Origin of the sequence: Paenarthrobacter nitroguajacolicus, assembly GCF_007786235.1 — a bacterium.
Taxonomy (GTDB): Bacteria; Actinomycetota; Actinomycetes; order Actinomycetales; family Micrococcaceae; genus Arthrobacter; species Arthrobacter nitroguajacolicus_A.
In genome coordinates this window covers 226,730-282,681 of sequence record NZ_VNFK01000005.1, presented here as the reverse complement: position 1 = coordinate 282,681, position 55,952 = coordinate 226,730, and the positions used below count along the sequence as shown (strand labels likewise).

59 protein-coding genes, 1 pseudogene and 1 riboswitch (2 of these 61 running past the window's edge) are annotated in these 55,952 nt (G+C 63.9%); of the genes and pseudogenes, 37 read left to right on the top strand and 23 right to left on the bottom strand.

Annotation, left to right across the window (positions count from 1 at the left end):
• Positions 1-617, top strand: partial view of a ComEA family DNA-binding protein gene (locus FQP90_RS08900; RefSeq protein ID WP_144649365.1) — the 3' portion only. The gene continues 148 nt to the left of window position 1, outside the view; only the last 617 of its 765 coding nucleotides appear in the window; the start codon falls outside the window, past its left edge; the stop codon is at positions 615-617.
• 20 nt (positions 618-637) lie between these two features.
• Positions 638-1,234 (top strand): 4Fe-4S single cluster domain-containing protein, encoded by a 597-nt coding sequence (locus tag FQP90_RS08895; RefSeq protein WP_306439399.1) that lies wholly within the window; start codon positions 638-640, stop codon positions 1,232-1,234.
• Between the two features lie 167 nt (positions 1,235-1,401).
• Here FQP90_RS08895 and FQP90_RS08890 read toward each other — a convergent pair whose 3' ends face one another.
• On the bottom strand, positions 1,402-2,397 hold the full coding sequence (locus FQP90_RS08890; RefSeq protein ID WP_144649363.1) for a GIY-YIG nuclease family protein: 996 nt from the start codon (positions 2,395-2,397) through the stop codon (positions 1,402-1,404).
• A 60-nt stretch (positions 2,398-2,457) separates the two neighbouring features.
• Positions 2,458-2,973: a hypothetical protein gene (locus FQP90_RS08885; protein ID WP_144649362.1), complete on the bottom strand. Its 516-nt coding sequence runs from the start codon at positions 2,971-2,973 to the stop codon at positions 2,458-2,460.
• A 305-nt stretch (positions 2,974-3,278) separates the two neighbouring features.
• Here FQP90_RS08885 and FQP90_RS08880 point away from each other — a divergent pair, with 305 nt between their 5' ends.
• Positions 3,279-4,592: a GmrSD restriction endonuclease domain-containing protein gene (locus FQP90_RS08880; protein ID WP_144649361.1), complete on the top strand. Its 1,314-nt coding sequence runs from the start codon at positions 3,279-3,281 to the stop codon at positions 4,590-4,592.
• Between the two features lie 268 nt (positions 4,593-4,860).
• A complete protein-coding gene (locus FQP90_RS08875; RefSeq protein WP_144649360.1) occupies positions 4,861-5,394 on the top strand; it encodes a hypothetical protein in 534 nt (177 codons plus the stop codon).
• Between the two features lie 568 nt (positions 5,395-5,962).
• On the opposite strand, the gene FQP90_RS23620 is transcribed toward FQP90_RS08875, so the two are convergent.
• Both FQP90_RS23620 and FQP90_RS08865 read right to left on the bottom strand, forming a co-directional pair.
• Positions 5,963-6,178 carry a hypothetical protein gene (locus FQP90_RS23620; RefSeq protein ID WP_244296622.1) on the bottom strand — a complete coding sequence of 72 codons (216 nt, stop codon included), beginning with the start codon at positions 6,176-6,178 and terminating at the stop codon, positions 5,963-5,965.
• A gap of 271 nt (positions 6,179-6,449) precedes the next feature.
• Positions 6,450-6,722: a hypothetical protein gene (locus FQP90_RS08865; RefSeq protein WP_144649359.1), complete on the bottom strand. Its 273-nt coding sequence runs from the start codon at positions 6,720-6,722 to the stop codon at positions 6,450-6,452.
• Between the two features lie 338 nt (positions 6,723-7,060).
• On the opposite strand from FQP90_RS08865, the gene FQP90_RS08860 reads away from it, so the two are divergent.
• The 12 genes and pseudogenes from FQP90_RS08860 to FQP90_RS08805 all read left to right on the top strand — a co-directional run bounded on the left by FQP90_RS08860 (position 7,061) and on the right by FQP90_RS08805 (position 19,296).
• The gene (locus FQP90_RS08860; protein ID WP_144649358.1) at positions 7,061-7,864 is read left to right on the top strand and encodes a hydroxypyruvate isomerase family protein; all 804 of its coding nucleotides are present in this window, start codon (positions 7,061-7,063) and stop codon (positions 7,862-7,864) included.
• Positions 7,865-7,941: 77 nt separating this feature from the next.
• Positions 7,942-8,826 (top strand): annotated as a pseudogene (locus tag FQP90_RS08855) (2-hydroxy-3-oxopropionate reductase); the annotation flags it as partial.
• Between the two features lie 119 nt (positions 8,827-8,945).
• Positions 8,946-10,721 (top strand): glyoxylate carboligase, encoded by a 1,776-nt coding sequence (gene gcl / locus FQP90_RS08850; protein WP_018778735.1) that lies wholly within the window; start codon positions 8,946-8,948, stop codon positions 10,719-10,721.
• Positions 10,722-10,746: 25 nt separating this feature from the next.
• The gene (locus FQP90_RS08845; RefSeq protein WP_144649356.1) at positions 10,747-11,913 is read left to right on the top strand and encodes a glycerate kinase; all 1,167 of its coding nucleotides are present in this window, start codon (positions 10,747-10,749) and stop codon (positions 11,911-11,913) included.
• Entirely contained in the window at positions 11,906-13,255 is a 1,350-nt protein-coding gene (gene allB, locus FQP90_RS08840; RefSeq protein ID WP_144649355.1) for an allantoinase AllB, read from the top strand. The genes FQP90_RS08845 and allB overlap by 8 nt, the downstream gene beginning before the upstream one ends.
• Before the next feature lie 10 nt (positions 13,256-13,265).
• Positions 13,266-14,003 (top strand): winged helix-turn-helix domain-containing protein, encoded by a 738-nt coding sequence (locus tag FQP90_RS08835; protein WP_144649354.1) that lies wholly within the window; start codon positions 13,266-13,268, stop codon positions 14,001-14,003.
• Between the two features lie 81 nt (positions 14,004-14,084).
• Complete coding sequence (gene bcp, locus FQP90_RS08830) at positions 14,085-14,552, top strand: thioredoxin-dependent thiol peroxidase (protein WP_144649353.1); 468 nt, start codon at positions 14,085-14,087, stop codon at positions 14,550-14,552.
• Positions 14,553-14,699: 147 nt separating this feature from the next.
• A complete protein-coding gene (locus FQP90_RS08825) occupies positions 14,700-15,818 on the top strand; it encodes a PP2C family protein-serine/threonine phosphatase (protein ID WP_144649352.1) in 1,119 nt (372 codons plus the stop codon).
• Positions 15,819-15,836: 18 nt separating this feature from the next.
• A complete protein-coding gene (locus tag FQP90_RS08820; RefSeq protein ID WP_144649351.1) occupies positions 15,837-17,825 on the top strand; it encodes a glycosyltransferase family 2 protein in 1,989 nt (662 codons plus the stop codon).
• Complete coding sequence (locus FQP90_RS08815; protein WP_089596282.1) at positions 17,815-18,147, top strand: STAS domain-containing protein; 333 nt, start codon at positions 17,815-17,817, stop codon at positions 18,145-18,147. Before FQP90_RS08820 ends, FQP90_RS08815 begins: the two co-directional genes overlap by 11 nt.
• The gene (locus tag FQP90_RS08810; protein WP_144649350.1) at positions 18,140-18,559 is read left to right on the top strand and encodes an ATP-binding protein; all 420 of its coding nucleotides are present in this window, start codon (positions 18,140-18,142) and stop codon (positions 18,557-18,559) included. Before FQP90_RS08815 ends, FQP90_RS08810 begins: the two co-directional genes overlap by 8 nt.
• Positions 18,560-18,750: 191 nt before the next feature.
• Positions 18,751-19,296, top strand: a complete 546-nt coding sequence (locus tag FQP90_RS08805) for a hypothetical protein (protein WP_244296620.1) — start codon at positions 18,751-18,753, stop codon at positions 19,294-19,296.
• A 283-nt stretch (positions 19,297-19,579) separates the two neighbouring features.
• Here FQP90_RS08805 and FQP90_RS23615 read toward each other — a convergent pair whose 3' ends face one another.
• Positions 19,580-19,801: a hypothetical protein gene (locus FQP90_RS23615; RefSeq protein WP_244296636.1), complete on the bottom strand. Its 222-nt coding sequence runs from the start codon at positions 19,799-19,801 to the stop codon at positions 19,580-19,582.
• Between FQP90_RS23615 and FQP90_RS08800 the strand changes: the two genes are divergently transcribed.
• Both FQP90_RS08800 and FQP90_RS08795 read left to right on the top strand, forming a co-directional pair.
• Complete coding sequence (locus FQP90_RS08800; RefSeq protein WP_306439392.1) at positions 19,727-20,380, top strand: C2 family cysteine protease; 654 nt, start codon at positions 19,727-19,729, stop codon at positions 20,378-20,380. The two genes, FQP90_RS23615 and FQP90_RS08800, sit on opposite strands and share 75 nt — an antisense overlap.
• Before the next feature lie 8 nt (positions 20,381-20,388).
• Positions 20,389-20,661, top strand: a complete 273-nt coding sequence (locus tag FQP90_RS08795) for a hypothetical protein (RefSeq protein WP_144649347.1) — start codon at positions 20,389-20,391, stop codon at positions 20,659-20,661.
• 35 nt (positions 20,662-20,696) lie between these two features.
• On the opposite strand, the gene FQP90_RS08790 is transcribed toward FQP90_RS08795, so the two are convergent.
• The 4 genes from FQP90_RS08790 to FQP90_RS08775 form a co-directional block, all read right to left on the bottom strand.
• Positions 20,697-21,530: a hypothetical protein gene (locus tag FQP90_RS08790; RefSeq protein ID WP_144649346.1), complete on the bottom strand. Its 834-nt coding sequence runs from the start codon at positions 21,528-21,530 to the stop codon at positions 20,697-20,699.
• Positions 21,511-22,593: a hypothetical protein gene (locus FQP90_RS08785; RefSeq protein WP_144649345.1), complete on the bottom strand. Its 1,083-nt coding sequence runs from the start codon at positions 22,591-22,593 to the stop codon at positions 21,511-21,513. Before FQP90_RS08785 ends, FQP90_RS08790 begins: the two co-directional genes overlap by 20 nt.
• A 69-nt stretch (positions 22,594-22,662) precedes the next feature.
• The gene (locus tag FQP90_RS08780; RefSeq protein WP_144649344.1) at positions 22,663-23,757 is read right to left on the bottom strand and encodes a pyridoxal-phosphate-dependent aminotransferase family protein; all 1,095 of its coding nucleotides are present in this window, start codon (positions 23,755-23,757) and stop codon (positions 22,663-22,665) included.
• A 24-nt stretch (positions 23,758-23,781) separates the two neighbouring features.
• Positions 23,782-25,029 (bottom strand): MFS transporter, encoded by a 1,248-nt coding sequence (locus FQP90_RS08775; RefSeq protein WP_144649343.1) that lies wholly within the window; start codon positions 25,027-25,029, stop codon positions 23,782-23,784.
• Between the two features lie 60 nt (positions 25,030-25,089).
• Here FQP90_RS08775 and FQP90_RS08770 point away from each other — a divergent pair, with 60 nt between their 5' ends.
• The 7 genes from FQP90_RS08770 (at position 25,090) to purM (ending at position 30,796) form a co-directional block, all read left to right on the top strand.
• A complete protein-coding gene (locus tag FQP90_RS08770; protein WP_144649342.1) occupies positions 25,090-25,554 on the top strand; it encodes a winged helix-turn-helix transcriptional regulator in 465 nt (154 codons plus the stop codon).
• An 82-nt stretch (positions 25,555-25,636) separates the two neighbouring features.
• Positions 25,637-26,467, top strand: coding sequence for a phosphatase PAP2 family protein (locus tag FQP90_RS08765; protein WP_144649341.1), 831 nt, complete (start codon positions 25,637-25,639; stop codon positions 26,465-26,467).
• A 154-nt stretch (positions 26,468-26,621) separates the two neighbouring features.
• Positions 26,622-27,131 carry a 2-oxo-4-hydroxy-4-carboxy-5-ureidoimidazoline decarboxylase gene (gene uraD / locus FQP90_RS08760; RefSeq protein ID WP_208759971.1) on the top strand — a complete coding sequence of 170 codons (510 nt, stop codon included), beginning with the start codon at positions 26,622-26,624 and terminating at the stop codon, positions 27,129-27,131.
• Complete coding sequence (gene uraH / locus FQP90_RS08755) at positions 27,128-27,469, top strand: hydroxyisourate hydrolase (protein WP_144649339.1); 342 nt, start codon at positions 27,128-27,130, stop codon at positions 27,467-27,469. The genes uraD and uraH overlap by 4 nt, the downstream gene beginning before the upstream one ends.
• A gap of 94 nt (positions 27,470-27,563) precedes the next feature.
• Complete coding sequence (locus tag FQP90_RS08750) at positions 27,564-27,896, top strand: hypothetical protein (RefSeq protein WP_144649338.1); 333 nt, start codon at positions 27,564-27,566, stop codon at positions 27,894-27,896.
• Positions 27,897-28,031: 135 nt separating this feature from the next.
• Entirely contained in the window at positions 28,032-29,651 is a 1,620-nt protein-coding gene (gene purF, locus FQP90_RS08745) for an amidophosphoribosyltransferase (RefSeq protein WP_144649337.1), read from the top strand.
• Positions 29,648-30,796 carry a phosphoribosylformylglycinamidine cyclo-ligase gene (gene purM, locus FQP90_RS08740; RefSeq protein ID WP_144649336.1) on the top strand — a complete coding sequence of 383 codons (1,149 nt, stop codon included), beginning with the start codon at positions 29,648-29,650 and terminating at the stop codon, positions 30,794-30,796. The genes purF and purM overlap by 4 nt, the downstream gene beginning before the upstream one ends.
• Positions 30,797-30,876: 80 nt before the next feature.
• Here purM and FQP90_RS08735 read toward each other — a convergent pair whose 3' ends face one another.
• The 3 genes from FQP90_RS08735 to FQP90_RS08725 all read right to left on the bottom strand — a co-directional run bounded on the left by FQP90_RS08735 (position 30,877) and on the right by FQP90_RS08725 (position 32,834).
• On the bottom strand, positions 30,877-31,647 hold the full coding sequence (locus tag FQP90_RS08735) for a VOC family protein (RefSeq protein WP_144649335.1): 771 nt from the start codon (positions 31,645-31,647) through the stop codon (positions 30,877-30,879).
• Positions 31,644-32,426: a VOC family protein gene (locus tag FQP90_RS08730; protein WP_208759970.1), complete on the bottom strand. Its 783-nt coding sequence runs from the start codon at positions 32,424-32,426 to the stop codon at positions 31,644-31,646. Before FQP90_RS08730 ends, FQP90_RS08735 begins: the two co-directional genes overlap by 4 nt.
• A 183-nt stretch (positions 32,427-32,609) precedes the next feature.
• Positions 32,610-32,834 (bottom strand): DUF3073 domain-containing protein, encoded by a 225-nt coding sequence (locus FQP90_RS08725; RefSeq protein WP_024818182.1) that lies wholly within the window; start codon positions 32,832-32,834, stop codon positions 32,610-32,612.
• A 303-nt stretch (positions 32,835-33,137) separates the two neighbouring features.
• Here FQP90_RS08725 and FQP90_RS08720 point away from each other — a divergent pair, with 303 nt between their 5' ends.
• Positions 33,138-33,941, top strand: coding sequence for a septum formation family protein (locus tag FQP90_RS08720; RefSeq protein WP_244296618.1), 804 nt, complete (start codon positions 33,138-33,140; stop codon positions 33,939-33,941).
• Between the two features lie 7 nt (positions 33,942-33,948).
• On the opposite strand, the gene clpB is transcribed toward FQP90_RS08720, so the two are convergent.
• A complete protein-coding gene (clpB, locus tag FQP90_RS08715) occupies positions 33,949-36,606 on the bottom strand; it encodes an ATP-dependent chaperone ClpB (protein ID WP_144649333.1) in 2,658 nt (885 codons plus the stop codon).
• 150 nt (positions 36,607-36,756) lie between these two features.
• Here clpB and FQP90_RS08710 point away from each other — a divergent pair, with 150 nt between their 5' ends.
• Complete coding sequence (locus FQP90_RS08710) at positions 36,757-37,374, top strand: pyridoxamine 5'-phosphate oxidase family protein (RefSeq protein WP_144649332.1); 618 nt, start codon at positions 36,757-36,759, stop codon at positions 37,372-37,374.
• Between the two features lie 3 nt (positions 37,375-37,377).
• Here FQP90_RS08710 and FQP90_RS08705 read toward each other — a convergent pair whose 3' ends face one another.
• The 4 genes from FQP90_RS08705 to FQP90_RS08690 are packed head-to-tail and all read right to left on the bottom strand — an operon-like array spanning position 37,378 to position 40,481.
• On the bottom strand, positions 37,378-38,451 hold the full coding sequence (locus FQP90_RS08705; RefSeq protein ID WP_144649331.1) for a sulfate/molybdate ABC transporter ATP-binding protein: 1,074 nt from the start codon (positions 38,449-38,451) through the stop codon (positions 37,378-37,380).
• A complete protein-coding gene (locus FQP90_RS08700) occupies positions 38,448-39,260 on the bottom strand; it encodes an ABC transporter permease (RefSeq protein ID WP_144649330.1) in 813 nt (270 codons plus the stop codon). Before FQP90_RS08700 ends, FQP90_RS08705 begins: the two co-directional genes overlap by 4 nt.
• Before the next feature lie 7 nt (positions 39,261-39,267).
• Positions 39,268-40,074, bottom strand: coding sequence for a molybdate ABC transporter substrate-binding protein (gene modA / locus FQP90_RS08695; RefSeq protein WP_144649329.1), 807 nt, complete (start codon positions 40,072-40,074; stop codon positions 39,268-39,270).
• The gene (locus FQP90_RS08690; RefSeq protein WP_090823153.1) at positions 40,071-40,481 is read right to left on the bottom strand and encodes a TOBE domain-containing protein; all 411 of its coding nucleotides are present in this window, start codon (positions 40,479-40,481) and stop codon (positions 40,071-40,073) included. Before FQP90_RS08690 ends, modA begins: the two co-directional genes overlap by 4 nt.
• Positions 40,482-40,715: 234 nt before the next feature.
• Between FQP90_RS08690 and FQP90_RS08685 the strand changes: the two genes are divergently transcribed.
• The 4 genes from FQP90_RS08685 (at position 40,716) to FQP90_RS08670 (ending at position 45,493) form a co-directional block, all read left to right on the top strand.
• Positions 40,716-42,050 carry an FAD-binding oxidoreductase gene (locus tag FQP90_RS08685; protein WP_144649328.1) on the top strand — a complete coding sequence of 445 codons (1,335 nt, stop codon included), beginning with the start codon at positions 40,716-40,718 and terminating at the stop codon, positions 42,048-42,050.
• Between the two features lie 132 nt (positions 42,051-42,182).
• The gene (locus FQP90_RS08680; protein WP_144649327.1) at positions 42,183-43,052 is read left to right on the top strand and encodes a DUF4031 domain-containing protein; all 870 of its coding nucleotides are present in this window, start codon (positions 42,183-42,185) and stop codon (positions 43,050-43,052) included.
• The gene (locus FQP90_RS08675) at positions 43,049-43,825 is read left to right on the top strand and encodes a 2-phosphosulfolactate phosphatase (RefSeq protein ID WP_144649326.1); all 777 of its coding nucleotides are present in this window, start codon (positions 43,049-43,051) and stop codon (positions 43,823-43,825) included. Before FQP90_RS08680 ends, FQP90_RS08675 begins: the two co-directional genes overlap by 4 nt.
• 9 nt (positions 43,826-43,834) lie before the next feature.
• Positions 43,835-45,493, top strand: coding sequence for a sialidase family protein (locus FQP90_RS08670; RefSeq protein ID WP_144649325.1), 1,659 nt, complete (start codon positions 43,835-43,837; stop codon positions 45,491-45,493).
• Here FQP90_RS08670 and FQP90_RS08665 read toward each other — a convergent pair.
• The 3 genes from FQP90_RS08665 to FQP90_RS08650 form a co-directional block, all read right to left on the bottom strand.
• Positions 45,490-45,891, bottom strand: a complete 402-nt coding sequence (locus tag FQP90_RS08665) for a YccF domain-containing protein (RefSeq protein ID WP_018778312.1) — start codon at positions 45,889-45,891, stop codon at positions 45,490-45,492. The two genes, FQP90_RS08670 and FQP90_RS08665, sit on opposite strands and share 4 nt — an antisense overlap.
• An 89-nt stretch (positions 45,892-45,980) precedes the next feature.
• Entirely contained in the window at positions 45,981-46,514 is a 534-nt protein-coding gene (locus FQP90_RS08660) for an SRPBCC family protein (RefSeq protein ID WP_244296616.1), read from the bottom strand.
• Positions 46,515-46,941: 427 nt separating this feature from the next.
• Entirely contained in the window at positions 46,942-47,538 is a 597-nt protein-coding gene (locus tag FQP90_RS08650; protein WP_144649322.1) for a phosphoribosylanthranilate isomerase, read from the bottom strand.
• A 98-nt stretch (positions 47,539-47,636) separates the two neighbouring features.
• Here FQP90_RS08650 and FQP90_RS08645 point away from each other — a divergent pair, with 98 nt between their 5' ends.
• The 5 genes from FQP90_RS08645 (at position 47,637) to FQP90_RS08625 (ending at position 50,963) form a co-directional block, all read left to right on the top strand.
• Positions 47,637-48,284, top strand: coding sequence for a HutD/Ves family protein (locus FQP90_RS08645; protein WP_144649321.1), 648 nt, complete (start codon positions 47,637-47,639; stop codon positions 48,282-48,284).
• Between the two features lie 57 nt (positions 48,285-48,341).
• Positions 48,342-48,407, top strand: a riboswitch (guanidine-III (ykkC-III) riboswitch).
• A 9-nt stretch (positions 48,408-48,416) separates the two neighbouring features.
• Entirely contained in the window at positions 48,417-48,731 is a 315-nt protein-coding gene (locus tag FQP90_RS08640) for a DMT family transporter (protein WP_091552225.1), read from the top strand.
• 2 nt (positions 48,732-48,733) lie between these two features.
• Complete coding sequence (locus FQP90_RS08635; protein WP_144649320.1) at positions 48,734-49,108, top strand: DMT family transporter; 375 nt, start codon at positions 48,734-48,736, stop codon at positions 49,106-49,108.
• Positions 49,109-49,303: 195 nt separating this feature from the next.
• Entirely contained in the window at positions 49,304-50,308 is a 1,005-nt protein-coding gene (locus tag FQP90_RS08630) for an aldo/keto reductase (protein ID WP_144649319.1), read from the top strand.
• A gap of 4 nt (positions 50,309-50,312) precedes the next feature.
• On the top strand, positions 50,313-50,963 hold the full coding sequence (locus FQP90_RS08625; protein ID WP_144649318.1) for an MBL fold metallo-hydrolase: 651 nt from the start codon (positions 50,313-50,315) through the stop codon (positions 50,961-50,963).
• A 75-nt stretch (positions 50,964-51,038) separates the two neighbouring features.
• On the opposite strand, the gene FQP90_RS08620 is transcribed toward FQP90_RS08625, so the two are convergent.
• Together FQP90_RS08620 and FQP90_RS08615 are read right to left on the bottom strand one after the other, a co-directional pair.
• On the bottom strand, positions 51,039-52,757 hold the full coding sequence (locus FQP90_RS08620; protein WP_208759969.1) for a DEAD/DEAH box helicase: 1,719 nt from the start codon (positions 52,755-52,757) through the stop codon (positions 51,039-51,041).
• Positions 52,758-53,107: 350 nt separating this feature from the next.
• Complete coding sequence (locus tag FQP90_RS08615; RefSeq protein ID WP_144649316.1) at positions 53,108-54,502, bottom strand: MFS transporter; 1,395 nt, start codon at positions 54,500-54,502, stop codon at positions 53,108-53,110.
• Here FQP90_RS08615 and soxR point away from each other — a divergent pair.
• The gene (gene soxR / locus FQP90_RS08610; protein ID WP_144649315.1) at positions 54,501-55,025 is read left to right on the top strand and encodes a redox-sensitive transcriptional activator SoxR; all 525 of its coding nucleotides are present in this window, start codon (positions 54,501-54,503) and stop codon (positions 55,023-55,025) included. The two genes, FQP90_RS08615 and soxR, sit on opposite strands and share 2 nt — an antisense overlap.
• Positions 55,026-55,030: 5 nt before the next feature.
• Here the strand turns inward: soxR and FQP90_RS08605 are convergent, their stop codons facing one another.
• Positions 55,031-55,952: the 3' end of an FG-GAP-like repeat-containing protein gene (locus tag FQP90_RS08605; protein ID WP_167510440.1), read on the bottom strand. It continues 1,001 nt past the right edge of the window; only the last 922 of its 1,923 coding nucleotides appear in the window; its start codon lies off the right edge, out of view; it ends in the stop codon at positions 55,031-55,033.

The following is a 55,952-nucleotide window of genomic DNA, read 5'->3' as shown; positions in this document are numbered from 1 at the left end:
TCGGTGTCGGGTTCCTCATCGTCGGGATCGGGTTGTTCGTCTCCGTAGGAATGTTTGACGCCGGCACGAAGGAAGCGCCCATTCGCTCCACGGCCAGCACCATCTGGGGCTGGGTCTGGTTCACCTCGTTCATTGGCGGCATCGTCACAGCGGTCGTCACCAACAAGAAATGGCTTCTCTGGAGAGCCCACACCCCGGACACTAAGTGGTATGCCCAAGCCGGGGCCACGCAGCAGCAGACACCCGTTTCCCCTGCCCAGGGCTACGATCCGAACGCGGCGGCAGCAGCTTTCGCAGCGCCGTCACCGGCGGCCACCTACACGAATTCCGCTCCCACCCAGACGGGCAGCATCGACGTCAACGCTGCCTCCGCACAGGAGCTCGTGGGCAGCTTGGGAGTGGACGCCGACACGGCTAACCGCATCATCGCTACACGGCAGCAGATGGGATCCTTTTCCTCTTTCGAGCAGCTCGTGGCCAAGGCCCAGGTCCCGCCGCACCTGTTGATCCCGCAGCGGGGGAAACTCACGTTCGGCACGGACCAGAACGTTCCCGGCACCCCACCTGTCCAACCCACACAGCAAGCCCCCCAGGCCTCCCGGCGGCTTGATCTTTGACCCCCGCATCGCTCCTGCGCGTGGCCAGAGTGTTGCACGGGACAACAGCCGAAGGCCCCGGACTACGGACAGCCATCTGGTTCCAAGGCTGCAGCATCAGGTGTAGGGGCTGCATCAATCCGCATCTGTTCAGCGCGCATGGGGGAACGCAATTAACGGCCGCGAGCATCATCGGGGACGCCCTGGCATCTGGAGTGGAAGGCCTGACCCTCATAGGCGGTGAACCCTTCGACCAACCCGACGCCGGCCGCGCCCTTGCCGAGGCGGCCCACGCGCAGAATCTCGGAGTCATCGCCTTCTCAGGCTACGAATACGAAACCCTCAGGGACCGGGACCAACCGACCCGGGCATTCCTCGCTGAGGTGGACCTGCTCGTCGACGGCCCCTACCAGGACTGGAACCCCGAAACGGAACGGGCGCTGGTTGGATCCGAAAACCAGCGCTTCATCCACCTCACCGACCGGTACCAAAACTACCGACCGGAGCTCGCCCGGAACAGGATCGACATCCGGCTGCGTCCTGACGGAACGATTGAAGTCGCCGGTTTCCTCGATTCGGACGGACTCATGGACCTTGGCGATGCCACCGCCACCAAGAGGACACATCGACGGGCATGAGTGGCTGAGGAGCGGCGGCGGAACTAGGACCCGTGTCAGACTTTTCGCCCTGGATAAGTAACTAGTCCCACGCATCGAGCATCGTCTGAGACGTGAAGACAGCGATCCCACGGATAAGGTCCGGCCATCGCTCATCAATCCACCCTGCGCGGGAGTCTGCCCCCGAATCAGTCCTCCGGCCAAACGACTTTTTCGCCGAGGGCCGTGAGGAAGGCTGTGAACTCTTGCACGCTCAAGTCCCCATGTTTGGCCGCCCTGGCGATGGTGTCTCGCCGGGACCACAGAAACGTTGTATCGTCTTCCCGCAGGACTGAATGGATACTCATGTCCATCTGTGCCAACGTCGTGACCACCCCGGGTTCGGTGGCGGACCGATCCAGCGCAATGACATCGCAAACTGACTGCCGCTCACGTTCAAATTCCTTATAAGCCAACGATGCGGAGACAAATCCGTGGGTACGGCTGCGGGGACCCAGTCCGGACAACATGAGGGCCATAGGGGTTGGTTCGCCGCCCATCATCCGGTTCAGGCAGTAGCGCCGGTCCGCGGCTGCCTCGGCACATCCTTCCACGATGTGGGGACTGCAGCTGCGGGCCGCGTAGATGCGGGTCGTGTCCAGGGCGCGCAGCTCGTCTGCGGGGAAGACCGAGTCGTACATGCTCCTTCCGTAGATAAGCCGGTCGAAGGGTTTACGGGCACCCCAGTGCTGCTTGATTCGCTTCCTGATGTCCCACGACTGACCGATATAGAATTGCTTGTACTCATCGAAGACCATAATGTAGGCGCCTTCCTTGCCGTCCAGCGCAGGCAAGGACTCCACCGGCTTGAATGTCCGCCCCTTGGCAAGGACATGTTGCAGGGCTGCCTCGAAGTCGCCGCCGTCCAGGGAACTGAAGTAGCCCATGGACAAATCAAAGTTCCGGAGCGCCAGATCCCGCTGCCACAAGAGGTACAGGTCGGAATGCTGAGTGTGTTCCTCGTCCCGGTAACACCATGCCGTGGCTTCCCACAGATGTTCCCCTAGAAGTTCGCGTTTTGGCCGCTGCTTCTGGGCCCGGCTCGGGTACGCGTACATTTCCCGGGTCATCTTGTGCCCGAATTTTGATGCCCGGAGTTTCTCACCGAAGTGCTCCGTGCGCGCGCTGACATTAGCGGGGGTCACCGGGCCACCAGCGCATCGTAGTCACTGTTATGGTGGGCGCCGGTTAACGCTCGGCTGCCCTCACAGTAGGAGGCCATGCTCGACTCCTGTGTCCCGTGATCGAGGGCTTTCCTCATGGCCGAATCCCTTTGGATTCCCTGAACCAGCGGCCTGCAGGGTAAGTTCCCCGAGGGCGTCGTTCGGAGACACCTCTACGATCTCCGGATCATCGCCGTAGAGGATTGGATTCCTGCTCCCCGGCGGGTATTCGATGTGTGTGCCGATGAGTGCGTCATGGGCCGGGTCGCCCTTTGTCAGTACACGGCCGATGAGCGCCTTCTTTGGTCGCTTGCTGGGAATGGTTACCCACTCGAAGCCGGTAGAACCCAATTCCACCACCAGGACAATCTGGCCTTGGTAGTTAAGTGCGGCCCAATGTTGCCCATCGATGCGATTGGCGTCCAGGTTCCAGTCACCGCGGTTGTTCGACCACAGCTGCTCCGGCGTCACCGCGGGATCATACCCGTACCAAGAACGTCCCAGCGGGTCGTCGGTCTGGGCAGTCGTCCTATTGCCCAGCCTAATGTTGATGACCATTGATCGCGTATCACCTAGCTTTCTTCAGTTCCGAGACACCAGAAACACTGCGGGGAATGAGCTGCGCGAACCCTCCCCTGCGGCTCTGTGCTTGGTCTTATCAACATCTAGCATCTATGTGACTTTTACCCCGTCTACTTTGATGTAATAATTCGGCCGCAAATCACAAAGTTGTAATTCAGATACTAGGATCCCGTTGGGTGCTTTCGCTGCACCACGTCCGGGCAACGACTCAGGTTGCCCGATTTCGAAATGGGGAACCGTCTTTATCTAATTACACAACGCCCGGAACGGGCCGATTCAGGGTGCGCAAATCCACGATCATCGTTGGGATCCTCGCCCTGCTCTTTGTTGTCAGTGCTGCGTTTTCCTCCGGCTTCGGCGGAGCGCTGATTATGCTCTCACTCACGGCCCTGCTGACAGGCCTGTACATCCTGGCAACGGGCCGGCGCTCCTGGGCCATGATCCAAGGCGGCCGCAAGGCCGGAGCCATCGTCCTCGCCGGCGCACTCGTGCTCTTCATCGTCGGTGCTGCAGTTTCACCCACCAAACCCAAAGAACCCCTGGAAGCCTCCTCCCCCGCAGTGGAAGCCCAAAAACTTGCGGGCACCGACGCGAGTCCAACCCCGTCGCCTACGCCGACTCCGACGGACACCGGGGCCCCGCTCGACCCCGAAACGACAAACGAACTGGCCAAGACTGCCACGTTCAAGGCACCCCACACACAGCCCGCCTACGCGACCAAGGCAACGGACCTGCTGGCAACCCTTCCGATCAAGGGCAGGGCGCCCAAGACTGGATACGACCGCGATCAGTTCGGGCAAGCATGGGCGGACGTCGACCGGAACGGATGCGATACACGCAACGACACCCTTAAACGCGACCTCACCCAGGTCACCTTCACCAACAGCGTGAAGTGCAAGGTCCAATCAGGGACCCTGGCCGACCCCTACACCGCCAAGACCATCAGCTTCATGCGGGGCTCCAACACGAGCGCTGCCGTACAGATCGATCACGTCGTCGCCCTCAGCGACGCCTGGCAAAAGGGCGCCCAGCAGCTCACCACCGAACAGCGAACAGCATTCGCAAACGACCCGTTGAACCTACAGTCCACTGACGGTCCAACGAACATCCAAAAAGGCGACGGCGACGCCGCAACCTGGCTCCCTCCGAACAAGACCTTCCGCTGCGACTACGTAGCCCGTCAGATCTCGGTCAAGGCCACCTACAACCTGTGGGTCACCCAGGCCGAACACGACGCCATGGCCACGGTACTGGGCGACTGCAAGGACCAAACCGCGCCCACCAACGAAAAAGCCCCCGCACCAACCCCCGTGGCTTCAACCCCGGCAATGGTCACTGAGCCGGCGCCCGTGCAGGCAGCAGTCCCAGCCCCAGCCGACCCGGCACCTGCCCAGGCAGCCGTCCCCGCCCCGGCAGTACAAGCTCCACCCGCACCCGCACCTGCGCCTGCGCCAGCAGCACCAGCTCCAGCCGCCCCCGCCCCTGCACCCGGCGGAGGAGCAACGGCCCTATGCAACGACGGGACGCTGTCCTACTCGGCAACCCACCGAGGGACCTGCTCCCACCACGGCGGCGTAGCGGTCTGGTACAAGTAAGCCCAAGAACGATCGAACGACGGGCAGCCCCCGGGTATACGTAACCCGGGGCTGCCCTTTGGACGAAGTCGCTCCCCTCCGCTGTTCTCGAAAAATCCATGGAATTTCGTTCTGCTCATCCGCCGACGAACCGACCAGCGCCTCAACAGCCAGTAGCGACATCGCACAGCATGTCCCCGTCCTCTATCGCACGTTCCATTACTGGCGGTAGTCGGCGCCGACGGCCGGACGGCCGGACGGCCTTTACTCTGACCACGAAGGAAAACTCATGAAGAAACTCCAGGCGCTCCTCGTCGCTTCGGCTTTCGCGTTGACAGGTTGCGGCACAGGAGCCCAAAGGTCCCCTGCTGCGGCACCTACCACTGAGCCTGTCTCCACGCCGACTCCGGCGGTACTTACCACCGAAGAAGCTGGAAAGGCCTACTTGGCAGCGGTGTGCCCCAGCAACATCCAGGCCAACAAAACCTCCGACGTCGTCCAGGCCGAGCCATTCGACCTGACTGCGTCGAAAACCGAAACGACCGCACTCCGAGATGCCTATCGCACCACCATCGAAAAGCTCACCAGCGAGAAGACCCTTTGGCCTGAGGCCGTCAAAGCCGACGTAGCAGCGCTTACAGAGGTCATGTACGACGACTTAAGCGGCGCCGAAAACGTTGCAAAACAGACAACAGAATCGGACTTCACTTCGGCGTGGAACAGCTGGACCTCGAGCAGGGCCGACCGCCCTGGAACGGCCCAGAAAATCCGGCTGAAACTTGGGCTGCCAGCCGACACAGCCGCAAGTTGCGTCGCTAGCTAGTACATCCCTCTACCTAAGTCGCGCCGATAACAACGCATATGTCGTGTAGGAGCCGGGGCACCTCAGCAGATCGATCAGCGCGACGGCCCTTGAGCAGGGCTGGTGGGTGGAGTTTCTTGGTCAGGCGCGTCGCGGGCCGATGCCCAAAGCAGCGCAAGGCTCACCAGTCCCGTGCGTCTTCTACTCCCGACAAAAGGGCAAGCCGCTCGGCCTCAAGAGGACGACCCAGCTCCAATTCGAACTCATCCATAACGCAGGCAAGCGCGGCGAACAGTTCCTCGCGCTCCTCTGTCTCAATGAAGGGGACCGTCCGTCAAGCCGGTTGAAGGCGCTAGCGTAAGTACGCCCAACGTCCTCCAGCCGTCCCAAGGTGGTCTCGTCTGGCTCGGCAGAGAGTGCTTCGAACACCTCGCTTCGTGCCTTCTTGAATTGCGCCACAACTTTCTTGAACCGACCAGAATTAATGTGCTCCCGCCCGTCCCAGTCACGAAGCGGGTTCTCAAGATTCTCTTGAACCCATTCAGGCTTGCGTGCCTTGGTGATGCTGACGCTTGTGCCGTTAGCCGCCTCAGACCGCCACCGACCGCATCGCAGAGGCGTACTCATGAGGGACGCTGTCTAGGTAGAGGTACTCGAGGTTGGGAATTTCGATAGGAAGCAAGCAGTCGGACTTTGTCATGCCGAACAGGTTGGAGATAAAGAGGTCCCGGAGTTGGCCGAGTTTGTTGAGCATTCCAGCGTTCGTGACCTGTCCGAGGTTGCCACCGAGGGTCAGCCTCGTCAAATTGGGGAAAGGTGGACTCTATCCGAAGACAGTCCACTTCCGACAAGCCGGTTGACTTCAGGCTGCGCACATCACTTTGAACGGGTGCTCCGTCTGCGAGGGCATTAGCCAGGTCCGCGGGGTCATTTCAAGTTCCCCTGGTTCGTTCCAATCACGCTCGCCCCTGTCCCAAGCGCGTTGCCGGGCCAGCTGATAACCAACTGTCCAAATGCTGGTGTAGCTATTCGACGGTTGCTCGTGAATCAGCGGCAAGCTGCCGAGGACGTGAAAACTACCGGGGAAGCACCCAGTCGCAATTGACGTAGGACAACCGGCCATTCCAGGAGTTGTGCGTCAGTACGAGCGGCTCAATAACGCCCAAGTCGTCCGTTGACGATGGCTCTGGACCTGACCAATTCAGGTCCAGGACACCAACCTTTTTCCAATTAGCATCGATACTCGTGATTTGGGCCGCCACCCATTCGCCAAGAAGATCGTTCGGTCCAACGACGATGTCTCCGACACTCAGGGGACGCGGCGGGCCGCCTGTTGTTGTATCTGACACGAGGCCAATCCTACGGACAACCTTGGCGCGGAGTAGGTGTACGAAGTCCGCACCAGCCCACTCTTCCCCCGAACCATCAACCCGTATTCGTGCAAAGGCTCTTTGCACGATTCGCACGAAGAACAGCACTACAGTGCAGCTACCCGCCCTGGCACCACACGTCTCTGGTATCCCAAACCCCCACGTAAACACCCACCCCCTTGACTCCCACCCCCGCCTTCCCTAAACTTTTCATAAAGCAGAATCTAAATTCCACAAAGCGGAAACTGAAGCCAAACACCAAGGCAGCAGCCAAGCAACGGAAGATAGATCCAAGCCCCTCCTCGGAAGGACCTACGATGACGTACACAGTGAACTGCTCCATCCTCCTGACGGAGCTGCCCTTGCTCGAGCGCCCCGCCGCCGCGAAGGCAGCCGGTTTTGACGCCGTCGAGTTCTGGTGGCCCTTCGAAACCTCCGTCCCCACAGACGCACAAGTAACCGAGTTTGAGACCGCCATCAAGGACGCCGGCGTTCAGCTCACGGGCTTGAACTTCAACGCTGGCAACATGCCGGGCGGCGACCGCGGCCTGGTTTCCTGGAAGGGACGTTGCTCCGAGTTTAAGGACAACATCGACGTCGTAGCCGGCATCGGTGAGCGCCTCGGATGCAAGGCCTTCAACGCCCTCTACGGCAACCGCCAGGATGAGTTCACCCCTGAAGAGCAGGACGAACTCGCGGCAAAGAACCTCGCCGCAGCAGCAGAAGGCGTCGCCCGCATCGGCGGCACCGTCCTCCTCGAACCGGTCAGCGGCGCACCCAAGTACCCGCTCCTCACCGCCGAAGACGCACTCAAGGTCATCGCCCGCGTCAAGGCCGAATCCGGCGCACAGAACATCAAGCTCCTCGCCGACTTCTACCACCTGGCAGTCAACGGCGACGACGTCGAATCCGTCATCGAGAACCACGCCAAGGACTTCGGCCACATCCAGATCGCCGACAACCCCGGCCGCGGCGCCCCCGGGACCGGCACGCTCCCCCTCGGCGAATGGATCGCCCGCAGCCGCGAACTCGGCTACGACGGCTACATCGGCCTCGAGTACAAAGAACCGCAGGAAACGGCCTTCAGCTGGGCCATCCGCCAGCGCGCCAACGCCAACTAACGACGGCGGCACTCACCACAACGGCGGCGCTCACCAAATAGCCCGCACGAGTTAAAACACAGACTTTCAGAAAGAGAACCACAATGAGCAACGTTGCAGTCATCGGACTCGGAATCATGGGCCTCCCCATGGCCATCAACCTCGTCAAGGCCGGCCACACGGTCACCGGTTTCAACCGCAGCCAGGACAAGATCGACAAGCTCGTCTCCGAAGGCGGCCAGGGTGCCACCAGCATCGCGGACGCAGTCAAGGACGCCGACGTCGTCATCACCATGGTCCCGGACTCCCCCGATGTTGAGGGCGTAGTCAGCGGTAAGGACGGCGTCTTCGCCAACGCGAAGAAGGGCACCATCTGGATCGACGCATCCAGCATCCGCCCGGACGTCGCCAAGCGCCTCTCCGACGAGGCCACAAAGGCAGGCATCCGCCCGCTCGACGCCCCCGTATCCGGTGGCGAACAGGGCGCCATCGACGCCGTCCTGTCCATCATGGTCGGCGGCGCAGCTGAGGACTTCGAGGCAGCACAGGATGTCCTCAACGCAGTGGGCGAGACCATCGTCCACGTCGGTCCGTCCGGCTCCGGCCAGACCGTCAAGGCAGCCAACCAGCTGATCGTAGCCGTCAACATCCAGGTCCTCGGCGAGGCCATCGCCTTCCTTGAGGCTTACGGCGTAGACACCGACGCAGCTCTGAAGGTCCTGGGCGGCGGCTTGGCCGGCTCCAAGGTCCTTGACCAGAAGGGTCAGAAGATGCTCGACCGCAACTTCGACCCCGGCTTCCGCCTGGCCCTCCACCACAAGGACCTCGGCATCGTCACCTCCGCAGCCCGCGAAGCCAACGTCGCTGTCCCGCTCGGCGCCGTCGTCGCCCAGCTCGTCGCCGCAACCGTCAACCAAGGCGACGGCGGCCTCGACCACTCGGGCCTCTTCAAGCAGGTCCTCCAGCTCAGCGGCCGGAAGTAACCAGCCCCCACGGCAAAGAGTTTGTGTACAGGTAACGCCCGGAAAACACCTTCTAGAAGGCGTTATCTGTACACAAACTCGCTTCAGCACACCCAAAAACAGACTTCAAGGAGTACACCATGGCTAAGATGCGCACCGTTGACGCGGCAGTCGCCATCCTGGAAAAGGAAGGCGCCACCGAGGCTTTCGGCCTGCCAGGCGCAGCGATCAACCCCTTCTACTCAGCAATGCGTGCCCACGGCGGCATCCGCCACACGCTGGCCCGCCACGTTGAAGGCGCCAGCCACATGGCTGACGGCTACAGCCGCGCAGCTGATGGCAACATCGGCATCTGCATCGGCACGTCGGGCCCCGCTGGCACGGACATGATCACCGGACTGTACGCAGCCCAGGCTGACTCGATCCCGATCCTCTGCATCACCGGCCAGGCACCCGTTGCCAAGCTGCACAAGGAAGACTTCCAGGCCGTGGACATCGAGTCCATCGCCAAGCCGTTGACCAAGTTCGCCATGACCATCCTGGAGCCGGGCCAGGTTCCCGGCGCGTTCCAGAAGGCGTTCCAGCTGATGCGCTCGGGTCGTCCGGGCCCGGTTCTGTTGGACCTGCCCATCGACGTTCAGATGGCCGAGATCGAGTTCGACATCGATGCCTACGAGCCCCTGCCGGTGGAAAAGCCCAAGGCTTCCCGCAAGCAGCTCGAAAAGGCACTGGACCTGCTGACCGCAGCCAAGCACCCGCTGATCGTTGCCGGTGGCGGCATCATCAACGCCGGCGCTTCGGCCCAGCTGGTTGAACTGGCCGAGATCCTGAACGTTCCGGTTATCCCCACCCTGATGGGCTGGGGCGCCATCCCGGACGACCACCAGCTGATGGCCGGCATGGTTGGCCTGCAGACCTCGCACCGTTACGGCAACGAGACGTTCCTGCAGAGCGACTTCGTCATCGGCATCGGCAACCGTTGGGCCAACCGTCACACCGGCGGTCTGGACACCTACACGGCCGGCCGCAAGTTCGTGCACATCGACATCGAGCCGACGCAGATCGGTCGCGTGTTCTCGCCGGACTTGGGCATTGCGTCCGACGCCGGTGCGGCGCTGGACGGTCTGTTGGAGCTGGCACGTGAGCGTCAGGCAGCTAAGTCCCTGCCGGACTACTCGGGTTGGGTTGCCGAGTGCCAGGAGCGCAAGGGTTCCCTGCACCGCAAGACCAACTTCGACAACGTGCCCATCAAGCCGCAGCGCGTGTACCAGGAGATGAACAAGGCCTTCGGCCGCGACACCACCTACGTGTCCACCATTGGCCTGTCGCAGATCGCCGGCGCACAGATGCTGCACGTGTTCGGTGCCCGCAAGTGGATCAACGCCGGCCAGGCCGGCCCGCTGGGTTGGACCGCTCCGGCAGCACTCGGTGTAGTGAGGGGCACCCCGGACGCCACCGTTGTTGCCCTGTCCGGTGACTACGACTTCCAGTTCATGATTGAAGAACTGGCCGTAGGCGCACAGTTCAACCTGCCGTATATCCACGTTGTGGTGAACAACAGCTACCTGGGCCTGATCCGTCAGAGCCAGCGCGGCTTCAACATGGAACAGAACGTTTCCCTGGCTTTCGAAAACATCAACTCCCCCGAGACCAACGGCTACGGCGTTGACCACATCAAGGTTGCCGAAGGCCTGGGCTGCAAAGCCATCCGCGTTGAGGACCCCAACGACCTGCCCGCCGCTTTCGACAAGGCCAAGGCATTGATGGGCGAGTTCAAGGTTCCCGTGGTGGTTGAAGTGATCCTGGAAAAGATCACCAACATCTCCATGGGCGTTGAGATCAACGGCGTGAACGAGTTCGAAGAGCTGGCAGAGACCGCGGCGGACGCACCCACCGCGATCCTGGCCAAAGCGTAAGTAAGTAAAGGAAGGAGGCACCGGAATGCGTGTTGTCATCGCCCCGGACAAATTCAAGGGCTCGCTGTCCGCGCCCGACGTCGCCGAGCACCTGGCAACAGGCCTGCTGGCAGGCTTCGGCCACGGCATTGAAGCAACACTCATTCCGGTGGCCGACGGCGGCGAAGGAACCATCGACGCCGCTATCGGCTCCGGCTTCACCCGCCGGACTACCACCGTCACCGGCCCGCTCGGCGAGCCTGTGAAGGCCGACTTCGCGGTGCGGGACCAGGAAGCTGTCATCGAAATGGCGGCAGCTTCCGGTCTCGCCCTCCTGCCGGACGGCCCCACGTCGCAGACGGCCAAGCAAGCCACCAGCATCGGCACGGGCGAACTCATCCGCGCCGCGCTGGACCTCGGCTGCCGCAAGATCATCCTGGGTGTGGGCGGCAGCGCCAACACCGACGCCGGCGCGGGTGTCCTCCAGGGCCTGGGCGCCGTCTTCCTGGATAAGAACGGCAACGAGCTCCCCGGCGGCGGTGCCGCTTTGGCACAGCTGAACACCATCGACTTCTCCAACTTCGACGTCCGCGTCGAAGCAACAAAGTTCGTGTTGGCGTCCGACGTCGACAATCCCCTTCTGGGGGCCAGCGGAGCCCCAGCCATCTTCGGTCCGCAAAAAGGCGCGACGCCGGACGACGTCACCGAACTGGATGCCGCAGCAAGCCACTTCGTCGACGTCCTCGCAGCCACCACGGGACAACATGCCAAGTACGCCGCCAAGGCAGAAGGCGCTGGAGCCGCAGGCGGCGTTGGCTACATTGCCATCGCGGCACTGAAGGCAGAGCGGCGGCCGGGCATCGACGTCGTGCTTGAATTCACTGAACTCGAGCGCAGGCTCAAGGGCGCCGACCTGGTGATCACCGGAGAAGGCAGCCTGGACGAGCAAAGCCTGCTCGGCAAGACGCCCATGGGTGTCTCGCGGGCGGCACAAAGGGCCGGGGTTCCCGTGATCGCAGTGTGCGGCCGGAGTACCCTGAGCCGGGAACAACTCACGGATGCCGGCTTCCACACGGTCCACGCACTGACCGATCTGGAAAAAGATGTCCAAAAATGTATCGCTGAAGCAGGTCCGTTGCTTGAACAATTAGGTAAGCACATAGGCGTGTACCTGGCGGAACGGACCGAAAACAAGGAGTACCTCAATGTCTGAAGCAATCGGCGCCTATGACCTCGTTATCCGGGGCCAGCGCATCCTGACCACCGCCGGCCTCGCAGCCCGCGAAGTTGGCATCCGCGACGGCGTCATCGTCGCCATCGAACCCCTGGGCAACGGCCTGACGGGCAACGAGGTCATCGAACTCGCAGACGACGAAACCCTCATCCCCGGCCTGGTGGACACCCACGTCCACGTCAACGAGCCCGGCCGCACCGAGTGGGAAGGCTTCGCCTCCGCCACCCGTGCCGCAGCAGCCGGTGGCGTGACCACCATCATCGACATGCCACTGAACAGCATCCCGCCCACCACCACCGTGGACGGTCTGGAACAGAAGCGCGTTGTCGCCAAGGACCAGGCGTTTGTGGACGTCGGATTCTGGGGCGGTGCCATCCCGGGCAACAAGGGCGACCTCCGCCCGCTGCACGACGAAGGCGTCTTCGGCTTCAAGTGCTTCCTCCTGCACTCCGGCGTGGACGAATTCCCGCACCTGGACGCGGACGAGATGGAAGAGGACATGAAGGAGCTCAAGTCCTTCGACTCCCTCATGATCGTCCACGCCGAGGACTCCCACGCGATCGACCGCGCCCCGCACCCGGGCGGCGACCACTACGAGACCTTCCTGGCTTCCCGTCCCCGCGGCGCCGAGAACAAGGCCATCGCCGAGGTCATCGAACGTGCCCGCTGGACCGGCGCCCGCGCCCACATCCTGCACCTCTCCTCCTCCGACGCGCTTCCCATGATCGCCTCGGCAAAGCGCGACGGCGTCAACCTCACCGTTGAGACCTGCCCGCACTACCTGACGCTCATGGCCGAAGAAATCCCCGACGGCGCCACGGCCTACAAGTGCTGCCCGCCCATCCGCGAGGCCTCCAACCGCGAGCTCCTCTGGAAGGGCCTGCAGGACGGCACCATCGACTGCATCGTCTCGGACCACTCCCCCTCCACACTGGATCTGAAGGACCTGGAAAACGGCGACTTCGCAGTGGCCTGGGGCGGCGTTTCCTCGCTTCAGCTTGGCCTGTCCCTGATCTGGACCGAAGCCCGCCACCGCGGCATCCCGCTGGAACAGGTGGTTTCCTGGATGGCTGAGAAGCCTGCCGCCCTGGCCCGCCTGCACAACAAGGGCCAGCTCGCCCTGGGCTACGACGCCGACTTCTCCATCTTCGCTCCGGACGAGGCCTTCGTTGTGGACGTCACCAAGCTCAAGCACAAGAACCCGATCACGCCGTACGACGGCCGTCCGCTGGCCGGCGTCGTCCGCAAGACGTACCTGCGCGGCACCCCGATCGACGGCCAGAACCCCGGCGGCAAGCTGCTCCGCCGCGGCAACGTTTAGGTCCACCGCCATGGCAGTCAATGCCTACGGGCCGCCCCCGTCGCGCGGTTCTTCCGCGCGGCGGCCCGGCTTGAACGCGCGCGGCCTGGCACTTTGGGTCAACCCGGCCGAGGGCGACGAGATCGATCCTGAGGTCTGGGAGCGGGCAGCACGACTGGTGCTGGCCCGTGCCATGAAACTTGCCCCGGAGGCGGAAGTCCGCATCTGGCCCGCCATCGGGGCACAGCACTCCGGCGTCGGCGACACTTCCTGGGGCGGCACTCCGCAGGAAGCCGCCGACGCCGGTACCACCTCTGGAGGGACGAGCGCTCTTTCGCTCGCCGAAGCCCTCGCGGAAGCCCGTTCCACGACCGGTTCCGACGGCGGCGACGGCGCCCCAGCGGGCGGCAGCACCGCCGTCGAGCCCGTAACGTTGGCGAGCCGCCGCAGCCAACTTGCGGTGGACCTCGCCGCTGAAGTAGTGCTGCTGGACGGCGAGCCCGTGGCCTTTACTGGCATGGAATACAAGCTGCTCCGCTACCTCGTGGTGAACTGCTCACGGGCCATCAGTCGTGAAGAATTGCAACGTTTCCTGGAGTCATTTGACCTTCCCGGCGCGGCATTTCGCTCGATCGACGTTTATGTTGGAAGGGTGCGGCGGAAGCTAGGCTCCGCCCGACACACCGTCGCCACCGTCCGTGGTGGCGGCTACCAGTTCGTGCCAGGGCCCTATGCCACAGTGCGCGGACCTGCGGAATACAGCATCTAAGTTCGCTGTTCTGTCTTCTAGACAATCCGTTTTTTGAATGACCAATGCCGGCCGTTTGCCGGTGAAACGTAAAGGATCGCCATGACCCAGAAACTCCTCGTCGGAACGCAAGCACCTGACTTCGCGCTGCTCGACGCCGACGGCACCAAGGTCTCGCTGTCCGACTACCGCGGACGCAACGTCATTGTGTACTTCTACCCGAAGGCAGCCACCCCCGGCTGCACCACCGAGGCCTGCGACTTCCGCGACAACCTCGCCAGCCTGCAGGGCAACGGCTACGACGTCATCGGGATCTCCCCGGACGCTCCGGAAGCACTGTCCAAGTTCACGGGTGAATTCGCCCTGACCTTCCCGCTGCTCTCCGACGAAGACCACAAGGTTGCACTGGCCTACGGAGCCTGGGGCGAGAAGCTGGTGGACGGCGAAATCGTCGAAGGCCTGGTCCGCTCCACCGTTGTCCTCGACGGCGAAGGCACTGTGAAGCTCACCCAGTACCAGGTCAGCGCGCAGGGCCACGTCCAGGCGCTCAAGGAAGAGCTGGGCGTCTAACCCTCTCTCACATCCCACGCGTCTGAGGGAATCCCTCTCTCACATAACTGAACAAATCCTGTAACGCCCGCTCACTTAACGTGAGCGGGCGTTACATATGTCTTGACTAAACGTGACAAAAGCCCGGCCGCATTAGTTAATGGAGCCATGGTCTCCCCAACACCTGTACGCCACGCTGTAGTCGTCGAAGATGACGCCGACATCCGCGGCCTCCTCGTCCTGGTCCTCGAGCAGCTCGACTTCGTGGTGACCGAGGCGCCCGACGGCCTCTCCGGCGTCGAAGCTGTCCGCACAACCAATGCCGAACTCGTAACCCTGGACGTGAACCTCCCGGACATCGACGGCATGGAAGTTTGCCGCCGCCTCCGCGAATTCTCGGACGCCTACATCCTGATGCTCACCGCCCGTGCCGATGAGATCGACCGCCTCAACGGTCTGGACACCGGTGCCGACGACTACATCAACAAGCCCTTCAGCCCCAAGGAACTCCAGGCACGCATCCGCGCCCTGTTCCGCCGGGCGCGGACGCCCGCAGCTCCCGCCGAGGATCCGCACCAAAGCGACGAACTGGAGCGCGCGGCTGTGGTGCAGCACAGCCTCCTCCCCCGCGAAACAGTTCGGCTGGAGGGATACGACGTCGCTGGCGCCTTCCGTCCGACGCGCAGCGTGGGTGGGGACTTCTACGACTGGTACCAGACACGCGACGGCATGCACCTGACCTTCGCTGACGCGATGGGCAAGGGGATGGGGGCCGCGTTGATCGCCGCCACCGTCCGCGCCGTGATGCGGTCCGTTGCCGACACCCCCGCCATCTTTGACGCCTTCAGCTCTGCAAGCACCACCATCGCCTCCGACCTCGACCAGTCCGGCTCCTTCGCAACGATGTTCCACGCCCGGCTGGACAGCGCGTCCGGAAAGCTCAGCTATATCGACGCCGGTCATGGACTCGCACTGCACATTCCGGCTGAGGGAGCGGCGCAGAGGCTCGTATCGGCAGGCCCGCCCGTCGGCATCCTGGACGGACAGCACTGGCCGGCCTCGGAACTGGACCTGGAGCCGGGAGACTCGCTGGTGATTGTCAGCGACGGCGTGCTGGACGCCCACGACTCCCTGGAGGACTTCATGGTGAACGTGGAGAAAGCAGCCCGCAGCGGAGACACCTCGGAGGACGTTTGCGCCGCCCTGCTGGAGTTGGCACCGGCGGCTACAGCGGAAGACGACGTAACCGCCGTCGTCGTTCGCCGTAAACCTGACGCAACGCACTAAGGCCACAAAGGGGGGATTGTGACACGTTTCTGGACGCGGCTTTTCGTTGTCCTCACGGTCATTCTGGGCGTCAATTACGTTGCCTGGCGCTGGCTGGCGTCACTGAACTGGGAGGCGTGGTGGATCGCCGTTCCGTTGGTGATTGCCGAGACGTACAGCCTCATTGACGTGATGCTGTTCGGGCTGACGGTGTGGAACCTGAAGATCCGCAAACCACCACCCCCGGCGCCTGACACCGCCACCGTGGATGTCTTCATCACCACCTACAACGAACCACTGGACCTGGTGATGACCACCGCCTTGGCCGCGAAGGACATCCGCTGGCCGCACAGCACCTGGATCCTGGACGACGGCGACCGCCCCGAGATGCGCGAACTGGCCGAGTCGAATGGCATTGGCTACGTGACGCGAGGCGCCGACTGGACGCCCGACATGCCGCGGCACGCCAAAGCCGGCAACCTGAACAACGCGCTCATGGTCACCTCAGGCGAGTACCTGTTGATTCTCGACGCCGACCAGATCCCCGAACCGGACATCCTGGACAAGACGCTGGGCTACTTTAACGACGACCGCGTAGCCCTGGTCCAGACTCCGCAGTACTTCATCAACGTCCCTGCCGACGACCCCCTGGGCAGCCAGGCACCCTTGTTCTACGGACCCATCCAGCAGGGCAAGGACGGCTGGAACGCAGCGTTCTTCTGCGGATCCAACGCGATCCTCCGCCGGGAAGCCCTCATGCAACTGGGCCTGGTGGGCTATGTCAAAGCCACGGAAAAGAGCGTCCGCCGGGCCCTTGCCGCATCCCGCTCCGCCATCAAGAAGGCACGGCGTTCGGACGAAGCCAAAAACCCGCTGGTGGAGCAGATGCTCAACCAGGTTGAGGCCGCCACGGAAACCGCCCAAACCGAGCTGGAGGCCGGGGCCTCCCTCAGCGAGATCACGTACCGCGTACGCCGCAAAGTGGACGACGCCGTACGCACCCTGGTGGCCGCCGACTTCTCCGCGCTGCAGGCCGACCTCGAAGAGATCGCCGCGATGGAACTTGCCCACGTCGGCGAGGGAGGCGTCACAACTGTGGCGACTGACGCCGTCGACCGTATGTCCGGACGCGACTGGTCGCCGCTGGGTGCGCTCGAATCCGTGCACGCCGTCCTGGACGCCATCTCCGTGGAACGCACCGACGAAGCCCAGCCCATCATGCCGCTGGCCACCATCTCCGTCACCGAGGACATGGCAACGGCAATGCGCATCCACTCCCTCGGCTGGAAGAGCGTGTACCACCACGAAATCCTGGCCAACGGCTTGGCACCGGAGGACCTCAAGACCATGCTGACCCAACGCCTTCGCTGGGCCCAGGGCACCATGCAGGTACTCCTTCGCGAAAATCCGCTGGTCCAGCGCCGGCTGACGTGGGGCCAACGGCTCATGTACTTCTCCACCATGTGGAGCTACCTCAGCGGCTTCGCGGCCGTGGTGTACTTCGCCGCGCCGATCATCTACCTGACGCTGGGCATCCTTCCGGTCAGCAGCTTGAGCTACGACTTCTTCATCCGCTTCATCCCGTTCATGGTGGTGAACCAACTGCTGTTCGTAGTGGCCGGGCATGGGATCCCCACCTGGCGCGGGCAGCAGTACAGCCTCGCGTTGTTCCCCACGTGGATCAAGGCCTGCACGACGGCGGCACGCAACGTGTGGTTCGGCCGTCCCCTAGGGTTCGCGGTCACCCCCAAGGCGCGGCAGAGCGGCGGGCCGAGTTGGAGCCTTATCCGGCCGCAAATCATCGTGGCCGTGCTGCTTGCAGTGGCTCTGGTTGTGGGGATTATTCGGCTTCTTGCCGGGATGTCCGAGCCGCTGGGGACACTGGTAAACGTGGCCTGGGTGGCGTTCGACCTTGTGGTCCTGAGCGTGCTGGTCAAGGCAGTTTTGTACAAGGGTTTTGTGCCTGAAAATGGGCCCGAGCATGGTGGGCCGGAACGCCCGGAGGAAAGGAATGCAGATGCAGTTTAGCTATGAGGTCAAGGACTCCTACGCGGAGGTGAAGAGCGTAGGCCGGCTGAACATGGTGGCCGCGCCCAAACTGCGCGAGGTAGTGAATGAGGTTGTAGCCAGCGGTTCAAGCCGCGTGGTGGTCAACTTGGCCGAGACGGACTTCATGGACTCCTCCGGCCTTGGAGCCCTCATCGGTTGCCTCAAAGCAGCACGCCAGGCCGGCGGTGACCTCCGGATCGCCGGTGTCCAGCCGCAGGTCAAGATGGTCCTGGAACTGACCAACATGGATCGGGTTCTCACTGCGTACCCCTCGGCCGAGGAGGCGTTCGGAGATGACTGAGGTTGTAGCCCGGCGCGGTTTCCATGGCCCGTCCAACGACGACGCAATCGAGGCCATCCACAATGAGCTGGACGGCCTGTGGGACGATGCCTCCTTCGTGCCGGACATGGACCGGATGACGTTCGCCACCGCAGTGATCGAGGCAGCGGCCAACATTGTGCAGCACGCCCTTCCGGTGGCGGAGAAGCCCGTGGAGATCGACGTCGACATCAGCGTCCGTCCCACCCGGCTAGTGGCGAGGGTCAGCGCGTTCAACGCCCGCGAACCGTTCGCCAACGACATGCAGGCTTCCATGCCGGACGAAGACGCCGAGTCCGGGCGTGGGTTGGCGCTGATCGAGGCCTTGGTGACCACAGTGACGTTCGAACGCCAGGACGGCACGAACACCTGGATCCTGACCCGCAACACCTGACCTCTCTCACATCCCACCCCCTCCCCGCCCGTCCCTCTCTCACATCCCACCCCTCCCCGCCCGTCCCTCTCTCACATCCCACCCCTCCCGAGGGGTGTTCTCCCCATCGTCAAGCGCAACCCAGCGTGACAACATTCGGTGAGGACCGCCGTCGAGCACTAACTGAAACTGGGGACCACATGAACCGCCGCATGCACCGAAAGCCTTGGGCGCTGGCTGCTGCCCTGTTGGTGGGGGCCGTCGCTGCGGGCTGCGGCAGCACGCCCGATGGACCCACCCGGGAACCCAGCAGCCCGCCTCCCGTCACCGCCAGTCCGGCTCCCCTCGCGGAAAGCAAAGCAAAATATGACTCCCTGCGCGCTGACCTCGTTGCCGCATTGGAGCAGCAGATGCCGGACATCACCTGGTCTGTGGATGATCCGGCACGCATGAGCCGCACTCAAGACGGCAGGTGCGTGTTTTCCCCGCAGAGCATGAAAAGCAGCGCGGACATTGTGGAGCGTTCAAGGAACTTCGAAGAGGTCTTTACTGCCGCCGATCCCGTCCTCAAGAAGCACGGGTTCCCAGCATTTGACGGCACTGACCCAGTCCCGGGCGGCTGGGTAGTGGCCCGCAGTACGGACAGCGTTGGCGCCACCGTCACCATCCAGTCAAAGAGCCCTGCCTTCCTGGACGTCACCGTTCCGGTGGCCTCCGAGACGTGCGATTCGGACGAGCTATCTCAGGGGGACAAGTAATGCCGGGATTTTATGGTGCTGACATTGAACAGTTGCGGGCTCTCGCCAAGACGATGTCCAGGCACTCAGAAAGAATGACCTCGTTGTCCCTTGAGCTGGGCAACCTCCTCACCAACGCCCGCTGGGATGGCCGCGACGCCGCGACATTTCGGGCTTCCTGGAACTCCGAGCACCGGCCAATGCTGAAAAGATCTCTGCCGAACTGCAGAATCAAGCACGTGAGCTGGAGCGCAATGCGGACCAGCAAGACACCAGCAGTTCCGGTGACTCCGGTTCGGGCGGCTCAGGCAAGGGCGACTCGAACCCTCCCGGCGACCCCGGTCCGCTGGACCCGGACACGCCCGACGTCGATGTTCCCGGCGACGTTCGCGACGATCCCAACGCCGGCGACCCCAGCGACATCAACCAAGGTCAGATTGGCGATTGCTGGTTGTTGGCGGGTATTGGTTCGGTGGCCCAGGTCCTGGAGCGCGAAGGCAAGCTCGATGAATTCCTCGAGGAGCACATGCGTCCCGTGGGTGATCCTCCGACGCACTGGGTGGTCACCCTCTACGAGGACGGCGAACCCGTGGAAGCCACTGTGGAGGCCAAGTCCACCGAGGGCGGCGTCCGCGGTGCCGACGGCGAACCGAACTGGCTTTCCATCTACGAGCGCGCGGCCGCTGAGCACCGAGGCGGCTCCTATGACGACATCGACGGCGGCTTCAGCAACGAGGCCATGGAGCTGATGACCGGCCAGTCCGCCGACAAGGATGGCGAGCTGGACCTGGACGAGATCGAGGACAAGCTCTCGGACGGGCAGGCCATTTCCGTGGGCACCGAAGACGTCAAGGACGACGATTTCGACTGGGTCTGGGAGTCCGACGAAGTCAACCGAACCGATGTGGTTCCCAACCACGCGTACGTTGTGGTTGATGTGAAAACCAACGACGACGGCGAGAAAGTCATCGTCCTCGCCAACCCGTGGGGACCCTCCGGCGGTTACATGGAAGGCGACGACGACCGCAAATCCGGCACGCTGGAATTGACCGAGGATGAGTACAAGGAAAACTTCGATTCCGTGTACTCCGTGGACGTGAAGTAAGGATGGCCGTGGAAAAGCTCGTGACAGTCAAGCAAGGCATGCAGCCCACCTTCGACGGCGTCAAGGTTGGCGTGGTCAAGATCGGCATCGCCGACGGTGCTCCCGCTATCCAGTTCTGGATCCGGACCGCCGAACAACAGCGGAAACAGGCCTTCCGCGAAGGCCAGTCGGTCACCCTGCCGGGCGCTGGCCTGTTGACGGTCACCTCGATCCAACCCGCCGACGGCAACAGAGCGGCCAGCGCGACTTTAACGTACGACGGCGGTCGACTCACCGCTTGAGCGTCGGCGCTGGCAAAGACTTCCCGGAAGACTGACTACCCTTGTGGGCCCACAGCTTCCAGCAAGTCGGCGGCCAGAATTGACGCTGACATGGACACAAGTTCTGGATCGCCGAGGCCTTCTTCGGCGCGGCCCGCCATCAGGGACCCTATTGCTTCCGGACCGGAAGCAAAAACCAAAGTAAGGTGCTCGATGGCTTCTTTGGTCGCTTCCTCACTGACGTTGTCTGCCAAGAGGCGATCAAACCCAGCTGCCAGATCATCAGTGTCTATGGCACGCAGGATTCGATACGCGTCGTGCGCATCCTTGTCCAGCAGACGGTGCGGCGTCCCGATCCGTTCCGCAAGCTTGTGAAGCTTTGCAACAAGCAGAGCGGCCGGGCCCGCCACCTTGACCTTCGTGACACGGCTATCGTCGGGAGCAAGCGCAGGGACTTCAAGAACGCTGTGGTCAATCAGCGTGGCTTCGAGCCCACGGGCCCGGCGGGTTGCGCGTCTGTCATGCGGAGGTATCCTTGCACCGCGAGTGCCTGCCCCAGCAAAGCTCTCGGGAACCATCAGATCAACCGGAATGCCGTCCAAGCTGATCCAGGCGCCCGGCTGGCCGGTCGCCGAAGGTACGAAACCTGCGACCCTCATGGCGTCTTCGAGAAGCGGATCGTCCCCCAATAGTCGGGGATCTACAGCCACATCGCTGTCCTTCGTGGCTTCAGCCAAAGCCACATCAATGCCGCCCGTCCTCAGATAGACGGCCTGAGCCCCGATAACTATGACTGCATCTTTGTGCTCATGCAGTGCTTCAAGCGCATCAAGCAGCACCGAACGAGCGCGGATCAGCAAATCTTCGCCGTTATCTCCAGAGCTGTTCATTCCGCACCATCCAATCAATTAATTCTTCGGCTTCGGAGGGAGCCCGCCCTGGCCCTGTCATAAGGTCAACGGCAACCTGTGCCGGTGCCGCCAGCTGTAGACCGTCTTGGCGGGTGATGACTCCCTTGAAAGCAACTCCGTATGCCGGTTTTGCGAGTAGGACATTCACGCCTGATTCTGCTGGGCGGAGACCCCACTCGCCTGCTGCCGTTATGGGGTCAGCCGTGTAGATCATGGCCGACCGGGATGGCGCATAGGCTGCCCAGTGGGCAGCAGCTATGGAGCCGGTCACTGCGTAGTCTTGGACGGAGCTCGTACGCATTCGGTTCAGCAGGTCCTCGAGCCCACGTGGTGCGATCCAGCGCGTGGTCATGTTGGATTTCTGAAATTGGTAGTCAAGGCTCCATCTCCGGAGCAACGAAGGCCAGTCTGGGATATTCAAAAGACCATTCTCGGTTCTTTTGATGAGTTCTTCACCTTCAAGAAACTCGATCACTCGATATACGGAACCAGTTGATGCTCCGGATTCGGAAACAAGTTCCCGAATCTTCCAGGGCCCAGCTCTATCTAGGAGCGAGCGGACTACTTTTGCGGCGGGCTCCCCCTTCAACGTTCCCCTAGGTCGACCTCGCCCCCTCCACGGATCCGAATCATCGCCACGATCCGATACGAACAGGGCAGGTGACTCCGTGCGCACAAGTATGTTGCCCGTCGCGTCAGCGTAGGAGAGACCGAACTGAGCCAGGCGGTCGCGAACCGATGGTGGTAAATACCGCGCAACTACCATTCCAATTGAATCGCCGAACTCCAAAAATCGTTCGAGATGCTCCTCAAGGGGGGCTATATCCCGCACGTCCAGCAATCGTTTGGCATGGACAAAGATTTTTGTCTGCGTACCGTCCGGGGCGCGGAGAAGAAAACAGGAGTCCCAACGCCTGTCTGCGGACAGGACTTCTACCTCCAATGACCAGTCGGTGGGGATCCGTTCACGAAGAAGCGCCTCAGCTATCGTGGGCAGATCAGCCTCAGTTGGTGGCGCGTCCAACGTCTTCGCTACATGCATGTTCAGATAATAACCTGTTTCCGCTGACTACGGAATAGTGCAAATTCCCGAACATCGAGCTCCTTTCAATCAGGCGTTCGCGATGGCCTCTTTCAGCGCGCCGAGCACCAGGGTCACTGAGGCACTGTTGGCGTTCGGGCCCATCATGCCGATCCGCCACACCGTGTCCGCGAACTCCCCAACGCCCGAGCCGATCTCCATACTGAAGTTCTCCAGAAGGTAGGCGCGGACGGCGGCCGAGTTGACGCCGTCGGGAACTTTGACCGTGGTGAGGCTCGGCAGGCGGGAGCCCTCGGCGGCAAACAGTTCCAGCCCCATGGCCTGAAGTCCGTCCTGCAAAGCGGCGCCCGCAGCGCGGTGCCGTGCCTGCACAACGTCCAGGCCCTCCGCCAGGATGCGGTCCAGTGCGGCTTCGAGGCCTGCGATCATGGTGACCGGCGCAGTGTGGTGGTACGTCCGGGCCCCGCTCGCCGCGCCAACATAACCGCCGAGCAGGCCAATGTCGAGGTACCAGGAGCGCGGATCCTTGACGCGGCGCTCGAAGGCACGGTCGGACACCGTGAACGGCGACAGCCCCGGCGGGACGCCCAGGCACTTCTGCGTTCCGGCGTATCCGACGTCGATACCCCAGTCGTCCGCCAACAGCTCCAGTCCGCCGATGGACGTGACAGCGTCGGTGATGAGCAAGGCATCCCCTTTGCCGGCGCCGAGCGCGGCGATGTCGGAGAGCACGCCCACGGACGTCTCGGCGTGGACAGCGGCGATGACTTTCGGGTTGGGATGCGCCGAGAGTACTCGGTCAGCATCCACGGGCTGACCCCATTCGTGATCCACCCGCACCACGGTGGCTCCGCAGCGCCGGGCCACCTCACACATGCGTGCCCCGAAAAGTCCGTTGACGGCGATGACTGCCACGTCGCCGTCGGACACGGTGTTCACAAACGCCGCTTCCATCCCACCGGAACCCGTGGCACTCAACGGGAGCGTCCGCGCGTTGGCTGTCCCCCAGACGGCCCGGAGGCCTTCGCACGCATGGTCGAGCCGTTCGATGAACACAGGATCGAGATGCCCGAGCACGGGATAGGCCAGAGCCGCCATGGCTTCGGGGTAGCAATTGCTCGGGCCGGGACCGAACAGGAACCTGGACGTCAGAATTTCTGGCATGTGAACTCCTTCAGCTGGTTGAGGTCATTCTGCCCCAGCGTGCTGGGCGGAGCGAACCAAACCCGCCCCTGCGGGCTTCTTGGGGCGCCGGAGCCGGTCCACACCCCAGATGGCCAGCGCGCCCAACGCGAAAAATGCCCCGAGCACGCTGGCACCAGCCCAGCCCCACCCGTCGTAGACGGGGGCGACGGTTGCGGCCCCCACTGCGCTGCCCACGGAGTAGAACACCATGTAACTGCCAATGATGCTGCTGGCGGATTCCTCGGCGCCGGCCACGATCATGGTCTGGCTGCTGACATGGACGGCCTGGACGGCGGCGTCCAGCACGATGATGCCGGCGATGAACCACAGCAGCGACCAACTTCCCAGTGACAACGCCACCCACGAGCCAAGGAGAGCAAAGAGGCTCACTCCTGTGACACGTTGCCCCCATCCCCGGTCCGCCGCGGCACCTGCCCTGGAAGCCGCCAGTATTCCCACGAGCCCGGCCAGCCCGAAGAGCCCAATAAGGCTTGGCGGGAGATTCCACGCAGGGCTGCCCAACAGCAGGGACATACCGCTCCACAGCACTCCAAAGGACGCGAAAAGGAGCATGGTGATGAGCGCCCGGGTCCGGAATACAGGGTTGCTGCGCGTCAGGAGCACCACGGACCCAACAGCACGCCGGTAGCCAACCTCGCCTCGGACACGGCGGTCCGGCGGGAGCGCGCCGAAAGCTGCGATGGCCAGGACCGCCCCGGCCACAGCCGCGAGGACATAGACCGACCGCCAGCCCCACAGGTCCGTCATGCCTCCTGCCACTGTCCGCGCCAGGATAATGCCACTCACGACGCCGGCAGTGACGGTACCGATACTTCCGCCCCTTTGCGCTGGGGTGCTTGAGGCGGCGGTGAACGCCACGATGGTCTGCACGACGGACGATGCCAGCCCCAGGAGCATGAAGCCGATGAGCAGTGCTGCCTGCGAGGATGCGAACGCCACGACGCATGCTCCTGCTGCAGTGGCTCCCACCTGAAGGGCGATGAGTGCGCGCCGGTCCACCAGGTCTCCCAGCGGCACCAGGAAGACCAGCCCGAGGAGATACCCGGCCTGGGCCGACGCCACCACCCATCCCACGCCTGACACAGGGATTCCCACATCCGCCCCGATGCGTTCCAGCAGGGGTTGCCCGTAGTAAAGGTTGGACACCATGAAGCCAGCCACGACCGCGAGCAACAGCAGGAGGCGGCGGCTCAGTCCCTGCTTGGATGTCGTCTGAATACCGCCGGTCACAAGGCGCCTCCTAGTTTAGTTTCAATATGCAACCATTTGAGCCTATGGCAGAATGGTTTCATGTTGCAACCAACCGACATGGACTGGACGGATCCCGAGTGCCCCGTCGCGAGGGCCGCTGATCTGCTGGGGGACAAATGGATCCTGCTGATTATTCGGGATTCGCTGGACGGCAAACGTCGCTTTTCGGAGTTTGAGAAGTCCCTGGGGGTGGCGAAGAACATCCTCTCGGACCGTCTCCGGCTTCTGGTGGACAGGGGCGTGCTGACCCGGATGCCCAATGACCGCGGCACCCGCAGCGAGTACCAACTCACACGTGCCGGGCTTGACCTGTTCACACTGGTCCTCAGCCTCCGGCAATGGGGAGAGCGCAACGCGTTCGGCACCGACGAACGGCACTCCATCCTGGTCGAACCCGCCACGGGTGACCCGGTCCCACAACTGCGCCCCCTTGACCAAGACGGCAACGAGCTTGGACCGCAGGAGACGCTGCTCATCAGGGTGAGCCACCACCCCGAACCGTGACCGGACGCAGCACCAGGAAGCCCCAAGCCCAAACTGCTAAGGTTACTCACCATACTGAGGCCGCCACGGTAAGGGGACGAGAGTGACGACTGAAGGAAAAGAGTCGGTGGAAACCGGCGTACGGGGCGAGGTCAGCCAGGATCGGTTCGTCGCCGGGCAGGACCTGACGCGCTGGAAATCCCCTGTCGGCCGGACCATGGCCCGGAGCGCCGAGTGGGTTACCGGATTACTCGGCCCCTACGCTGCACTGGTCATCACACTCGTCGCGGGACTCGGCGTTGCCCTCTGCCTGGCCTCGGTGTTTGGCGAGGTCTACGAGTCGGTGACCGAAGCCGACGGTGTCGCCGGCCTGGACGATCCCGTCCTCGCAGCAGCCAAGACGGTCCGTTCCCCCGCCTTGGATGTTGCCGTCACGGCGTACACAAACATCGGCGGCACAGTGGGCATGCCCATCATCGCCGTGGGCATCATGATCTTCCTGGCCACGCGGCGCCGGTCATGGACACCCGTCATCCTGATGCTCGCCGCCGGACTGGGTTCCCTGGTGATCACCATCCTGGGCAAGCCGATCTTCGGACGGACCCGCCCCGACATGGCCGATGCGATCCCGCCCTACGAGCATTCCGCTTCGTTCCCCAGCGGACACTCCCTGAACTCGATCGTGATCGCAGGCATCGTGGCATACCTGATCATCCTGCGGCTCAAGACCATGCGGGCACGGGTGATCACGGTGGTAGTGGCGGCAGCCTTCGCGCTCACCATGGGCTTGAGCCGGGTGTACCTCGGCCATCATTGGCTCACGGATGTACTGGCAGCCTGGGCTATCGGCATCGCGTGGCTGGCCCTCGTCATCACCGCCCACCGCCTCTACCTGACCGTGCGGACAAGACGCCAGGGGGCGGTAGTCTCTTGACATCAAGCGGATCCTTCAGCTTAACTAAATTACGTATGCTGAAATAACAGTTCCATGATGCGGAAGCTTGAAGTAAAGACTTCCTCTTGCCCAGCAAGAGTTCCGCATAGCCCACACCATGGATGCCAGCATTTTGCACGAGGATGACACAAGCATGGAGCTTGCAGTATTCAACAGTGTTGACCGGGACGAGGCCATCAGGACCCTGACCCCTTGCCTGGATATCAGCCGCTGGGTCGAGGCCATCGTGGACGCGCGCCCCTACGCCAGCGTCGACGAACTGCTGGGGCAAGCCCAGCGTGCCGCCGAGCCCTTCACCGCCGATGAGGTGGAGTCAGCCATGGCCCACCATCCCAGGATTGGCGAGCGCCCCAAGGCCCAGACCACCGAAGCCGCGATGTCGCGTTCGGAGCAGGCCGGCGTTGACCCGGGCGACAACCACACCACAGCCGCCCTGGCCGAGGGAAACCGGGCCTATGAGGACAAGTTCGGCAGGGTCTTCCTGATCCGCGCGGCAGGTCGCAGCGCACAGGAAATGCTCAGCGCCCTCCAGGAACGCCTCACCCACACCCCCGAAGAAGAAGACACAATTGTGGCCGGCCAGCTCCGCGAGATCGCACTGCTGCGCATCTCCGGACTGATCAGCGAAGGAGTCAACGCATGACCGTTTCACAGGTAACTACCCACATCCTGGACACCGGTTCCGGCCGCCCGGCGGCGGGTGTCGCCGTCGTACTCTACGTCCGCGAAGGTGACGACTGGACCCTGGTGGCGAAGGGCGAAACCGACGCCGACGGCCGGATCAAGACCCTTGGACCGGAGCGGATCCCCGGCGGCGCATACCGTTTGAACTTCGCCACGGGCGCTTACTACGAGGGCCTCGGCACGGAGACGTTCTTCCCGGAGGTGGACCTGAACTTCACGGTTTCCGACGCCGGCGAGCACTACCACGTGCCGCTCCTGCTGAGCCCGTTCGCTTTCTCGACGTACCGCGGCAGCTAACCGACCCCTCCGCCGAGTTGCCAGATAATGCCAATGTTCCTGCCGAACATTGGCATTATCTGTCACTTGGGCAGGGAACGGTACGCTTGAAGGCATGGCTTCAGAGGACACCACCCCCAATTCCGCCCGTCGCGAGATCACGGTTCGCCGGGCACCCAAGTTCGTTCCCTTCATGATTTTGGGGGCCGTGGTTGGTGCAATCGTCGCCGCCATCATCGCCTACGGCCGCCAGGCCGACCCCGCCTTCGATGCCGGCACCGTGTTCGGGTTCTTCCTGATCGTCTGCGCGGGCGGCGGCGTCATCCTCTTCTCGATCCTCGCCCTCATCCTGGACCGCGTCAGCGTCAAACGCTCCGAGCGCGCCGTTGTGGAAGCCGTCCCGGATTCGGTTCCGGACGAAGGACCAGAGCACGACGACGTCCGCTAAGTCGGGCGCCCAACGCGCCTCTTCGGAGGGGAGTCGATGTGAGACACACCGCATTTTCGCGGGAACACGCCAGTTCACGGGGTCACATAGGCTGCGAGGGAACTTACCACGGCCACAACATGAGACAATCGACCAGTGGCACGTGGCGACGGAAAACTTTCTCATGATCTTCTCCCCGGCGAAAAAGGCCCCCAGGACGCTTGTGGCGTCTTCGGGGTTTGGGCTCCCGGTGAAGAAGTAGCAAAACTCACCTATTACGGGCTGTATGCGCTGCAGCACCGCGGACAAGAATCGGCTGGTATTGCTACCAGTGACGGCAAGCGCATCAATGTCTATAAGGACATGGGCCTTGTGTCCCAGGTCTTCGATGAGACGACCCTGAACACCCTGACCGGACACCTGGCCGTAGGCCACTGCCGGTACTCCACCACCGGTGCAAGCCACTGGGCCAACGCACAGCCAACCCTGGGTGCTACGGCAACCGGCACGGTTGCCCTGGCCCACAACGGCAACCTGACCAACACCGCTGAACTCCGGGAAATGATCCTCGAGCGCAACGACGGCCAGCTGACCGGTGAAATGAAGCAGGGCAACACCTCGGACACCGCACTGGTGACCGCCCTCCTTGAGGGCGAAGAGGGCAAGACCCTGGAGCAGACCGCGCTGGAGCTGCTACCCAAGATCAAGGGTGGCTTCTGCTTCGTCTTCATGGATGAAGGAACCCTCTACGCAGCCCGCGATACCTACGGCATCCGCCCGTTGTGTCTGGGTCGCCTGGAACGCGGCTGGGTGGTAGCCTCCGAGCAGGCCGGTCTGGCCACCGTTGGCGCAAGCTTCATTCGCGAGATCGAGCCCGGCGAATTCATCGCCATCGACGAAGACGGCGTTCGTTCGCAGCGCTTCGCCGAGGCAACCCCTGCCGGCTGTGTCTTCGAGTACGTCTACCTCGCCCGCCCGGATGCTGCCATTGCCGGCCGCTCGGTGTACGAGGCCCGTGTTGAGATGGGCCGCCAGTTGGCCCGCGAAAACACCCACGAGGCTGACCTCGTCATCCCGGTTCCCGAGTCCGGCACCCCTGCCGCTGTTGGCTACGCCGAACAGTCGGGGATTCCTTTCGCGCACGGCTTCGTCAAGAACGCCTACGTGGGCCGCACCTTCATCCAGCCCTCGCAGACCCTGCGCCAACTGGGTATCCGGCTCAAGCTCAACGCTCTGGAATCCGTGATCCGTGGCAAGCGCATCGTTGTGGTGGACGACTCGATCGTCCGCGGCAACACGCAGCGCGCCATCGTCCGGATGCTCCGCGAGGCCGGCGCAGCGGCGGTGCACGTCAAGATCTCCTCTCCTCCGGTCCAGTGGCCCTGCTTCTACGGCATCGACTTCGCGTCCCGCGCCGAGCTCATCGCCAACGGCGCCACCATCGAAGAGATCTCGCAGGCCATCGGCGCTGACTCGCTGGCCTACATCTCTGAAGACGGCATGATCGGCGCCACCCAACAGCCGCGCGAACGCCTCTGTACGGCATGCTTCACCGGCAAGTACCCGATCGAGCTTCCGCACGCGGACAAGCTCGGCAAAAACCTGCTGGAGCGCACCGACCTGGGTGGACTGCCCGCCGCGAATGAGGACACCTCCGAGGATCCGGCCGAGAAGCCCGGCGCCACGGGCTGCGATCCGGGACCCGACGCCGAATTCGAGAACCTGCTGACCGACGCTGATCGTTTGACCGACGCCGACAAGAAAGAGTCTGTATGACCTCCGCAACCCCTGCCGCTGAGAACAACTCCGGTATCACCTACGCCTCCGCGGGTGTCGACGTCGAAGCGGGAGACCGCGCAGTCGAACTCATGAAAGGCGCCATCAAGGCGACCCACAACTCTTCGGTGATTGGCGGCGTCGGCGGTTTTGCTGGCCTGTACGACGTCTCCAAGCTCCTCACCTACAAGAAGCCGCTGCTGGCCACGTCCACTGACGGCGTGGGTACCAAGGTTGCCATTGCGCAGGCCATGGACATCCACGACACCATCGGTTTCGACCTCGTAGGCATGGTGGTGGACGACATCGTCGTGGTGGGTGCCGAACCGCTCTACATGACCGACTACATCGCCTGCGGCAAGGTTGTCCCGGAGCGCATCGCGGACATCGTTCGCGGTATCGCAGCTGCTTGCTCTGTTGCCGGCACCGCCTTGGTGGGCGGCGAAACCGCTGAGCACCCGGGCCTGCTGGGTGAACACGAATACGACGTCGCAGGTGCCGCAACCGGCATCGTCGAGGCCGATGCCCTGCTCGGCCCGGACCGGGTCCGCGAAGGCGATGTCGTCATCGGGATGGCGTCCTCCGGCCTGCACTCCAACGGCTACTCCCTGGTCCGCCGCGTCATCAACCACGCCGGCTGGGCACTGGACCGCCAGGTTTCCGAACTCGGCCGCACGCTCGGCGAAGAGCTCCTGGAGCCGACGCGCGTCTATGCAGCTGACTGCCTGGACCTCGCCCGCACCTTCCCCGTGCACTCGGCCAACGCCGTTCACGGTTTCAGCCACGTCACCGGTGGTGGCCTGGCCGCCAACCTGGCACGCGTCCTCCCGCAGGGCCTCGTGGCCACGGTTGACCGCAACACGTGGGAACTCCCCGCCATCTTCAAGCTGGTCTCCGAGCTCGGCAACGTTCCGCTGGCCGACCTCGAGCGCACGCTGAACCTCGGCGTGGGCATGGTTGCCATTGTTTCCGCCGAAGCAGCCGACGCCGCAGTGGCCCGCCTGAACGACCGCGGCCTGCCGTCCTGGGTCATGGGGACCGTTTCGGCTGACAGCGACTCGATCGACAAGACCGGCCCGGATTACGTCCAGGGTGCCAAGGGCGTCGACGGCGGCGCCGTACGTCTGGTGAACGCCTACGCCTAAGCGGCTTATCGCCTCATCAAGAGAGCGGCCGGGCAGTTGAACTCAACTGCCCGGCCGCTCTTTCTTGTTGGTTGCCCTTCCTAGACCTGGATCAGGCTCAGCACGCCGCCTTGGGGATCCTGGATGGTGGCGAGGGAGCCTGTCTCGGGCTTGTCCTCCGGCTCCACCAGGAGCTCTCCCCCGGCGGCAACGGCTGCCTCAGCAGCCTTCCGCAGGTCCGATACCCCGAAGTAGATCTGCCAGGCAGCGTCATCGCCCTCCTCGGCAGGAACAATCCCGGCCACCTCGTCGCCATTGATCATCAGCGTGCTGTAGCTGCCGCCGTCATCCTGGGGATATTCGGTGACCTCATGCCCGAAAAGCTGCTGGAAGAACGCGACGGCGGCCTGCGGCTCGGGTGTCAACAGCTCGGCCCACGCCAACGCACCGGGCTCGTTGAACAGGTGGCTTCCCACGTGGGTTCCAGCCTGCCAAATGCCAGTGGTTCCCCCGCCTGCAGCTTCGATGAACGCCAGGACACCCGTGTCGGCCACAGCTTCCGGCCCGAACTGGAGCTTCCCTCCGGCATGGACGGCGTCCGCCGCGATTTCTTCCGTATCAGTGGCAGCGATGTAGATGTTCCACTGGCCGTGGGTTCCGGCAGCTTCTTGCCTGGGGTTCTGCGGAGCGATCACTGCCACCAGCTGATCCTTCACGAAGGCTTGCGAGTAACTGCGGCCATCCGGCGTCGGCAGGTCCTTGAAGGTCCAGCCGAACACCTTTCCGTAGAAATCCTTGGCAGCGGGAACGTCCCTTGTCTGCAGATCCGCCCAGCACGGCTCCCCGCTGGCGTAGTGCTTCCGCGCCGTCACGCTGCGAGTCCCGTCATGATGCTGAAGGCTGCTCCCGCAGGATCCATCAGGACAGCCATGCGGCCCACTCCGGGGACATCAAAAGCCGACGCGATGATGTGGCTTCCCAGCTCCACGGCCTGCTCTACGGTGGCGTCGATCTCCACCGCGCTGAAGTACGTCATCCAGAACGGCGACAAGCCCTCAATGGGCAGCTTGAGTGCTCCCGCTATGCGCTTTCCGTCCACCAGGAGGCTCGTGTACTCCTGCAGTTCACCGGCGGGCCCGGTCTCGCTGGAGCACCCTGTCACGGCCTCGTAGAACGCGACGGCCTTGGGGACGTCGTGGGTCTGCAGTTCATTCCAAATCATGGTTCCCGGCTCGTTCACCAACCCCGATCCGGGGTGGTTGCCCGCCTCCCAGAAACCGATCTGGGCCCCGGTGGGATCTGTGGCGAAGAACATACGCCCGCTGCCGTTGGGGACGGAGTCCGGAGGAACAACCAAGGTCCCGCCTGCTGCTTCAACGCGCTTAGCGGCTTCGTCGGCGGAGTCCACGGCGATGTAGTTGGCCCAGTAAGACGGCATTCCCGCAGGCGCATCCGGCAACTGCTGCATCATGCCTGCGACGTAGCGGCCCTGGAGCTTGGCCATGTAGTAGGTCATGCCGTTGCCGGCGTCCATGGCGTCCAGTTCCCAACCGAACAGGTCGCTGTAGAACTTCTTGGAGACCTCAATGTCGGTGGAGGACAGGTCCACCCAACACGGTGTCCCCTGCTTGTAGCTTTCGACCGCCGGCATGGCACTCCCTTTCAATGCACTCGACCTCAAGCCTACGCAAAAAAGGGCCCTCAGGGTACGCCAATGAATGGCGTGCCCTGAGGGCCCTTTCAAAAGATATACGGCACCCGAAGATGCGCGATGACCTTGATGTACGACGGCGGTCCGCAACTCAGTGCCAGCGGCACCTGTTGGTTGCGACAGCTATCCGATACGGCGGGTGTCTACCTCGTCGTCATCGTCTTCCGCGTACTTGTCCTCGTAGGCCGAATAGTCCGGCTCCGGGGGATCTTCGGGGAAGTGGCTCTTGACACGACTGGACGGACCCGTGAGCTCCCGCTCAAGTGCCGAATAGTCAGTGTTCGGGGAGTAGTACTTAATGTCCCGAGCCTGCTTGGTAGCTTTTGCCTTTTGACGGCCGCGCCCCATGGCGTGACCCCCTTTTGTACTTGGACCGGAGGTGGTCACCTTGGCTATCGGTGAGGCCCCGGAATGTTTGGTCAATTTGTCGTATGTCTAGATTACATGCTTTCGGAGGTGCCTGCGCGCCACCGCAGCGCCGCGCCGGGGCCAACTGCAAGCAAAACCGGCACCGAACACCGCCAAGAGGGCCGAAAATTGGGTAGAGTCTGCCTCAATGCGGCATCAGAGCAGGAAGGCACACCCCGGATTATGAGCCAGGACAACACTCCACCGCGTGATGGTTCACCTCGCAATCAAGACGAAGATGGGGTGCCTCCTGCACCCAAGACGCCACCTCCGCCGTCGGGCCTCCAACCTGATCCCGCCCCGGAGATCGACCCCGACTTCGTCCCGAATCCCGGAGAGCAACCGGACCCCGCTGCCCCGCCCACCGGTGATCAGGCGCCGGAAGATACAACTGCAGATCCGGCGCAGCCGGCTTTCGCGGGTCCGGCGCAGCCGGCTTTCGCGGGTCAGCAACCCTACGCGAGCCAGCTACCTTATCCTGGCCAGCAACCGTACCCGGGGCAGCAGACCGGCCAGGAATGGCGACCAGAGCCGCAGGGAGATCCGGTCAAGCGGCAGCGGCTGGTGATTGGCGGGATCGTGGTGGGCGTCCTCGTCCTCATCGGCGTAGTCATTTGGGTCCTGCTCAACCTGCTGGGCACCCGCCCGGAAGCAGCTGTCAGCACACCCAGCGCGACGGCAACCCCCGGCCCCCTCCCCCGCGACGCGAATTCCAAGGACTTCCAGGTGGGCGACTGCTTTGCCGACTTCGATCCCAATGCATCCAAGGCAAGGGCCGTTGCCTGCGACACCGAGCACTCGGCCCAGCTTGGCGCCATCCACCTGTACGGAGCGGACGAATCGTTCCCGGGCACCAATGCGTTGCGCGACAAGGGACGTGAAGTGTGCCGCAACGTGAAGCTCAACGCGGCAGCCGACAAGTACGTACTGCTTCAGCAGAACGTCTACCCCAGCACCACCAGTTGGGACCGTGGCGACCGCCGCGTTGATTGCTTCGTCGTTGTGGATTCCGGCAACACCATCACCGAGGACGTCCTCGAAAAGTAGCTCTCAGCTACTTCCTGCGAACCGTGAGACCTGTACCTGCAGCAGCACCGCCGTCGGGACCTGTGAGCGCCTCCAACCCCTCAAGGGTGAGTTCGTCCACGTCAGCTGCGGTGTCCACCAGCACAGTATCGCCGTCGCTGATCTCGCCGGCCAGGATTTCCTTGGCCAGGCGGTCACCGATCTCGCGCTGGACGAGCCGGCGCAGTGGCCGGGCGCCGTAGGCGGGATCGAAGCCGGACATCGCCAACCAGGCGCGCGCACCGTCGGTGACCTCCAGGCTCAGGCGGCGATCACGGAGCCGGTTGCTCAGCTCGGCGACATGCAGCTCCACAATCCGGGCAAGTTCCTCGACGGACAGCGGATCGAAAAGCACGATCTCGTCCAGGCGATTCAGGAACTCAGGCTTGAACGATGCCTGGACCACGGCCATCACAGCCTCGCGCTTGGCCCTGACATCCAGCGACGGGTCCACCAGGAACTGGCTTCCGGAGTTGGATGTCAGCACCAGGATGGTGTTGCGGAAGTCCACGGTGCGGCCCTGGCCATCGGTGAGACGACCGTCGTCCAGAACCTGCAGGAGGATGTCGAAGACCTCGGGGTGGGCCTTCTCCACTTCATCGAGCAGCACCACCGAGTACGGACGGCGACGGACAGCTTCCGTCAACTGACCGCCTTCCTCGTAGCCGACGTATCCCGGAGGGGCACCCACCAGGCGGGCGACGGCGTGCTTCTCGCTGTATTCGGACATGTCGATCCGGATCATGGCGCGTTCGTCGTCAAAGAGGAAGTCGGCCAGGGCCTTGGCCAGCTCGGTCTTGCCCACGCCGGTAGGACCAAGGAACAGGAACGAACCCGTGGGCCGGTTGGGATCGCTGATGCCTGCACGGGCACGGCGAACGGCGTCGGAGACAGCCTGCACGGCCTTGCTCTGGCCGATCAGGCGCTTGCCGAGTTCCTCTTCCATATGCAGCAGCTTCTGCGACTCGCCTTGAAGCATGCGGCCGGCAGGGATGCCCGTCCACGCTGAAATGACCTCGGCGATGTCGTCAGCGGTCACGTCTTCCGCGACCATCAGTTCAGGCTTCGACTCGCTCCGGGCGGACTCTTCCTCAGCAGCGGCGCTCAGCTCCCGCTCCAGGGCGGGCAGTTCACCGTAAAGAATCCGCGACGCCGACTCAAGGTCGCCTTCACGCTGGGACTTGTCCGCTGCCGAGCGGAGTTCATCGATCTTGGCTTTCAGCTCACCCACACGGTTGAGGCCTGCTTTCTCAGCTTCCCAACGCGCGTTCAGTGCGCTGAGTTCTTCGTTCTTGTCGGCCTTGTCCGCGCGGAGCGCAGCCAGCCGTTCCACCGACGCAGGATCGGTCTCGCCCTGGAGGGCAAGTTCCTCCATGGTCAAGCGGTCGACGGCGCGGCGGAGCTGGTCGATCTCTTCAGGGGCGGAATCGATTTCCATCCGGAGCCGTGACGCGGCCTCGTCCACGAGGTCGATGGCCTTATCCGGCAGCTGGCGTCCCGAGATGTAGCGGTTGGAGAGCGTTGCCGCCGCCACCAAGGCAGAGTCGGCGATGGCTACCTTGTGGTGCGCCTCGTAGCGTTCCTTGAGGCCTCGGAGAATGCCGATGGTGTCTTCGACGCTGGGCTCGCCAACGTACACCTGCTGGAAGCGGCGCTCCAACGCAGGGTCCTTCTCAATGTTTTCGCGGTACTCGTCCAACGTGGTGGCACCGATGAGACGCAGCTCGCCACGAGCCAGCATGGGCTTGAGCATGTTGCCCGCATCCATGGCACTGTCGCCCGTGGCACCGGCACCCACTACCGTGTGGATTTCGTCGATGAACGTGACGATCTGTCCATTGGAGTTCTTGATCTCTTCAAGGACTGCCTTCAGGCGTTCCTCGAACTCGCCACGGTACTTGGCGCCGGCCACCATGGACGCAAGATCGAGCGCGATCAGCGTTTTGCCGCGCAAACTTTCCGGGACGTCGCCGGCCACCATGCGCTGGGCGAGGCCTTCGACGACGGCCGTCTTGCCGACGCCGGGCTCGCCGATCAGCACGGGGTTGTTCTTGGTGCGGCGGCTCAGGACCTGGACGACGCGGCGGATCTCGCTGTCACGCCCGATGACGGGGTCCAGCTTGCCCGAGCGGGCCACCGCGGTGAGGTCGGTGCCAAACTTCTCCAGTGCTTGGAAGGTGTTTTCCGGGTCTGGCGAGTTGACGTTCCTGTCGCCTCGGACACCAGGCAGGGCGGCGAGCAGCGCTTCGTGGGAGGCACCGGCGTCGCGCATTAACTTTCCGACGGCGTCACTCCCGGCAGAGAGGCCCAGCAGCAGGTGCTCGGTGGAGACGAAGGAGTCGCCAAGTTTGTCGGCCTCGTTCTGGGCAGCCTGGATGGCCTGCATGGACTGGCGGGACAGCTGCGCCTGCTGGACCGAACTGCCCGACGACGACGGAAGCGCCTTGATGGCAGAGCTGGCCTGCACGCTGACGGCATCCGGATCGGCCCCGGTAGCTCGCAGGAGTGCCACGGCCACGCCTTCGCGCTGGTCCATGAGGGCTTTGAGCAGGTGGGCTGGCTCAAGCTGCGGGTTGCCGGCAGTTGAGGCGTTCATGGCGGCCGCAGAAAGGGCCTCCTGGCTTTTGGTGGTGAATTTGACGTCCAAAGAGTGCTCCCTTTCTGGAGTTGAACCAATACTTTCAAAGTTGAGTCTACTACGCTCAACTTTGATTTTTGGCCCACTGTGTTCCATGTTTGCCCACGGCGAAACCAGTGTCCAGAGCTGCCGGGTAGCAACGCAGCTTAGGCTGGGGCCATGGACTCAATCTCCACCGTGGACGAACTTGAAGAACTGATAGGCCTTCCCCTGGACCGCGTGCGCCGAAAGGTGCGGAGCTCGCTCAGTGATTTCGACCGGCAATGGCTGGCAGCGAGCCCCTTTTGCGTGATCTCGACGACGGACGCGCAGGGTCACGTGGACGCCTCGCCCAAGGGGGACCCGGCCGGCTTCATCCAAGTCCTTGATGACCACACCATCGCCATCCCCGAACGGCCCGGCAACAAACTCGCGTTCGGCTTCCGCAACATCCTGGAGAACCCGAATGTCGGCATCCTCTCGGTGGTCCCCGGACGCACGGACACACTGAGGATCAACGGCACGGCACGTATTGTCCGCGATGCCGACTTCTTCGAACTCATGGTGGTCAAGGGGCACCGTCCGCGCGCAGCTGTGGTGGTTTCCGTGGAGGAAGTGTTCACGCACTGCGGCAAGGCTTTCATGCGCAGTGGGCTGTGGCAGCCCGAGACGTGGAACCCCGGCGACCTGCCCAGCATCGCAAAGCTCGCCCAGGCCTACACGCAGCCCGAAACCCCGCTGGCAGACCTCGAGGACTACTACGGACCGTCCTACGCCGAGCGGATGTACCGCGAGTAGGCGTCAGGCCGGGTAGACCGACACCAGCGCTGCCTTGACCACGAACCGCACGTCCATCCCGGGAACAAGGCCAAGATCGGCCGATGCCGCGGGCGTGATGTCGGCGGAGAGGGCCGGTGCCGATGAACCCGTGCTGGCACGCACCCGGATCTGGTCGCCGTGCGGTTCAAGGTCCGTAACGGTCGCCGCGAAGGAATTCCGCGGGCTTCCGTGCACATCGCCCAGGAAGACGGAAACAGCCGACGGCGGGAACGCGGCCACGCCCGCCTGGCCGGACACAGGTGACCACTCAGGATCGTGCTGGCCGGCGAAAACCCTGCCATCCGGCGTCGTTATTCCCTCGCCCGAGATGACCCCCGTGACGAGGTTGAGCCCCGCCAGTCCGGCGGCGAACTGGCTCCGGGGGCGCTCCAGGACCTGACGGGTGGGTCCGGCCTCGGCAATCCGGCCCTGCTCCACCACGATCACGCGGTCCGCGAGCATGTAGGCATCCAAGACATCGTGCGTGACGATGATGGCCTTCCGGTCCTTGAGCACCCGTTTGAGGACACGGCGGAGCAACGGTGCTGCATGGATGTCGAGGGCTGCCATAGGTTCATCGAGGAGCAGCAATTCCGGTTGGGCCGCCAGGGCACGCGCCACGGCAACGCGCTGGGCCTGCCCGCCGGAGAGCTGGGCGGGCTTGCGGTGCGCCAGGGGCAGTGCGTCAACTTCGGCCAGCCAATGACCTGCCGACTCCCGCGCGGCCGCTTTCGAAACACCGGCACTGCGCGGACCAAACGCCACGTTGTCCAGGGCATTCAGGTGCGGAAACAGCAGCGCCTCCTGGGCCAGCAAAGCCGTGCCACGCAGGTGCGGCGCGCTCCACAGGCGAGTCCCGCCGTCGAGGTTGAACAGCGGTCTCCCTCCGATTTTCGCCGTGCCGGAATCCGGCCGGAGCAGCCCGGCGATCACACCCAGCAGCGTGGACTTGCCCGCGCCGTTGGGACCGAGAATGGCCACGGTCTCACCGTCAGCGAGGCTGAGCGACACGTCGAAGTTCCGGGCACGGAGGCTGGCCCGCAGCTCGAAGCTCATGCCTGGACCTCCGCACTGTTGCGTCGGCGACCATAACTGAGCCCCACCACGGCCACGGCGACCGCCACCAGTACCAGGGACAGTGCGACGGCGGCGTCAGCATCACTCTCACGCTGCAGGTAGATCTCCAGCGGAAGGGTCCGAGTAACTCCCTCCAGGCTGCCCGCGAACGTCAGGGTGGCGCCAAATTCCCCCAGGCTGCGGGCAAAGGACAACACGGCGCCCGACGCCAGCCCTGGCAGTACCAGCGGGAGCGTCACGCGGCGAAGCACGGTGGTGGGTCGCGCACCGAGGGTCGCCGCGACGGCCTCGTACCTGTTTCCGGCCGATCGCAGGGCACCCTCCAAACTGACCACCAGGAACGGCAAGGCCACGAAGGTCTGCGCGAGGATGACGGCAGTGGTGGAAAACGCGATCTGGATACCCGCCAACTCCAGGGACTTCCCCAGGAGGCCTTGGCGCCCGAACGTATACAGCAGCGCAATACCCCCGACGACGGGTGGCAGCACCAGCGGCAACAGGACGAACGAGCGGAGGAGCCGCTGTCCGGGGAACTCGCCGCGGGCAAGAACCAGCGCCAGCGGAACGCCCAGCACAATGCAGAGGATTGTGCTGGCCGCGGAGGTTCGCAGGCTCAGGCCCAACGCGGCCACCGAGGATTCGGACGTGATGAGGGGAATGAACTGCGGCCAGTTGACCTTCGCCACCATCGCCACCAACGGAAGAACCACCAAGAGGCCGCCCACGGCCGCCACGGCATAGACCCATCGCGGGATGCCGTGGTAGCCGGAGGTGCTCTGCCTGTTCATGGACGTCCTACGGTGCGCCAAAACCAGCGTCGCTGAGGACCTGGCTGCCAGCCTCGCTGGTGACCGCCGCGATGAACGCCGCCGCCAGTTCCTTGTTCTTGCTGGTTCCGACCGTGGCGATGGGATAGATGTTCACGGCCCTGTCCGACTCAGGGAAGGGGATGCCCTTGACGTTGTCGCCAGCTCCCTTCACGTCCGTGACGTAGACCAGGCCCGCATCAGCCTCGCCCGAGGTGACCTTGCCGAGGACATCGGTCACCGAGGATTCCTCGCTGACCGGGGTCAAGGAGACGCCGCTGGCCTTCTCAACCGTGTCCGTTGCCGCGCCGCAGGGGACCTGGCTGGCGCAGGTGACTACTTTGACGCCTGGCTTGGCGAGGTCCGCAAGGGAAGAGATCGACGCCGGGTTGCTGGGTGGGACGGCAATCTCCAGGACGTTCGTGGCGAAATTTGTCGCGGTACCCTCCACGAGTTTGGCGTCGGCCAGCTTGGTCATGTTCTTGGTGTCGGCGGAAGCGAAAACGTCGGCTGGGGCACCTTGGCTGATCTGCGTGACCAGGTCCGAGGAGCCTGCGAAGCTCAGCGCGACCTTGGTGCCGGGGTTCTTGGCTTCAAAATCCTTGGCCAGTTGGGTGAAGGTGGCCTTGAGCGAGGCTGCGGCAAAGACGGTCACTGTCCCGCTCAACTGGGCGCTGCCGCTGGTGCCCGATGGTGCTGCGGTGGGGGCTGTGGTGCCGCAAGCAGCGAGGACGCCGGCCAAGCCCACCGCCACGGAGATGCCCACAATGCTCGTCTTCAGGTGAAGGGTCCTCATATGATGCTCTTTCCCTGCGGTGTTTCGATGATGACGGTGGTGGCCTTGACCACGGCGGTGGCCACTGAGCCGAGTTCCAGTCCCAGCTCCCTGACGGCTTCACTGCTCATGAGCGACACCACCCGAAACGGGCCACATTGAAGCTCCACCTGCGCCATGACTTTGTCCGCGGTGATTCCCGTAACCAGGCCGACGAAGCGGTTCCGCGCCGAACTTCCGGATCGGGAGGGGTCGTCCGGGAGGTGGGATTGGTCGCGGGCAAGCGTGGCCAGTTCCAGCCCGTCCACGGCAAGCCGGCCCGCTCCGTCCTTCTGCGCGGTCAGCGTCCCATTTTCCGTCCAGCGCCTCACGGTGTCATCACTGACACCCAGGAAGCGAGCGGCTTCCGAAATTCGTATTTGCGGCATGGAATGATTGTAGTTCCGTAAATGCGGTGCATTGGCGTCGAATGATCCGCAGACGAAATATGACTCCCTCAGGACCAGCCGCGCCCGGTCCCGCCAGACGCGACCGTACGCAGTGGTGCGCCAGCCCCGGAGAGGTGCGCCCGCCGTCGTACTTCTTTGCGCTACCCATGGTCCCCGGGAAGGTGGAGCCGTACCCTGATCTAGGGGAGAGTCTTAGGCGCGAAGGAGCGTCCCATGGAATGGATTCGTCCGGACAGCCCGAACTACCACGAGGCCCGGAAACTCTTCAACGCGATGATCGACCGCAGGCCGGCTGTCATCGCCAAATGTTCTGATCCCGGGGAGGTTGCCGAGGCCCTCAGCTACGCCCACAACCACAATCTGGACGTGGCAGTGAGGTCCGGCGGGCACTCGGTGGCCGGCATGTCCACCAATGACGACGGCCTGGTGGTTGATGTCCGCCCCATGAAGTCCATCAGCGTGGATCCGGATGCGAAGACCGCCACGGCCGGCGCCGGACTCACCTGGGGCGAGTTCGACCGCGCCACGCAACAGTATGGACTGGCCGTCACGGGTGGGCGCGCCTCCACCACGGGAGTCTCGGGATTCACCCTGGGCGGCGGCTCGGGATGGCTGGAGCGGTCCTACGGTTTCGCGTGCGACAACCTCCTCTCCGTTGACCTGGTCACGGCCTCCGGCGACCGGGTCACCGCAAATCGGGATGAGAATCCGGAGCTGTTCTGGGCCCTCCACGGCGGGGGCGGAAACTTCGGCGTCGCCACCTCCTTGACGTTCCAATTGCACGATCTCGGGCCCACCATCATGGCCGGACTCATGTTGTTCCCCGGAGACGACGCCGCGGAGCTCTCCCGTGCCTTCCGCGGGATCGCATTGGAAGCTCCCGACGCCGTCGGAACAGCCCTCGTGTACCTCACCGCTCCGCCGGAAGAGTTCGTCCCGGAGGACATGGTGGGAAAGCTCGCCGTCGGCATGGCCTACCTCTACGCGGGTGATGTGGAGGCCGGCGAAGAGCACGCGAAGCCGTTCCGCGACCTTGGCCCCTCCGTGGATCTGGTCTCGCCCATGGGGTACGCGGATTTCCAGTGCATGATCGACGACCCTCCAGACCATTACAACTATTGGAGCGCCGACTACCACGATGAGCTCAACGATGACGCGCTGGACCTTCTGGTGGACTCTGCCCACCGACTTCCCGGAGCCCACTCGCAACAGTTGGTGGCGCGGTGGGGCGGAGCCGTTTCCGGACCTGCTGCCGCGAACACTCCCTTACAGCACCGCGGCGCAGCATGGGTCAGCCACCCGTTCGGCTTGTCGGAGACCCGGGAGGGCGGGCAGGACGCCAAAGCCTGGGTCAAGCAGTTCCGCCAGGACATCGCCCCCTACACCACGGGCGGCGTGTGGCTGAACTTCATCGGCGACGAGGGCCAGGACAGGATCATGGCCGCCTACGGAGAGCAGAACTACCGCCGGCTGTCCTTGGTGAAAGGCGAGTTCGATCCTGACAACGTGTTCCGCGGCAACCAGAACATCCTGCCGGCGGAGCGCTGAGTCTCCCCAGCTCCTTCCCAGTTGCCGTGGACAGCGCGGGCAGTGAAGCCCGGGTTTCCGGGGCGGCAGCACGGCGGTAGACGTCCCGATGGCCGGCAACTGGGAAGGATCGTCCGGGACTACACTTTGGCCATGGCCATCTACGTCGATCCTCCTTTGTGGCCAGCGCACGGAACCGTGTTTTCGCACCTCGTTTCGGACACGTCGCTGGACGAGCTGCACGCCTTCGCGGCCGCTGCCGGAGTACCGGAGAGGGCCTTCGACGGAGACCACTATGATGTCCCGGAACGCCGCTACGACGACCTTGTCCTCGCCGGCGCCATCCCCGTGGAAGCCCGTATCCTGGTCCGCAAACTCATCGCCAGCGGGCTCCGGATCCCTGCTCGGGAAAGGAGCAAGGCCCTGACTGTCCCGTTAATGGAACGCTGGAACAGCACCTATCCCGGGCACGAGGAATTAGGCCTCGAGCTGCTGGAACGCTGGGGCGAGGACGGGCGGAAATACCACAGCCGCACGCATCTCTTGGCTGTAGTGGAAGCCCTGGACATCCTGACCGAACCCGCCCTGCCCGCACGGACCGTTGCCCTGGCGGCCTGGTTCCACGACGCTGTGTATGAAGGAGTGGCCGGACAGGACGAGGAAGAGTCCGCACAACTGGCCGAGGACCGGCTCACGGCTGCCGGTTTGGCTCCCGCAGACGTAGCCGAAGTAGCCCGCTTGGTGCGGCTCACGGCCACCCATAGTCCCGAGCCAGGTGACCACGCCGGGGCCCTCCTCTGCGACGCTGACCTCTCCGTGCTGGGAGGTGACAAGCAGTCCTACGCGCGGTATCTGGCCGCCGTCCGCGAAGACTACGCCCACGTCAGCGACGACGACTTCGCGAAGGGGCGCGCCGCCGTCGTGCGTCATTTGCTGGGCCTGGACCCACTGTTCCATGGCGAACGCGCCAAAGCTCTGTGGCTCGACGCCGCCCGCCGCAACCTTGCCGGCGAACTCGCGTGAGCGGTGTCCTCAGCGAACCCGGGGCGCCGCAGCGGCAGCTCCCGTACTCGGTCCGGTTCGAATGGGGGCTCGACGGCGCCCGGGCGGTGGTGCCGGGCGCTGACCTTGCGGTGGTGGTTGATGTCCTCTCATTCACCACGTGCGTGAGCGTTGCCGTGGATCGCGGGGCGGTGGTGTTTCCGTATCCATTGAGGGACGCGGGGACGAGTGAATTCGCGGCCCACCACCGTGCTTCGCTGGCCGGACCGCGGGGCTCGGAAGGGCTGAGCTTGTCGCCCGTGAGCCTCCGTGCTGCGCCGGTACTTGAGCGGGTGGTTCTGCCCTCCCCCAACGGGTCCACCATCAGCCATGAATTGGCCGGTTCAGCCCGTCAGGTGGTCGCGGTTTCACTGCGCAACGCCGCTGCCACGGCAGATTGGGTGCACGCCACACTGCCTCATGGTGCCGTTATTGCCGTCATCGCTGCGGGTGAGAAGTGGGGCAACGGTAGCCTGCGCCCGGCACTGGAGGACGAACTTGGAGCCGGCGCGTTCATTGCCGGCCTCGCGGCGGCCGGGCGTCACAACTTTTCCCCGGAGGCGGCAGCTGCTGCTGCGGCGTTTGACGCTGCGGAACCTCATCTTGCGGCCGTTTTGCGGGGATGTTCCAGCGGCCGGGAACTGATCGACGCCGGCTATGCGGACGATGTCGTCATGGCAGCGGAGCTGGACGCAGGTTCCGCAATTGCTCTTGTGCAGGACGGTGCCTATCGGGGGGTGTTGGCGGCCAGCTAGCATAGAGGTGTGACCTCCTACCTCTTGGGTTCCTCCCACTCTGCCGTTCCCCTTGCCGTCCCCGCTGTGGAACACGTCCTGGCGGCGCGCGGCGTGGGCGGTTACCGGCAGTACCGCATCCCAGCCTTGGCCGTCACCATGCGGGGAACAATCCTGGCTGCCTATGACGGACGACCCAACCTGGACGACCTTCCCAACCCGATCGACCTCCTGCTTCGTCGCAGCTACGACAACGGAGTCACGTGGGAGCCGCAGCAGCTTGTGCGTACCGGTGCGGGACTCCACGGCTTCGGCGATCCAAGCCTGCTGGTTGACGCCGACACCGGACGCATCTTCATGTTCCACGCAGCCGGGACCCACGCGGGCTTCTTCGAGGCCGTTGCCGGATTGGAGCCGGACAACGACGTGCAGCATGCGGACGTCAGCTTCTCCGACGACGACGGCGACACCTGGCAGCACCGCCGGCTCACCCCACAGCTCAAGACCGGCGGAATCACCGGCCTCTTCGCCGCCGCCGGACAGGGCATTCACATCCACACGGGACCATTTGAGGGCCGGCTGGTGCAACAGTATGTGCTGCTGGTGGATGGTGCCATCATGGCCGCGTCTGCGTTCAGCGATGACCACGGCGAGACGTGGCAGTTGGGCGAGCTGATCGGTCCGGGCACCTCAGGGGTGGGGCCGAACGAGAACAAAGTGGCGTGCTTGGACGATGGCCGGTTGCTCCTGCATTCGAGGGGCACACCGTGCCGATTGGCCGCCGTGTCCGAGGACGGCGGCCAAACGTGGAGCCCGTTGCAGCCTGTTCCGGACCTGCCCGATCCCAGCGACAACGGATCCCTGACGCGCTTCGACGGAGTGCCGCATGTTGCGTTCGCAGCGCCGGAGACTACATCCTGGCTTCTCGCGAGCAACAACCAGGACCCTCATCTGCGTCGTAACACCGTGCTGAGCCTCTCTCCCGACAACGGCGCCACCTGGCCGTCAAAGCTGCTCGTCTGCCCGGGAAGCTCGGCCTATTCGACGGTGACACGGCTCCCCGACGGGAACATCGGAGTGCTCTACGAACGGCAGGGTTACACGGAGATCGTGTTTGCTTCGATCCCGGCCGAGCAGCTGACAGGGCAGCTTTCCGCGCAGCCTCTGGTTGCTCCCGGGCCCACGGGCCTGGTCTTCGACATGGAGCTGCGCTCCGTAACCCCAGGCAGGCCCACGGTGTGGCAAAACGCCGGAGAGTTCCACGTGATCCCGTCCAACAGCCACGGTCAATGGGATGTCCAAACATGGAAGGAAATCGGGCAGGGCTACGCCGGTGACCAGGTTCTCGGCACCCGGGAAGCCCAGGACCTCAACTACGGACCCATCATCCCGGGCTACAAAGCCGGGGACATCCTCGCCTTCACCGGGCGCGTCCGCAACGCAGGCACTGAGCCGGCTACCGGCGTCGTACTTCTCGGACCGCACCAGAACGCGAGCGATTTCCCACCCGCGGACCTACTGCCCGGCGAGCATGCACTCTACTTCACGCCGACCTACACCATCACGGCGTCGGACCTGGAGCACAGTGCGCTGAAACTCACCTTCGCGGCGGAGGCCGACGGCGGAAGCGTGCGTGTGGAGCGGACGTTCCTTTTCAATCTGCGCACCGGAGTGGTTGCTGCGTCCTAGCGGTACGTGCTGACGAACGGCTGGTTGGTAGGCACGATCTGCTTGCCTAGCGGCATGAGCGAAACCGGAATCAGCTTCAGGTTGGCGATGGCCAACGGGATGCCAATGATGGTGATGGCCATGGCAAACGCCGTGACCACGTGGCCGATGGCAATCCAAATTCCGGCCACCAGCAACCAAATGACGTTACCCAAGAGCGCGAACACGCCCGTGCCGCCCGGCTTCTCGACCACCATCCGGCCGAAGGGCCACAAGCAGTACGCGCCGATCCGGAACGAAGCGATGCCCCAAGGGATGGTCACGATGAGCACGCAGCAGATGATGCCGGCCGCGAAGTAACCCAAGGCCAACCAGAACCCACCGAAGACAAGCCAGATGACGTTAAGGATCGTTTTCATAGTCTTCATTCTCCCTTGTGGGTCTGACAGAAAGCCTAAGGGTCTGCCCTGAATCTTCCCTGACTTACACGCGTTGCGCGGCCACAGGCTTAGGCCAGGAGGGCGTCCAGCTTGTCGAACGATGTTCCCCAGCCATCGCGCGTCATCTCAACCCAGTCCTCTGAAGCGAACGGGCTCTGCGTCAGATGCATGCGCGTGCGGCCGTTGAGATCTTCGAATTCGAGGCGCATCTCTTCAAACTCGTGATCGGCGTCAGGTGCGGCCTTCGCGGTGGACACCAGAAGGGCGGGAGCGTCCAACTCCTTGATGACGGCCTCGATCGGCGCTTCCTGCCGGCCATTCTCGTCGGTCCACCCCATCACCACCTGCCACACTCCACCCACCCGGGGCTCGATGATGATCTTGTCCCGGGGAGCGTCCACGTCTGCCGGCCCAAACCACTGCGTGAGCAGATCCGGGTTCATCCACGCTTCGAAAACCGTCTCGCGGGGTGCGTCAAACTCGCGGGTCATGGTCAGGGTGTACTGTTCCGTGCTCATTGCTTGACTCCTGGTTTCCGTGGTTTCGGTGGTTTCGGTGGTTTCCGTGGATTCCGTGGATTCCGTGGTTTCGGTGGATTCCATGGTTTCGGTGGTTTCCGTGGATTCCGTGGATTCCGTGGTTTCGGGCGAATCGTGCTGTTGGGAGCGATTCTATGGGGTGCCGCTGACAGCCCGACGCTCTCTCACTAAATCGCACGTTTCCACCATCCCTCTCTCACATCCCCACCAGTCCCCACCACCCCTCTCTCACATCCCCACCAGTCCCCACCAACCCTCTCTCACATCACTTCTCTGGGCGTGGCCATCCGATACACCGTCTCCCATCAAGCTGTCTCAGAAAACCAAACGGCGGGCACCCGGATACGGGACGTGAGAGAGGGCCGCCACAAAACCAACGGGACGTGAGAGAGGGCCACCACAAAACCAACGGGACGTGAGAGAGGGCCACCACAAAACCAAAGGGACGTGAGAGAGGACCGCCACAAAACCAACGGGACGTGAGAGAGGGTCAGGCTTTGGCGGCTTGGACGAACGCGCGGATCTTGGCCAGGTCCTTCACACCCCGCGAGGACTCGACGCCGGAGGAAACGTCCACTCCCCAAGCCCCGGCAGCGGCTGCGGCGAAGGCCACATTGCCGGGTTCCAGACCACCGGCAAGCAGCCACTCCCGGTTGTCGAGCCCCTTCTCCCGCACAGAGGCGTAGTCCCAGGACTCCCCCGACCCCGGCACTGCGGCGTCGATCAGGAACACGTCTTCACCCAAATCCGCGAACTCGTCCGGGGAGGCACCCATGGTGACGGCCCGGATAAGCCGCATCCCGGCGTCGTGCACTGTTTTGACGTCGTCAGCGGTCCGGTGGCCGTGCAACTGCACCCACCCAAGCCCGGCAGCCCGCGCCACAACCACAGCATCGGCGGCGGCTTCATGCCGGAAAACACCCACGGCATGAACCCCGGCAGGCACCAGCGGGAGCAGGATGCGAACCTGGTCGGGGCTGACCTCCCGGGGGCTGGTGGTGAGGACGAAACCGACGGCGTCCGCACTGGCGTCGACGGCCTCACGCACTGATTCGGGCGTGCTCAAGCCGCACACTTTGACGAACATCCAGCCCCTCCCTCACTACCCGAACAACGTTTTCCACATATGACGTTAGCAAGCCACGTTGCCAACGCAGAAGCGGCGTCCACCACTAGGCTGGTCGGATGGAGATCATCCGCTTTGCCGACATCCATCCCGAACCGTGGCGCAACGGGGGCGGGGTGACCCGCGAACTCGCGAGCCACCCCAAGGCCGCGTCGGCGCAGGACGGAGCATGGGATTGGCGTGTCAGCATCGCCGACGTCTCCAAAGCCGGAGAATTCTCCACCTTCCCGGGCATGGAGCGGGTCATCACCATCATCGACGGCGAACTGTTGCTCCTCACCGTGGACGGCTCCGAACATCCGCTGGAGAAGTACCGTCCGTTCCGGTTCTCCGGCGAGGCCGCATCGTCGGCCACGCTTCCCACAGGGGACATCCGGGACCTGAACGTCATCGCCCGCGCAGGCGCTTTCAAGGGCTACACGTCCATCGTTGAGATCTCCAAAAAGCGCGCGCACCCCGTTTTCGAAGGCCAACTTGCCATCCTGCTGGAGGGAAAGGCGACTGTTGCGCCTGGCGCCGCAGTCGAGGAAGAGTCGGCTGCTGAGGAAAAGTCCGACGGCGGCGTCCCCCCAACCAGCCCCGGGGAACCTGTTGAGTTGTCACGGTACGACGCCGTGGTCGGCTCGGACACCCGCAGCCCCGAGATCTCCGGCCGCGGTTTTGTTGCAGTGATCTCAATCGACCACGTGGAACCCACTCACGCCTGAGTTGGTGACGTTAACCACCAGAAGTGGCCACCCCGCGCGGGAGTTGCTAGCCTGAAATGAAGGTTCCCCTCTGGAACCTCCGGACGACGGTTCAGTACCCGGCACGCGACAAGACTGGCCAAAGGAAATGTCATGTCGTGGATAATTCTCATTCTTTCCGGAGCACTCGAAGCCGTTTGGGCCGCAGCTCTGCATCGTTCCAAGGGCTTCCGTAAACCCGTCCCCACAGTGGTTTTCCTGGTATCCGTGATCGCCAGCATGGGCGGGCTGGCAATCGCCATGCAATCCATCCCCACGGGCACGGCCTACGCCGTGTGGGTTGGAGTCGGCGTAGTGCTGACTGCGACGTACGCGATGGTCACCAAAGTTGAACGTGCGACGACGGCCCGGCTGCTTCTGCTTGCCGGCATCGGGGCGTGCGTGGTCGGCCTGAAGGTGGTGGCATAGCCATGACAACGAACACTAAGAACACCGGCAACGGAACCTTTTGGGGCATCCTCCTGGCATCGGCCCTCCTCGAAGCCGTATGGGCCACAGCTTTGGGGCTCTCCAATGGCTTCACGCAGCTCATGCCCACACTGGTCTTCGCTGTCACCGCAGTACTGAGCATGCTGGGACTGGGTATCGCGGTGAAGCGCATCCCCCTCGGTACTGCTTACGCGGTGTGGGTGGGCATCGGTGCGGCCCTGACTGTTGGTTGGGCCATGATCACGGGCGTGGAATCGGCAAGCCCGCTGAAACTCCTCTTCATCGCCGGAATCGTGGGCTGTGCCGCCGGTTTGAAGGCGTTGCCCGCAGAGAAACCCGTAGCCAAGACCGAATAGCGGCGGGTCCCTGCGCTCCATTTCGATGGATCGCTGCAGACCATGCCGCTCGCACGGCACAGTACGCAGCGATCCATCGAATCGGCCACGCCACGCACGCCACGCCACGCACGCCACGCAGGCCACGCAGGAATACCCGCGGCGGTAGCCGGGTTCATGCCTTCAAGAGCACCCAAACACGCATTGGAGACGTTCATGACTGCAGTTCAGCTCGGAGATGGCCTCACGGTCAGCCCTCTCGGTTTCGGTGGAATGGCCTTGACCCCGGTCTATGGCGGGATCGACCCAGAGGAAGGCCTGCAAACACTCAGGCACGCGGTGGACGCGGGCATCACGTTCATCGACACCGCAGATGTGTACGGCGCCGGCAGCAACGAGGAACTCGTGGGCAGGCTCCTGAAAGAGCGCCGCGACGAGATCCAGGTAGCCACGAAGTTTGGAATTGAGGGCAACCCCGCGGACGGGTACACGGGAGTCCGCGGGGATGCGCCCTACGTCAGGCAAGCAGCGGAAGCGAGCCTCCGCCGCCTGGACACTGACGTGATTGACCTCTACTACCTGCACCGCCGCGACCTCCGCGTTCCGATAGTGGAAACCGTGGAGGCCATGGCGGAGCTGGTCCGTGAGGGCAAGGTCCGGCACCTCGGCTTGTCTGAAGTGACAGCCGAGGAGCTCAGGCAGGCCAACGCCGTGCATCCCATTGCCGCGGTCCAGAGTGAATGGTCAATCTGGAGCAGGGATGTTGAACTCAACGTTGTTCCTGCAGCCAAGGAGCTTGGCGTAGGGTTTGTGCCGTATTCGCCGCTGGGCCGCGGGTTCCTCACCGGAACCGTCAGCGCGGGCGACCTTGGCGAAAATGACTTCCGCCATAAGATCCCCCGTTTTGGCGACGAGGCACTTGATGCAAACCAGGCCGTGGTGGCCGCAGTTCGCGAGGTAGCCAGTGGGCTGGATGCGACTCCTGCCCAGGTAGCCCTGGCTTGGCTGTTCGCCCAAGGTCAGCGCCTCGGGATTTCGGTAGTCCCCATCCCCGGCACGCGCAAGACGCACCGGATCGACGAGAACCTGGGGGCACTGTCCCTGCAACTGGGGCCAGCACAACTTGAGGTGCTCCACCAAGCCGCGACCGCCGTCGTGGGTTCGCGCTCCGCCGACCCCAACTGGGTCTCGCAGGGCCGCGAAGCCAAGAACGTAGGCTGAACGCATGGATTCGCTTATTCACTCACTACGTGACGTCACCATTCGCAGCATCTCGGTCAGCGAGATGAACAACAACGTGTACCTGTTGACGTCAAAGTCCACGGGTGCGCAGGTGTTGATCGATGCCGCTGACGACCTTCCGGCCATCCAGCAGCTTCTCTCGGAGTCCGCCGGCGATTCGAGCAATCCCACCAAGCTGGTCAGGATCGCCACCACCCACCAGCACTGGGACCACGTCCGGGCACTGCCGGAGCTGGTGGCCCTTACCGGCGCCAGCACTTCCGCAGGAGCGGACGACGCCGATGCGTTGCCGGTTCCGGTGGACGTCCGGCTTGGTCACGGCGACGTTGAGCGGTTCGACGACATCGAGCTCACGGCGGTCCACCTGCGTGGACACACCCCTGGCTCGATCGCCTTCGTGTACCAGGATCCGGACGGACCGGCCCAGATTTTCAGTGGAGATTCGCTGTTTCCGGGAGGCGTCGGCAACACACAGAAAGATCCTGCACGCTTCACTTCTCTGTTGAACGACGTGTCGGAACGACTGTTCGACGCCTATCCGGACGATACCCTGGTGCACCCGGGCCATGGATTGCCCACGACCCTCGGAGCCGAGCGGCCACACCTTGAGGAGTGGCGCGCGCGGGGCTGGTAGCACCTGCAGTTGCGGGGCCTGCTCTGCGCTCTATTCCTTCCGGAAAGCGCGTAGAGCGGGCCTCACAACGGGAGGTTAGCGGCCGCGGCGCTCGTTTGACGCGGGAGCCGACGCGCGGCGGGGACCGCTCCGTGCCGGACGGCCTGCGCCGGATCCACCGCGACCGGAGTTGCCGGAGCCCGAACCGTAGGATCCGCCGGACGTAGCGCCCGTAGCGGAGGACCATACGGCCTTGTTTCCGCCGGTACGCGTAGAGGTGGTGGATGCCGTGCGCGGAGCCGAAGCTGCGCGCTGGCCGGTAGCCGGACGACCACTGCGGCCGCCCTGGCCCTGCGAGCCCGGGACGTCGTTGCGGTGAGTGGCACCGGACTTGCCGCGGCCACGTGAGCTGCGGGCGACGTCGTCGTTCATTGCTGCGCGACGGTCGGCGCGGTTGACGTCGGTGCGAACCGGCTCAGCCGCGACCTTGCCACGTCCGTTGCGACCACCACGGCCGCCGGCCGTGGGAGCAGCCTGCGTGGAACGCCGTGCACGCTTGCGCTGTGCATTGGCTCCGGTGGACGTGCCGCCACCCTGCGGGGCTTTCGCCGCGAGGAGTGCTGCACGGGTGCGGGGATCAACCTTGTCGGCGATTTCGCCAACGAGGTCGGCAACCAGCGGCGAGTTGGCGGTGACGCGCTCGAACGAAACGTCAACGCCGGCAGCTTTCATGAGCTTCTTGACGTCGCTCTGCTGCTCCGGGAGGGTCAGCGTGACCACGGTGCCATCGGAACCTGCGCGGGCCGTACGGCCTGAGCGGTGCAGGTATGCCTTGTGCTCTGTGGGCGGGTCCACGTGGATGACGAGTTCGACGTCGTCAACGTGCACGCCGCGGGCTGCGACGTCGGTAGCCACCAGGACGCGGACGTCACCGTTGGAGAACTCGGCAAGGTTGCGGTCGCGGGCGTTCTGCGACAGGTTGCCGTGGAGGTCGACGGCGGGAATGCCGGCGTCGGTGAGGGTCTTGGCAAGCTTGCGGGCGTGGTGCTTTGTCCGCATGAACAGGACGCGGCGGCCGGCTCCGGAGGCCAGTTCAACGATGAGCTGCTTCTTGACGGTCTGGTCGTTGACCACCAGGACGTGGTGTTCCATGGTGGTGACAGCGGCCTGGGGATCGTCCACGGAGTGCGTCAGCGGGTTGGACAGGTAACGGTTGACCAGCTTGTCAACACCGTTGTCCAACGTCGCGGAGAAGAGCAGGCGCTGACCCTGGGTGGGGGTCATGTCCATGAGCTTCTTGACCACCGGGAGGAAGCCGAGGTCTGCCATGTGGTCGGCCTCGTCCAGCACAGTGACCTCAACGGCTTCGAGGGTCAGGATGCGCTGGCGGATCAGGTCTTCCAGGCGGCCCGGGCAGGCGATGACAATGTCAACGCCGGCGCGCAGCGCCTTTTCCTGGCGTGCCTGGGAGATGCCGCCGTAGATGACCGTGGTGTTCAGGCCCATGGCCTTGGCCAGCGGCTCGATGGTGGCGTTGATCTGGGTTGCCAGTTCACGCGTCGGCGCAAGGACCAGGCCCATGGGGCGGCCCGGCTTGCGGAAGTGCTTTGCTTCGCGCTCGGCCAAGCGGGCCACGAGCGGGATGGCGAAAGCGATGGTCTTGCCGGAGCCGGTGCGGCCACGGCCCAGGACGTCGCGGCCTGCGAGGGTGTCCGGGAGGGTCTTCACCTGGATGGGGAATGCCTCTTCGATGCCGTCTGCGGCGAGGGAATCAGCAATGGCCTTGGGCGTGCCAAGGGCAGCAAAAGTAGTCATAAACTTCATGTCTTTCGGGCGGTGTCCAATTGCGGACATCGGCCCCCGACGCCGGTTGGGCCAGGGGTTCGCCGAGGAAAAGTCAGGTGGTCTACCGATTCGCTGCAGCAGCGGTGGCCGGGACCAAATAGAACGCGTTCATCGACGCAGGATGTGCCTCTCACATGAAAAATGCCCCGTCGCGCAGCCTTTCAGGCCGCCTGCTTCAGGGCGTCACCGCACATCAAGTGTTTCCAGTCTAGCAGTGATCGGGGCAGAGACCTGCATCGGGGCAGGTCAGGCATGCGTTGTGGGGCCCGCTTTGCGCGTCTCCGGGCTCGCGAAGCGCGCAAAGCGGGCCCCACAACTGGTCAGGCGTGGTGCGAGAGCTCGGGTTCGGCGTCGCGGGTTTCGGATGCGCCAGCGCGGGTGGCGACCCGCGGCGCGATCAGAACCCCGGCGACGGCGATGACAGCGGTCAGTGCGAAGACGCCCGCAAACGAGTTCGTCGTCGTGAAGGCCGCGAAGACGAGTCCCGTCGCGGCGAGGGACAATGCGCCGCCGAGGGAGTCCGAGATGGACATGGCCGCACTGTTGAACCCCTGGTTCTCGGGCGTGGACAGGGCCAGGGTCATGACGCTCAGCCGCGGGTACATGAGCCCCATGCCGCCACCGGCCAGGATCCAGCCGCCAATAGCCACAGCCGCGGGAAGGGCCAGGGCCGCTGTTACCAGCGTCGAGACCACAGCCACCAATACCAACAAGGCGCCGATCTTCACGGCGAGATCGTCGGCCAGCTTGGCGCCCAGCTTCCCTTGGATGGCCGAGGCCCCGGCCCACGCGAGCGCGGCACCCGTGAGCGTCAGCCCGGCGAACGTCGGCGTGAACGAGTACCGCTCAGTCAACAAGTACGGCAGGTAAACCTCGGCTCCGAAGAACGCGGCCGAGGCGAGCCCACGGACCAGGATGACGCTGGGCAGACCCCGCCGGGCGGTGAGGGTCCCCCGCGGAACCAGCGGCTTCACCGCGATCAAGGCAATGACAAGTGCGACGACGGCAATCACCCCGCCCACTCCCGGCACCTCTGCGGACAGGTTCAGGCCAAGGACGGCAACGGCCGCCAACGCCGCCCACCCCATACGCCCGAAGGCCCACGGGACGGATTCGGTGGCGGGTTCGGACGCCATGCCCCGGACGGCCGGCACCACCATGAGCAACGCCGGAACAACCAGCCCCACAACACCGAGGAACACCCAGTGCCAACTGCTCAGCTGGGCCACGACACCTGCAGCGAACGGGCCTACCAAGGAAGGGACCACCCAGGACGCGGCGAAGGCCGCGAAGATCTTGGGGTGCAGCGCAGGCGGGTACACGCGTGCCACCAGAACATACAGTGCAACAGTCATGGCACCGCCGCCAAGGCCCTGCACCAGGCGTCCCAGCACCAGCATTTCCATGGTTCCGGCCATGCCCGCGATCAGCAGGCCAGCGACGAACAGCGCCACTGAGGAGTACAGCGGCGCCGCCGGACCCCGACGGTCGGACCAGTTACCGGCCGCCACCATGCCCATCACGCCAGTAGCCAGCGGACCTGCGAAGGCCAGCGCGTAGAGGCTGGCTCCGTCGAGGTCGCGGCTCACAAGCGGCATGATGGTGGTCACCGCGAGGGACTCGAACGCGCTCAGGAACACGAGTGCGCATGCCCCCACGGTGGCAAGCAGGTATGGGCGGCTCAGTATCCCGGCCGTTGAGGTGTCAGAGGTCATGGACGCAACCCTAGAACCTCAACTAATGTTGAGGTCAATCCACCACGCCCAGCCTTGGAGCAGAGCCATGACGCACGTCGCCGCCCACCGGCCCCTCACCATCGGTGAGCTGTCCGAGCGCAGTGGAGTATCGCCGTCGGCCCTTCATTTCTACGAACGCAACGGGCTCATCGAAGCCGAGCGCACGGCCGGCAACCAGCGGCGGTACCGGCGCGACACCCTGCGGCGGGTCGCGTTCATCAAGACGTCGCAGCGGGTGGGCCTGCCGCTCAAGGACATCCGGGAGGCATTGGACTCTTTGCCGGACGGCCGGACGCCCACCAAGCATGACTGGGCCAAGTTGTCTCTTCGGTGGCGCAAGGAACTTGATGAGCGGATCGCCGCGTTGCAACACCTGCGCAACGACCTCGACGGGTGCATTGGCTGTGGCTGCCTGAGCTTGAAGTCGTGCACGCTGCAGAATCCCGCTGATGAACTCGGCGCCTCCGGGGCGGGCGCCCAACGCTGGACACTGCCAAACTAGCAGCATCAGAGGATGGCGGTCATGACGTTCCAGCCGGCCCCCACCTGCAGGTCCGGTTGCAGGCCGCCGGACGCCGTTCCGCGGTAGAGCTTGAGGTTTCCATTGGCATCGCGCGCCAGAACATCGGGAAGCCCGTCGCCGTCGATGTCGCCGGGGGTCACGATCGCCGTCATGACGTTCCATCCGATACCGATCTGTTTGCGCGGCAGCCACCCACCGTTGCCGTTTCCTTCGTAGAGCCACATGGTGCCGGCTGCGTCTGTGGCCATAATGTCCTCTCCGGAAGCCCCGAACTCCCCCGGCCCCAGAATCGTCGTCATCTGGTTCCATCCGATTCCTGCTTTGGAGCGCGGAAGCCAGCCACCGGCACCGTTGCCCTGGTAGAGCCAGAGGTCCCCGGCAGCGTCACGGGCCAGGACGTCCGCTTTGCCGTCTCCGTTGAAATCGCCGGGGGTTACGACGGCGGTCATGGCGTTCCAGCCCACGCCCACTTTGATCCTCGGCAGCCAGCCTGTACGGCCGTTCCCGGGATAGAGCCAGAGGTCCCCGGCAACGTCGCGTGCAAGGACATCAGCATTGGTGTCTCCGTTGAAGTCGCCGGCAGAAAGGATAAGGTTCATGCCATTCCATCCTGAACCCACTGCTGACCTTGGAAGCCACCCCTTTCTCCCATCGCCGGGGTAGAGCCACAGGGTGCCCGACGTGTCCCGCGCGAGCAGATCGGTAGTGGCGTCGGAATTGTAGTCCTTCCAGACGTTCCTTGGCTGACTCGAGGTGTCCACCACCCAAATGGCGTTGGCTTCAAAGGCTGCTGCGTAGAGCTTGGACCCGTCCGGGGCCATCGCCGCGACGTAAACATAGGTGTCGAACTTGATGGTTTCAACGAGTGGAAGGTCGAAGTCGGCCGACCTGGCGCCCCACACCTGA

Coding starts and splice junctions, on each gene's coding strand:
- purM (WP_144649336.1), top strand. CDS start 29,648: ATGACCTCCGCAACCCCTGCCGCTGAGAACAACTCCGGTATCACCTAC.
- FQP90_RS08835 (WP_144649354.1), top strand. CDS start 13,266: ATGGCAGTCAATGCCTACGGGCCGCCCCCGTCGCGCGGTTCTTCCGCG.
- FQP90_RS08885 (WP_144649362.1), bottom strand. CDS start 2,973: ATGGTCATCAACATTAGGCTGGGCAATAGGACGACTGCCCAGACCGAC.
- FQP90_RS08845 (WP_144649356.1), top strand. CDS start 10,747: ATGCGTGTTGTCATCGCCCCGGACAAATTCAAGGGCTCGCTGTCCGCG.
- FQP90_RS08730 (WP_208759970.1), bottom strand. CDS start 32,426: ATGCCGGCGGTCGAAAGCTACAAGCAGGGGACACCGTGTTGGGTGGAC.
- FQP90_RS08615 (WP_144649316.1), bottom strand. CDS start 54,502: ATGACCTCTGACACCTCAACGGCCGGGATACTGAGCCGCCCATACCTG.
- uraD (WP_208759971.1), top strand. CDS start 26,622: ATGGAGCTTGCAGTATTCAACAGTGTTGACCGGGACGAGGCCATCAGG.
- FQP90_RS08700 (WP_144649330.1), bottom strand. CDS start 39,260: ATGAACAGGCAGAGCACCTCCGGCTACCACGGCATCCCGCGATGGGTC.
- FQP90_RS08650 (WP_144649322.1), bottom strand. CDS start 47,538: ATGTTCGTCAAAGTGTGCGGCTTGAGCACGCCCGAATCAGTGCGTGAG.
- FQP90_RS08660 (WP_244296616.1), bottom strand. CDS start 46,514: ATGGAATCCACCGAAACCACGGAATCCACGGAATCCACGGAAACCACC.
- FQP90_RS08620 (WP_208759969.1), bottom strand. CDS start 52,757: ATGACTACTTTTGCTGCCCTTGGCACGCCCAAGGCCATTGCTGATTCC.
- FQP90_RS08785 (WP_144649345.1), bottom strand. CDS start 22,593: ATGCATGTAGCGAAGACGTTGGACGCGCCACCAACTGAGGCTGATCTG.
- FQP90_RS08770 (WP_144649342.1), top strand. CDS start 25,090: ATGTTGCAACCAACCGACATGGACTGGACGGATCCCGAGTGCCCCGTC.
- FQP90_RS08805 (WP_244296620.1), top strand. CDS start 18,751: ATGCACCGAAAGCCTTGGGCGCTGGCTGCTGCCCTGTTGGTGGGGGCC.
- FQP90_RS08860 (WP_144649358.1), top strand. CDS start 7,061: ATGACGTACACAGTGAACTGCTCCATCCTCCTGACGGAGCTGCCCTTG.
- FQP90_RS08825 (WP_144649352.1), top strand. CDS start 14,700: ATGGTCTCCCCAACACCTGTACGCCACGCTGTAGTCGTCGAAGATGAC.
- FQP90_RS08665 (WP_018778312.1), bottom strand. CDS start 45,891: ATGAAAACGATCCTTAACGTCATCTGGCTTGTCTTCGGTGGGTTCTGG.
- bcp (WP_144649353.1), top strand. CDS start 14,085: ATGACCCAGAAACTCCTCGTCGGAACGCAAGCACCTGACTTCGCGCTG.
- FQP90_RS08815 (WP_089596282.1), top strand. CDS start 17,815: ATGCAGTTTAGCTATGAGGTCAAGGACTCCTACGCGGAGGTGAAGAGC.
- gcl (WP_018778735.1), top strand. CDS start 8,946: ATGGCTAAGATGCGCACCGTTGACGCGGCAGTCGCCATCCTGGAAAAG.
- FQP90_RS08630 (WP_144649319.1), top strand. CDS start 49,304: ATGACTGCAGTTCAGCTCGGAGATGGCCTCACGGTCAGCCCTCTCGGT.
- FQP90_RS08640 (WP_091552225.1), top strand. CDS start 48,417: ATGTCGTGGATAATTCTCATTCTTTCCGGAGCACTCGAAGCCGTTTGG.
- FQP90_RS08685 (WP_144649328.1), top strand. CDS start 40,716: ATGGAATGGATTCGTCCGGACAGCCCGAACTACCACGAGGCCCGGAAA.
- FQP90_RS08750 (WP_144649338.1), top strand. CDS start 27,564: ATGGCTTCAGAGGACACCACCCCCAATTCCGCCCGTCGCGAGATCACG.
- FQP90_RS08725 (WP_024818182.1), bottom strand. CDS start 32,834: ATGGGGCGCGGCCGTCAAAAGGCAAAAGCTACCAAGCAGGCTCGGGAC.
- modA (WP_144649329.1), bottom strand. CDS start 40,074: ATGAGGACCCTTCACCTGAAGACGAGCATTGTGGGCATCTCCGTGGCG.
- FQP90_RS08875 (WP_144649360.1), top strand. CDS start 4,861: ATGAAGAAACTCCAGGCGCTCCTCGTCGCTTCGGCTTTCGCGTTGACA.
- FQP90_RS08625 (WP_144649318.1), top strand. CDS start 50,313: ATGGATTCGCTTATTCACTCACTACGTGACGTCACCATTCGCAGCATC.
- uraH (WP_144649339.1), top strand. CDS start 27,128: ATGACCGTTTCACAGGTAACTACCCACATCCTGGACACCGGTTCCGGC.
- allB (WP_144649355.1), top strand. CDS start 11,906: ATGTCTGAAGCAATCGGCGCCTATGACCTCGTTATCCGGGGCCAGCGC.
- FQP90_RS08705 (WP_144649331.1), bottom strand. CDS start 38,451: ATGAGCTTCGAGCTGCGGGCCAGCCTCCGTGCCCGGAACTTCGACGTG.
- FQP90_RS08710 (WP_144649332.1), top strand. CDS start 36,757: ATGGACTCAATCTCCACCGTGGACGAACTTGAAGAACTGATAGGCCTT.
- FQP90_RS08790 (WP_144649346.1), bottom strand. CDS start 21,530: ATGAACAGCTCTGGAGATAACGGCGAAGATTTGCTGATCCGCGCTCGT.
- FQP90_RS08645 (WP_144649321.1), top strand. CDS start 47,637: ATGGAGATCATCCGCTTTGCCGACATCCATCCCGAACCGTGGCGCAAC.
- FQP90_RS08690 (WP_090823153.1), bottom strand. CDS start 40,481: ATGCCGCAAATACGAATTTCGGAAGCCGCTCGCTTCCTGGGTGTCAGT.
- soxR (WP_144649315.1), top strand. CDS start 54,501: ATGGACGCAACCCTAGAACCTCAACTAATGTTGAGGTCAATCCACCAC.
- FQP90_RS08635 (WP_144649320.1), top strand. CDS start 48,734: ATGACAACGAACACTAAGAACACCGGCAACGGAACCTTTTGGGGCATC.
- FQP90_RS08680 (WP_144649327.1), top strand. CDS start 42,183: ATGGCCATCTACGTCGATCCTCCTTTGTGGCCAGCGCACGGAACCGTG.
- FQP90_RS08810 (WP_144649350.1), top strand. CDS start 18,140: ATGACTGAGGTTGTAGCCCGGCGCGGTTTCCATGGCCCGTCCAACGAC.
- FQP90_RS08780 (WP_144649344.1), bottom strand. CDS start 23,757: ATGCCAGAAATTCTGACGTCCAGGTTCCTGTTCGGTCCCGGCCCGAGC.